Origin of the sequence: Rhizobium sp. NLR16a, assembly GCF_017948245.1 — a bacterium.
Taxonomy (GTDB): domain Bacteria; phylum Pseudomonadota; class Alphaproteobacteria; order Rhizobiales; family Rhizobiaceae; genus Rhizobium.
Genome location: NZ_CP072866.1, coordinates 167,953 through 224,428 on the forward strand (window position 1 = coordinate 167,953; position 56,476 = coordinate 224,428).

The 56,476-nt window shown below is 61.8% G+C and carries 52 protein-coding genes (2 of these 52 running past the window's edge); 23 read left to right on the plus strand and 29 right to left on the minus strand.

All coding sequences use genetic code 11. The annotated features are described in order from the left end of the window. The 7 genes from repA to J7U39_RS20560 form a co-directional block, all read right to left on the minus strand. Positions 1 to 626, minus strand: the 5' portion of a protein-coding gene (gene repA, locus J7U39_RS20530) for a plasmid partitioning protein RepA (RefSeq protein WP_210632091.1). The gene continues 583 nt to the left of window position 1, outside the view; only the first 626 of its 1,209 coding nucleotides appear in the window; its start codon is at positions 624 to 626; its stop codon lies beyond the left edge, outside the window. Between the two features lie 240 nt (positions 627 to 866). Beyond that, positions 867 to 1,928 carry a sn-glycerol-3-phosphate ABC transporter ATP-binding protein UgpC gene (ugpC, locus tag J7U39_RS20535; RefSeq protein WP_085782018.1) on the minus strand — a complete coding sequence of 354 codons (1,062 nt, stop codon included), beginning with the start codon at positions 1,926 to 1,928 and terminating at the stop codon, positions 867 to 869. Between the two features lie 22 nt (positions 1,929 to 1,950). Then, positions 1,951 to 2,805 carry a sugar phosphate isomerase/epimerase gene (locus J7U39_RS20540; RefSeq protein ID WP_210632186.1) on the minus strand — a complete coding sequence of 285 codons (855 nt, stop codon included), beginning with the start codon at positions 2,803 to 2,805 and terminating at the stop codon, positions 1,951 to 1,953. A 44-nt stretch (positions 2,806 to 2,849) separates the two neighbouring features. Next, positions 2,850 to 4,088: an ROK family transcriptional regulator gene (locus J7U39_RS20545; protein ID WP_210632092.1), complete on the minus strand. Its 1,239-nt coding sequence runs from the start codon at positions 4,086 to 4,088 to the stop codon at positions 2,850 to 2,852. Positions 4,089 to 4,131: 43 nt separating this feature from the next. Continuing rightward, complete coding sequence (locus tag J7U39_RS20550; protein WP_085782016.1) at positions 4,132 to 4,974, minus strand: carbohydrate ABC transporter permease; 843 nt, start codon at positions 4,972 to 4,974, stop codon at positions 4,132 to 4,134. Next, entirely contained in the window at positions 4,971 to 5,900 is a 930-nt protein-coding gene (locus J7U39_RS20555) for a sugar ABC transporter permease (RefSeq protein ID WP_210632093.1), read from the minus strand. The genes J7U39_RS20550 and J7U39_RS20555 overlap by 4 nt, the downstream gene beginning before the upstream one ends. A gap of 84 nt (positions 5,901 to 5,984) precedes the next feature. Then, on the minus strand, positions 5,985 to 7,283 hold the full coding sequence (locus J7U39_RS20560; protein ID WP_210632094.1) for an extracellular solute-binding protein: 1,299 nt from the start codon (positions 7,281 to 7,283) through the stop codon (positions 5,985 to 5,987). A 342-nt stretch (positions 7,284 to 7,625) separates the two neighbouring features. On the opposite strand from J7U39_RS20560, the gene J7U39_RS20565 reads away from it, so the two are divergent. Beyond that, entirely contained in the window at positions 7,626 to 8,672 is a 1,047-nt protein-coding gene (locus J7U39_RS20565; protein ID WP_210632095.1) for a Gfo/Idh/MocA family oxidoreductase, read from the plus strand. A gap of 28 nt (positions 8,673 to 8,700) precedes the next feature. On the opposite strand, the gene J7U39_RS20570 is transcribed toward J7U39_RS20565, so the two are convergent. After that, a complete protein-coding gene (locus J7U39_RS20570; RefSeq protein ID WP_210632096.1) occupies positions 8,701 to 9,840 on the minus strand; it encodes an ROK family transcriptional regulator in 1,140 nt (379 codons plus the stop codon). Positions 9,841 to 9,973: 133 nt separating this feature from the next. Further along, positions 9,974 to 10,162: a hypothetical protein gene (locus J7U39_RS31855; protein ID WP_097601245.1), complete on the minus strand. Its 189-nt coding sequence runs from the start codon at positions 10,160 to 10,162 to the stop codon at positions 9,974 to 9,976. Between the two features lie 547 nt (positions 10,163 to 10,709). Between J7U39_RS31855 and J7U39_RS20580 the strand changes: the two genes are divergently transcribed. Then, positions 10,710 to 11,393, plus strand: coding sequence for a peroxiredoxin-like family protein (locus tag J7U39_RS20580; protein WP_183705030.1), 684 nt, complete (start codon positions 10,710 to 10,712; stop codon positions 11,391 to 11,393). 304 nt (positions 11,394 to 11,697) lie between these two features. On the opposite strand, the gene J7U39_RS20585 is transcribed toward J7U39_RS20580, so the two are convergent. From J7U39_RS20585 to J7U39_RS20600, 4 genes are all read right to left on the minus strand, one after another. After that, a complete protein-coding gene (locus J7U39_RS20585) occupies positions 11,698 to 12,177 on the minus strand; it encodes a DUF302 domain-containing protein (RefSeq protein ID WP_183705088.1) in 480 nt (159 codons plus the stop codon). Positions 12,178 to 12,275: 98 nt separating this feature from the next. Further along, complete coding sequence (locus tag J7U39_RS20590; RefSeq protein ID WP_210632097.1) at positions 12,276 to 13,481, minus strand: MFS transporter; 1,206 nt, start codon at positions 13,479 to 13,481, stop codon at positions 12,276 to 12,278. 88 nt (positions 13,482 to 13,569) lie between these two features. Next, positions 13,570 to 14,070: a cupin gene (locus J7U39_RS20595; protein ID WP_210632098.1), complete on the minus strand. Its 501-nt coding sequence runs from the start codon at positions 14,068 to 14,070 to the stop codon at positions 13,570 to 13,572. A 193-nt stretch (positions 14,071 to 14,263) separates the two neighbouring features. After that, a complete protein-coding gene (locus J7U39_RS20600; protein WP_210632099.1) occupies positions 14,264 to 15,160 on the minus strand; it encodes a LysR family transcriptional regulator in 897 nt (298 codons plus the stop codon). Positions 15,161 to 15,341: 181 nt separating this feature from the next. Between J7U39_RS20600 and J7U39_RS20605 the strand changes: the two genes are divergently transcribed. The 11 genes from J7U39_RS20605 to J7U39_RS20655 all read left to right on the plus strand — a co-directional run bounded on the left by J7U39_RS20605 (position 15,342) and on the right by J7U39_RS20655 (position 27,692). Then, a complete protein-coding gene (locus tag J7U39_RS20605) occupies positions 15,342 to 16,172 on the plus strand; it encodes a 3-hydroxybutyrate dehydrogenase (RefSeq protein WP_210632100.1) in 831 nt (276 codons plus the stop codon). Between the two features lie 30 nt (positions 16,173 to 16,202). Next, positions 16,203 to 17,276: a patatin-like phospholipase family protein gene (locus J7U39_RS20610; RefSeq protein WP_247241777.1), complete on the plus strand. Its 1,074-nt coding sequence runs from the start codon at positions 16,203 to 16,205 to the stop codon at positions 17,274 to 17,276. Positions 17,277 to 17,500: 224 nt separating this feature from the next. Continuing rightward, positions 17,501 to 17,770, plus strand: a complete 270-nt coding sequence (locus J7U39_RS20615) for a DUF2282 domain-containing protein (RefSeq protein ID WP_210632101.1) — start codon at positions 17,501 to 17,503, stop codon at positions 17,768 to 17,770. 32 nt (positions 17,771 to 17,802) lie between these two features. Continuing rightward, positions 17,803 to 18,828, plus strand: coding sequence for a DUF692 domain-containing protein (locus J7U39_RS20620; RefSeq protein WP_210632102.1), 1,026 nt, complete (start codon positions 17,803 to 17,805; stop codon positions 18,826 to 18,828). Beyond that, positions 18,818 to 19,600: a putative DNA-binding domain-containing protein gene (locus tag J7U39_RS20625; protein WP_210632103.1), complete on the plus strand. Its 783-nt coding sequence runs from the start codon at positions 18,818 to 18,820 to the stop codon at positions 19,598 to 19,600. Before J7U39_RS20620 ends, J7U39_RS20625 begins: the two co-directional genes overlap by 11 nt. A gap of 14 nt (positions 19,601 to 19,614) precedes the next feature. Further along, complete coding sequence (locus tag J7U39_RS20630) at positions 19,615 to 20,088, plus strand: DoxX family protein (protein WP_210632104.1); 474 nt, start codon at positions 19,615 to 19,617, stop codon at positions 20,086 to 20,088. Positions 20,089 to 20,133: 45 nt separating this feature from the next. Further along, positions 20,134 to 21,411, plus strand: coding sequence for an NAD(P)/FAD-dependent oxidoreductase (locus J7U39_RS20635; RefSeq protein WP_210632188.1), 1,278 nt, complete (start codon positions 20,134 to 20,136; stop codon positions 21,409 to 21,411). Then, positions 21,401 to 23,263: an adenylate/guanylate cyclase domain-containing protein gene (locus tag J7U39_RS20640; protein WP_210632105.1), complete on the plus strand. Its 1,863-nt coding sequence runs from the start codon at positions 21,401 to 21,403 to the stop codon at positions 23,261 to 23,263. The genes J7U39_RS20635 and J7U39_RS20640 overlap by 11 nt, the downstream gene beginning before the upstream one ends. A 12-nt stretch (positions 23,264 to 23,275) precedes the next feature. Beyond that, on the plus strand, positions 23,276 to 23,659 hold the full coding sequence (locus J7U39_RS20645; RefSeq protein ID WP_247241778.1) for a DUF3307 domain-containing protein: 384 nt from the start codon (positions 23,276 to 23,278) through the stop codon (positions 23,657 to 23,659). 460 nt (positions 23,660 to 24,119) lie between these two features. Continuing rightward, positions 24,120 to 27,146: a glycoside hydrolase family 38 C-terminal domain-containing protein gene (locus tag J7U39_RS20650; protein ID WP_210632107.1), complete on the plus strand. Its 3,027-nt coding sequence runs from the start codon at positions 24,120 to 24,122 to the stop codon at positions 27,144 to 27,146. Positions 27,147 to 27,473: 327 nt separating this feature from the next. Further along, the gene (locus J7U39_RS20655; RefSeq protein ID WP_210632108.1) at positions 27,474 to 27,692 is read left to right on the plus strand and encodes a HAMP domain-containing protein; all 219 of its coding nucleotides are present in this window, start codon (positions 27,474 to 27,476) and stop codon (positions 27,690 to 27,692) included. Here J7U39_RS20655 and J7U39_RS20660 read toward each other — a convergent pair. From J7U39_RS20660 to J7U39_RS20680, 5 genes are all read right to left on the minus strand, one after another. Then, positions 27,645 to 28,559: an SMP-30/gluconolactonase/LRE family protein gene (locus J7U39_RS20660; protein WP_210632109.1), complete on the minus strand. Its 915-nt coding sequence runs from the start codon at positions 28,557 to 28,559 to the stop codon at positions 27,645 to 27,647. The two genes, J7U39_RS20655 and J7U39_RS20660, sit on opposite strands and share 48 nt — an antisense overlap. A 14-nt stretch (positions 28,560 to 28,573) precedes the next feature. After that, entirely contained in the window at positions 28,574 to 29,524 is a 951-nt protein-coding gene (locus tag J7U39_RS20665) for an ABC transporter permease (protein ID WP_210632110.1), read from the minus strand. After that, entirely contained in the window at positions 29,521 to 30,471 is a 951-nt protein-coding gene (locus tag J7U39_RS20670; protein ID WP_210632111.1) for an ABC transporter permease, read from the minus strand. The genes J7U39_RS20665 and J7U39_RS20670 overlap by 4 nt, the downstream gene beginning before the upstream one ends. Continuing rightward, a complete protein-coding gene (locus J7U39_RS20675) occupies positions 30,468 to 31,919 on the minus strand; it encodes a sugar ABC transporter ATP-binding protein (RefSeq protein ID WP_210632112.1) in 1,452 nt (483 codons plus the stop codon). The genes J7U39_RS20670 and J7U39_RS20675 overlap by 4 nt, the downstream gene beginning before the upstream one ends. A 69-nt stretch (positions 31,920 to 31,988) precedes the next feature. Then, positions 31,989 to 33,005, minus strand: coding sequence for an ABC transporter substrate-binding protein (locus J7U39_RS20680; RefSeq protein WP_210632113.1), 1,017 nt, complete (start codon positions 33,003 to 33,005; stop codon positions 31,989 to 31,991). A gap of 280 nt (positions 33,006 to 33,285) precedes the next feature. Between J7U39_RS20680 and J7U39_RS20685 the strand changes: the two genes are divergently transcribed. The 3 genes from J7U39_RS20685 (at position 33,286) to J7U39_RS20695 (ending at position 36,495) form a co-directional block, all read left to right on the plus strand. Further along, a complete protein-coding gene (locus J7U39_RS20685) occupies positions 33,286 to 34,524 on the plus strand; it encodes a sensor histidine kinase (RefSeq protein ID WP_210632114.1) in 1,239 nt (412 codons plus the stop codon). Between the two features lie 13 nt (positions 34,525 to 34,537). Beyond that, the gene (locus tag J7U39_RS20690) at positions 34,538 to 35,260 is read left to right on the plus strand and encodes a response regulator transcription factor (protein WP_210632115.1); all 723 of its coding nucleotides are present in this window, start codon (positions 34,538 to 34,540) and stop codon (positions 35,258 to 35,260) included. A gap of 350 nt (positions 35,261 to 35,610) precedes the next feature. Further along, positions 35,611 to 36,495 carry a DUF6030 family protein gene (locus tag J7U39_RS20695; protein ID WP_210632116.1) on the plus strand — a complete coding sequence of 295 codons (885 nt, stop codon included), beginning with the start codon at positions 35,611 to 35,613 and terminating at the stop codon, positions 36,493 to 36,495. A 65-nt stretch (positions 36,496 to 36,560) separates the two neighbouring features. Here J7U39_RS20695 and J7U39_RS20700 read toward each other — a convergent pair whose 3' ends face one another. Further along, on the minus strand, positions 36,561 to 37,484 hold the full coding sequence (locus J7U39_RS20700) for a LysR family transcriptional regulator (protein WP_210632117.1): 924 nt from the start codon (positions 37,482 to 37,484) through the stop codon (positions 36,561 to 36,563). A 131-nt stretch (positions 37,485 to 37,615) separates the two neighbouring features. Here J7U39_RS20700 and J7U39_RS20705 point away from each other — a divergent pair, with 131 nt between their 5' ends. Then, the gene (locus J7U39_RS20705) at positions 37,616 to 38,461 is read left to right on the plus strand and encodes an alpha/beta fold hydrolase (protein ID WP_210632118.1); all 846 of its coding nucleotides are present in this window, start codon (positions 37,616 to 37,618) and stop codon (positions 38,459 to 38,461) included. Here J7U39_RS20705 and J7U39_RS20710 read toward each other — a convergent pair. Next, positions 38,458 to 39,087: a TetR family transcriptional regulator gene (locus J7U39_RS20710; RefSeq protein ID WP_210632119.1), complete on the minus strand. Its 630-nt coding sequence runs from the start codon at positions 39,085 to 39,087 to the stop codon at positions 38,458 to 38,460. The genes J7U39_RS20705 and J7U39_RS20710 overlap by 4 nt on opposite strands. A gap of 171 nt (positions 39,088 to 39,258) precedes the next feature. On the opposite strand from J7U39_RS20710, the gene J7U39_RS20715 reads away from it, so the two are divergent. Together J7U39_RS20715 and J7U39_RS20720 are read left to right on the plus strand one after the other, a co-directional pair. Then, positions 39,259 to 41,724, plus strand: a complete 2,466-nt coding sequence (locus tag J7U39_RS20715) for a beta-glucosidase (RefSeq protein WP_210632120.1) — start codon at positions 39,259 to 39,261, stop codon at positions 41,722 to 41,724. A 234-nt stretch (positions 41,725 to 41,958) separates the two neighbouring features. Continuing rightward, positions 41,959 to 42,429 (plus strand): Hsp20 family protein, encoded by a 471-nt coding sequence (locus J7U39_RS20720; RefSeq protein ID WP_210632121.1) that lies wholly within the window; start codon positions 41,959 to 41,961, stop codon positions 42,427 to 42,429. A gap of 285 nt (positions 42,430 to 42,714) precedes the next feature. On the opposite strand, the gene J7U39_RS20725 is transcribed toward J7U39_RS20720, so the two are convergent. Continuing rightward, positions 42,715 to 43,251 carry an OmpA family protein gene (locus J7U39_RS20725; protein ID WP_210632122.1) on the minus strand — a complete coding sequence of 179 codons (537 nt, stop codon included), beginning with the start codon at positions 43,249 to 43,251 and terminating at the stop codon, positions 42,715 to 42,717. A 14-nt stretch (positions 43,252 to 43,265) separates the two neighbouring features. Further along, complete coding sequence (locus J7U39_RS20730) at positions 43,266 to 43,940, minus strand: L,D-transpeptidase (protein ID WP_210632123.1); 675 nt, start codon at positions 43,938 to 43,940, stop codon at positions 43,266 to 43,268. 383 nt (positions 43,941 to 44,323) lie between these two features. On the opposite strand from J7U39_RS20730, the gene J7U39_RS20735 reads away from it, so the two are divergent. Both J7U39_RS20735 and fhuF read left to right on the plus strand, forming a co-directional pair. Continuing rightward, positions 44,324 to 46,498 carry a TonB-dependent siderophore receptor gene (locus J7U39_RS20735; RefSeq protein WP_210632124.1) on the plus strand — a complete coding sequence of 725 codons (2,175 nt, stop codon included), beginning with the start codon at positions 44,324 to 44,326 and terminating at the stop codon, positions 46,496 to 46,498. A 4-nt stretch (positions 46,499 to 46,502) separates the two neighbouring features. Next, entirely contained in the window at positions 46,503 to 47,288 is a 786-nt protein-coding gene (fhuF, locus tag J7U39_RS20740) for a siderophore-iron reductase FhuF (protein ID WP_210632125.1), read from the plus strand. Positions 47,289 to 47,300: 12 nt separating this feature from the next. Here fhuF and J7U39_RS20745 read toward each other — a convergent pair whose 3' ends face one another. After that, positions 47,301 to 48,218 carry an AraC family transcriptional regulator gene (locus J7U39_RS20745; protein WP_210632126.1) on the minus strand — a complete coding sequence of 306 codons (918 nt, stop codon included), beginning with the start codon at positions 48,216 to 48,218 and terminating at the stop codon, positions 47,301 to 47,303. Positions 48,219 to 48,314: 96 nt separating this feature from the next. Here J7U39_RS20745 and J7U39_RS20750 point away from each other — a divergent pair, with 96 nt between their 5' ends. After that, positions 48,315 to 49,064, plus strand: coding sequence for an SDR family oxidoreductase (locus J7U39_RS20750; protein ID WP_210632189.1), 750 nt, complete (start codon positions 48,315 to 48,317; stop codon positions 49,062 to 49,064). Positions 49,065 to 49,074: 10 nt separating this feature from the next. Here the strand turns inward: J7U39_RS20750 and fhuB are convergent, their stop codons facing one another. The 3 genes from fhuB to J7U39_RS20765 are packed head-to-tail and all read right to left on the minus strand — an operon-like array spanning position 49,075 to position 52,393. After that, a complete protein-coding gene (gene fhuB, locus J7U39_RS20755) occupies positions 49,075 to 51,039 on the minus strand; it encodes a Fe(3+)-hydroxamate ABC transporter permease FhuB (RefSeq protein ID WP_210632127.1) in 1,965 nt (654 codons plus the stop codon). Then, positions 51,039 to 51,869: an iron-siderophore ABC transporter substrate-binding protein gene (locus tag J7U39_RS20760; protein WP_210632128.1), complete on the minus strand. Its 831-nt coding sequence runs from the start codon at positions 51,867 to 51,869 to the stop codon at positions 51,039 to 51,041. Before J7U39_RS20760 ends, fhuB begins: the two co-directional genes overlap by 1 nt. 32 nt (positions 51,870 to 51,901) lie before the next feature. Then, complete coding sequence (locus J7U39_RS20765) at positions 51,902 to 52,393, minus strand: GNAT family N-acetyltransferase (protein WP_210632129.1); 492 nt, start codon at positions 52,391 to 52,393, stop codon at positions 51,902 to 51,904. 163 nt (positions 52,394 to 52,556) lie between these two features. Between J7U39_RS20765 and J7U39_RS20770 the strand changes: the two genes are divergently transcribed. Next, a complete protein-coding gene (locus tag J7U39_RS20770; protein ID WP_210632130.1) occupies positions 52,557 to 53,213 on the plus strand; it encodes a sigma-70 family RNA polymerase sigma factor in 657 nt (218 codons plus the stop codon). On the opposite strand, the gene J7U39_RS20775 is transcribed toward J7U39_RS20770, so the two are convergent. The 3 genes in view from J7U39_RS20775 to J7U39_RS20785 are tightly spaced (at most 10 nt apart) and all read right to left on the minus strand, a layout consistent with a single transcriptional unit that may run on beyond the window. Beyond that, positions 53,104 to 54,291 carry a PLP-dependent transferase gene (locus tag J7U39_RS20775; RefSeq protein WP_210632131.1) on the minus strand — a complete coding sequence of 396 codons (1,188 nt, stop codon included), beginning with the start codon at positions 54,289 to 54,291 and terminating at the stop codon, positions 53,104 to 53,106. The two genes, J7U39_RS20770 and J7U39_RS20775, sit on opposite strands and share 110 nt — an antisense overlap. 10 nt (positions 54,292 to 54,301) lie before the next feature. Continuing rightward, a complete protein-coding gene (locus tag J7U39_RS20780; protein WP_210632132.1) occupies positions 54,302 to 55,720 on the minus strand; it encodes an MATE family efflux transporter in 1,419 nt (472 codons plus the stop codon). Continuing rightward, positions 55,717 to 56,476: the 3' portion of a GNAT family N-acetyltransferase gene (locus tag J7U39_RS20785; RefSeq protein ID WP_210632190.1), read on the minus strand. Its footprint extends 230 nt past the window's final position; 760 of the gene's 990 nt are visible here — the last part of the coding sequence; the start codon falls outside the window, past its right edge; the stop codon is at positions 55,717 to 55,719. The genes J7U39_RS20780 and J7U39_RS20785 overlap by 4 nt, the downstream gene beginning before the upstream one ends.

Consider the following 56,476-nt stretch of genomic DNA (forward strand, 5'->3'; position numbering starts at 1 on the left):
GCCGGCACGATATCGAGGCCGGGAAAATTGGTCTTGTGGATGATCTCGGAGAGCGGCTTCTTTTCGTCGTCATAGCGGATCGCCTCATAGAGCGACGAGGCCTGGTCGAACTCCGGCTGGAAGCCGTGCAGCGAGGAGAGCGATGCCTGCGGATCGAGATCGACGGCAAGGACGCGGTGGCCGGTCAGCGCCAGGTGCTGGGCGAGATGGGCTGATGTCGTCGTCTTGCCCGAGCCGCCCTTGAAGTTGACGACGGCGATCACCTGCAGCTTCTCATGGCCGCGGCGATGGGGCACATACATGCGGCTCTCGGAGCGGCCATGCGCATCGAGATAGCGCCTGAGCTCCAGCATCTGCTCGGCGCTGTAGGAGCGCCGCCCGGAAGGCGAAGTCTGCGGGCAGGGGCCTTTGCCTTCGAGATGCAGTTTCTTCAACGTGCTCTGCGAGGCCCCGACATAATTGGCGACCTCGGCGAGAGAGAAGTTGCGCAGCGTCTTCTTCGCGTTCGGCGGAAAGCGCTGCACGCTCAGGAGATGCAGCTTCTTCGAAATCACGTCGCCGTGCTCGAGAATCTGATCCTCGAAATAGAGCGGCGCGGCCTTCACGGCGTTCGAATTAGCGTTCATCGGCAGCAATCTTTCGGATAACGGTTTTCGGGATCAAAAGCCCCTGTAACCGTTATTATCCGCGATTCTCCGATACCGGCCAAGAAATTTAAGGTTAACGCATATTAACCTTTTCGATGCTCGTTCAAGCGCTTGCCGGATCTCTGCGTGATGTCCGGACGACCGGGGATTTTGGGCCGGGGGCGCTGACAAAGCGCCCCCGGCGGCGCCCGGCCGAAGGGGAGGGGGCATTCGGCGGGCTTAACTCAATGGCGCTTCGCCTGTAGTGATGCGCTGCTCGTCGGCGCCGAAGAGGTGAACGGTGTCGTGGCCGGGGGCGATCCTCAACACGTCGCCGGGGGCGGCCCGGATCCGCTCGCGGAAGACGCAGGTCAGCGTCTGCCCTCCGAGCCGCACGAGCACGAGTGTTTCCGAGCCTGTGGGCTCGACGACGACGGTCGTCACTTCGATGCCGTTGGGGTCGAGCATGATATGTTCGGGGCGAATGCCGTAGGTCACGGCATCCTTCGGCCGGCGTTCGCTCGGCAGCAGCAGCCCGTCCACGGTCCTGAACCCGTCTTCGCTCATGCTGCCCTTGATGAAATTCATCGCCGGCGAGCCGATGAAACCGGCGACGAACAGATTGTTCGGGCGGTCGTAGAGTTCGAGCGGCGAGCCCGATTGCTCGATCAGCCCATCCTTCATGACGACGATCTTGTCGGCCATGGTCATGGCTTCGATCTGGTCGTGGGTCACGTAGATTGTCGTCGTCTGCAGCCGCTGATGCAGTTCCTTGATCTCCGAGCGCATCTGCACCCGAAGCTTGGCATCGAGGTTCGACAAAGGCTCGTCGAACAGGAAGACGGCCGGATCGCGTACGATCGCCCGGCCCATGGCGACGCGCTGACGCTGGCCGCCCGAAAGCTGCTTCGGATAACGCTCCAGCAGGTTTTCCAGGCCGAGGATTTTTGCCGCATTGCCGACGCGCTGATCGATCTCCGATCTCGGCATGCGCTTCATACGCAGCGAGAAGCCCATGTTCTTCGCCACCGTCATATGCGGATAGAGCGCGTAGTTTTGGAACACCATGGCGATGTCGCGGTCTTTGGGCGCAAGCTCGTTGACGATGTGCTTGCCGATCTGGATCTTGCCCGAGGTGATGCCCTCCAGGCCGGCGATCATTCTGAGCAGCGTCGATTTTCCGCAGCCGGAGGGGCCGACCAGGACGACGAATTCGCCGTCGCCGATATCGACGGACACGCCTTTGATGGCTTTGAACGCGCCGTAGTCCTTGCGCGCATTGCTGACCGAAACATGGGCCATGAAACTCCTCCCGAATTCGCCGTCAAAGTCCGTTCAAGACACTTTTGAGAAAATCGAGGCCGAGGCGCTCACCCTCCTTGCGCGCGGCCAAGTTCTTGCCCGGCCAGCCGTAAGCGGCATCCTCGTGCTCGATCGACAGCGTGCCATCAAAACCGTAGCCGCGGGCCTGCCTGAGGAAACGCGGCCAGTCGAGCAGACCGAGCCCCGGCAACTTGTATTGCCACCAGCCCTTGCCGTGATAGCCGAGTGCCTGCAGGGCCTCGGCGTCGATCGCCGTATCCTTGGCGTGCAGAATGGCGATGCGGTCCTTGACCGCCTCCAGCGCCCGATAGGGATCGACGCCGATGCGGATGAGGTGCGAGGGGTCGAATTCGAGGCCGAAGCGGGGGTCCTCGATGCGGCGGAAAAGTTCCTGCCATCCCCTAGGCGTCGTTCCGATGAAATTGTCTCTAGGTCCGGGCCAGTTCTCGATCGCGAAGGTGAGGCCGCTTGCCTGCGTTTGCGCGATCAGCCCAATCGCGAAGTCGGCGAAGTCGTCATAATTGGCCTCGTCGCTTGCCGTATCGTTACGACCGGGAAAGATCACGAAGATCGGAACGCCGGCGCCGCCGATCGCTTCGGCAAATTCTGAGGTCCTTGCCCGGAGTTCCCGGCGCTTGTCGCGATCGGCATCAAGCTGATTGCCGAAAAAAGTGATCGAGGAGACGAAGAGGCCGCGGCTTCTTGCCAGCGTAACGGCATCTTCCACCCGGTCGGGCGTCTTGATGTGGCCGCCGACATCGATCTCGATCGCTTCGAACCCCGACGACGCGGCGAAATCTACCACTTCCTCCAGCGGGCGGTCATTGAATGTCGAGGTATAGAAGCCGATTTTCACCATATCCTCCGATCCTCATCAAAATCCGGGGCCTTGCGGTCGTTTCAACTGTTCAGCCGATCCATGAATTTCAGCGGCGAGCGCGTGCGCTGCGCCACATCGGCCGATGCGAGCATCAGGGCCGCCGCCATCGGCATGGCCGCCGCACCCATGGCCGAGGCGTCCTCGCCGATCGAGGCGCGATGCAGCGAGGGCAGGTTCGTGTCCTCGGCGTCGAGATGCTCGTGGACGTAACGCAGCAATTCATCGACGATGCGGATCGGCAGCCGGCCGCCGACGAGCACGGCATCGGGATCGACGATCATGGCGATATGTTTGACCGCGACGGCGAGATGCGCGCTCATTTCCTTCAGCCATTGTGAAACGAGGCGCTTGCCGCGCGCGTCGAGGGTCAGCAGATCCTGCGGCACGCTCACCTCGATCCCATGCCGGGCGAGGAAATCATAGAGGAAGAACAGCGAGAAGATCTCCCCGAGAAGCTGGACCTTCTGCGCCTCGCCGTCGCGGCCGTCGGCAATCGGAAGCCAGCCGATCTCGCCGCTGAGGCCCATGGCGCCGCGATGGCCGTTGCCGTCGAGAACGAGGCCGCCGCCCGGGCAGGCATTGACGGCAATATAGAAGAAGCTGCTGCTTTCCGCGCCGAGGCCGTAGTTGAGCTCGGCAAGGGCAGCGGCATTAGCCTCGTTTTCTGTGAAGACGGGATGCGGCGTCAGGCTCTCCAGTGCGGCGCGCACGTCGAAATCAGTCCATTCCTGATAGGCGTCGGGCTTGCCGAGCAGCGAGATTTCGCCGAGCCAATCCGGCATGGCAAGGCCGATGCCGGCAAGGCGCGCATCGTCGATCAGTCGGCTGCGCTGGAAATGCGAGATCGCATCTGATGTCAGTTGCATGAATTCCGCCGGCAGGATGAAGCGCTTCTCGTGGTGTACGCGGGCGCGCACATTGCCGACGGCGTCGACCGCCAGGATCGTCAGATGGTCGCGGTCGATGTTGATGCCGATGGCGTAATAGGCATCGGGATTGATTTCGAGTTCGATTGCCGGCTGGCCTCTGAGCCCATGCCGGCGGCGGGCCTCCATGATCAGGCCCTCGTCCAGCAGGCGGTCGACGATGCGGGCGATCGCTGGTTTGGTGAAGCCCGTCTGCCTGGCGATCTCGGCGCGCGAAATCGGCGCCTGGCGGTGGATGCAGCGCAGGACGACGGCCCTGTTGTGCTCGCCCGCGTCTTCGACATTGGCGCCCGTCAGATCGGGGGAGAGCCTAGCGCCGAGTGTCTGGTTCATGCGTTCAATCCTTCCGCGCGCGTGGAGAGTGAAGCAGACCCTCTCATCCCTTCACCGCGCCGCTGGTCATCGCGCCGAGGATCAGCCTCTGGAGCGACAGGAAGGCCACGATCGCCGGAACGACCGCAATCAGGCAGGCGGCTGCAAGCAGCTGGATGGACGAGTCGGTCTGCATGCCGCGGAAGTTAAAGATTCCGACGCCGATCGGCATCAGGTCATTTTTGGTGAGCAGCAGGAAAGGCACCAGGAATTGCGACCAGCCGGCAATCACAGTGATGATGAAAACCGAGGCGATGCCCGGCGCCGACAGGGGCACGATGATGCGCCAGAAAACCGAGAAGCGATTGCAGCCATCGATCATCGCCGCCTCGTCGAGGCTGCGCGGAATGCCGTCGACCGTACTTTTCAACAGCCAGGTCGCCAGGGGAACACCGAGCGCGATATAGACCATGACGACGGCGAAATGCGTGTCCAGCAGGCCGAGGCGGTTCATGTAGCGATAGAGCGGCACCATGATGACGAGCGGCGAGATCATCTGGAAGAGCAGCAGCCCCATCATCGAGAGGCCCTTGCCACGGAACTGGAAGCGGGAGAAAGCGTAAGCGGCGGGCAAGGCAACGATCAGCACGCCGAGCCCGCTCAGAGCCGCAAGCTTCAGGCCGTTCCAGAGATAGATCGGGAAATAGCTGTTGTTGAGAACGGTGATGAAGTTCTGAATGGTAGGGTTGTCGGGAATGTAGCGCGCCGCGCCGCGATAGACCTCGCGCTTGTCGCGTAGCGCCATCGACAGCAGATAGGTGAGGGGGCCGGCGAAGAAGACGAACATCACCAACATGAAGAGATAGCTCATGGCATCGCCTAACCGGCTTCCGGTGCGTCCGCTCATTGCTCTTCCTCCTTCGGCAGGAACGACGCATAGACGAAGGCGAGCCCGAGGCTGATGATCAGCATCAGCACGGAGAGCACGCTGCCGCCGGAGAGGTCATAGTTTCGGAAGACGATATTGAAGACGTAGAGCGAGATCACTTCGGTCGCGCGCCCGGGTCCGCCGCCTGTCAGTGTGATGATCGCATCGAAGGTGTTCACCGTCTGGATGGTGATCAGGATCATGTTGACGAGGATGGCAGCGCGCAGCTGCGGCAGCGTGACGAAGAAGAACTGCTGCGAGGCGCTGGCGCCGTCGACCTCCGCCGCCTCGTAGAGCGAGGGATCGATCGATTTCAGCGCCGCATACATGACGACCATCGAAAAGGCGGTGCCGCGCCAGATGTTCGAGATCAGAGTCGACCACGGCGCCATTGCCGGGTCCGAGAGCCAGGCGACGGTCGGCATGTGCATCAGCCTCAAAATGCTGTTGAGCGCGCCGTAAGGCGCTTCGGAAAACAACATCTGCCAGATGATGCCGCCGGCAATGCCCGGCACGACCCAGGCGACAAGCGCCGTGGTCCTCAGGATCGTGGTGCCGAACAGGCCGCGCTTTTCGCCGCGAATGACGGTGACGGCGACCGCAAGCCCGAGGATCTGCTGGCCGATGACGCTGCCGCCGACGAAGATCAGCGTCGCCCAGAGAATGTCGGGCAGTTGCGGCGAGCTCAGCGCACTGGTGATCGACCCAAACGTATATTGCTGGTTCTCGCCGATCAGCGTCGCATTGGTGAAGGAAAGCCGGAAAACGTCGATGACGGGATAGAGGTAGAATATGCCGATGACGATGATCACGGGCATGATCCAGGGCAGGGGCGCACCGGCGAACCGGCGCATGAACGTTCTGCTTTGAGGCGGGCTGTCAGCCTCGCTGGCAATTGGGCTCATTGGCTTCTCTGTCCGGGTTTGGCACTGTCGACGGCGCCTCAAGTCCAGGCGCCGTCGCGGTCGGAAGCGTGGAAACGCCCGGGATCAGAGACGCTTGTAAGCCTCCATCGCCGCGCTAAATGCGGCATCCAGGGCCTCTTCCGGTTTCTTCGTCCCCGACAGCACGTCTCCCATCATGATCTGGATCTGGTTGGAGATCTCGGGATAGATCGGCACGCCGGGCCGGGCTTGGCCATCGACCAGCGCATTGGCGAAGGTCTTGTTGGCTTCCGTCGAGAAGACCTCATACTTGTCGAAGAGCGACTTGCGCGTCGGCAGCTGCTGCTGCAGCGCGTTTGCAGGACCCATATAGACGTCGCGCGCCAGGTTGGCGCACATTTCGATCTTCTCCTTGTCCTTGCTGAAGGAGGCGACCGTCCAGCCGCCGGTGCCCGTCGACTTCTGGTCGGCCGTGGGGCCCGGGATCGGCGAGAAGGTCCAGTTCTTGAATTCCTCTTCGTCGAGCGTCGTCTTCAGCTGTGCATATTGCCAGTTGCCGCCGATGAAGAGCGCCGTCGTCGCGGCAGCCGCCGCAGCGTTCATATCGTCGTAATTGGCGATCGTCGTAACGCGCTTCGGCGCCGCACCGGAATCGACGAGATCCTTGAAGTAGTTCAGCGCCTTCAGGAATTTCTCCTTGTTCTCGCCTTCGCCGAAGATTGGCTTGCCCGAGTCGTCGACGAGTTTGCCGCCGAGCGCCCAGTAATTGGCGAGCCAGTCGAAGGTCGTGCCTTCCCAGCGCCCGCCGTTGAAGAGCACGCCTTCCATGCCCTCCTTGGTGGAGGCAAGGGCGGCCTTCTTCAGTTCGTCCCAGGTCTTCGGCGCATCTGCGACCACAGACTTGTTGCGGTAGAGAACGCGCAGGTCCGTATCCCACCACCAGGCACGGATGGTCTTGTCCTTGTCGGTGATGCCGCTGCGGATGAAGGGGAAGAGATCGTCCACTTCTTCCTTGGAGAAATAGGGTGTGAAATCGGCCAGCACGTGATTGACCATGAACTGCGAGAGCACGAAGGAGTCGACGGCCGCACAATCCGGCGCGTTGCCGGCCTTGGCCTGCTCCAGCATCTTGGCCTGTTCAGTGCCGATGTCGGAGGACATGAATTGCATCTGCAATTTCCAGTCCGGATGCTTCTTGATGAAATCGACGAAGAGCTTCTGATAGCCCTCGGCAATGGCGGGATCGGAATTGTTCGGGCTGTCGTTCGTCAGGCGGACGACGAGCGTTTTCGGCGCATCGGCAAGGCCGATCCGGTCTTTGGTGGCAAGTTCCTGGGCAAAAATGGTGGATGCTGAAAATAAGACAGTGCTCAGCGCCAATGCGCTGACGGTCGCGCTCTTCATGATGGGTCTCCTCCCCATTTTGAACGAATACAGCCTGGCGGTCGGTTGACCTCTCCTCAATTCCGTGCTGCATTAATTAGATTAAGTTACTTTGATTTGATGTCAAGCCAGAGCTTGGGAGGATGAGATGCTGGCGAGATTCAACAGCAGCTAGCGCACGCTGCGGTTTTCGGAAGGGATGCACGCCAAAATAAGTTGCCGACAGCGCCTTAGGGAAATCAGGCGCATCCAACCCGCAATTTTCCTGAGGAAAAGGCCGATCGATCGCGGATGGCCGCGATGGTGTCAGTTCGTGCTCCGGGCCGCAGCGGCAGCCGGAAACTGAAGTCCATGGAGGAGAAGATGCGTTTACTCATTCTCGGAACCGGCGGCATGGCCAACCAGCACGCCGCGCGTTTCAAGGCGATCGAAGGCGTCAGCGTCGTTGGCGGCGTCGATGTCGTCCCGGAGCGGCTCGCGGCCTTTTGCACCGAACATGGCATCGCCAATCATTTCATCTCGCTGGAGGATGCGCTCGCGTGGGGCGAGTTCGATGCGGTGGCGAACGTCACGCCCGATCGTATCCACCACCCGACGACGCTTCAGGCGATCGCCGCCGGCAAACATGTCTTCTGCGAAAAGCCGCTCGCCACCGATGCCGTCAAGGCGATGGAAATGACCGAGGCGATCGAGCGGGCCGGCAAGGTCGGCATGGTCAACCTCACTTATCGCAATTCGCCGGCGCTGCAGAAGGGCCGGCAGATGGTGCTTGCCGGCGAGATCGGCGCCGTGCGCCATGTCGAGGCGTCGCATCTGCAAAGCTGGCTGGTCGGCCGCCACTGGGGCGATTGGAAGAGCGAAAGCAAATGGCTCTGGCGGCTGAGCAAGAAACACGGCTCGAACGGCGCGCTTGGCGATATCGGCATTCACATCGTCGATTTCGCCTCTTATGGCTCCGGCCTCGACGTCGCCCACGTCTTTGCGCGGCTGAAGACTTTCGACAAGGCGCCGGATCACAGGATCGGCGAATACGATCTCGACGCCAATGACAGCTTCACGATGAATGTCGATTTCACCAATGGCGCGATCGGCACGATCCAGGCGACACGCACGGCAGCCGGCCAGATGGATCAGCTGCGCCTTAGGGTCTATGGTGAAACCGGCTCGGTCGAGATGATCTACGACACCGGTAAATCGACGCTGCGCGCCTGCCTTGGCGAAGATGTGCATACCGCGACGTGGCGCGATGTGCCTTTCGATCCTGTGGAGACGAACTACCAACGTTTCGTCCAGGCCGTGCGGGCGGGCAAGACCCAGGAACCCTCCTTCCGGCGCGCCGCCAACATCCAGAAGGTGCTCGACACGGCGCTCGCCTCCGATCTCAGCCATACCGATGAGGCGCTCGGCTGAGCCCGCCGAATTATGTTGCACGGTCGGCTTAGGCCGAAGCTGGCGGCAGCAGAAGCGTGTTGAGGAAGGGCAGGAGGGCTGCACCGAGTGCCACGCCGCCACCGCTGAAGCTTGCCGGCCGCATCGGCGAAATCCATGGCGTCAGCAGCGGCCTGGTCGAGGTGTCGCGCCGCTCGACGGAAAGCTGATGGATCAGCGCCTCGATCACCCCCTGCGGTAGGTCGCCGCCGATCATGACGACGCTCGGGGCGATGAAGCCGGCCATGGCGATGATCGGGTCGAGCAGATGGCCGGCGGCCTCGCGTATCCATTGCGACAGCGACGACGAGGAGAACTCCTCGCCCCTGAGCAGGCGCGCGAAGTCCTCGTCTCCGATGCGCGAGCGCAGGGAATCGAAACCGACGACGGTATTGAGCTGGACATTGTCGGGCCCGGTCAGCATTTCGCCGATGCTGCCCGCCCGCCCATGCACGCCGGAATAGGGTATGCCTCGGATGAGGAAACCCGCCTGAACGTCATCGTCGATGATGATCATCGCGAGCCCGCCCTCCGGCATGGCGCTGCCGATCGTGCGCTCGGCAAGCAGGCTCGCCGTGCATTCGTTTTCGACGTAGGTGCGTGCGATCGTCGACATCGCGGCAAGCTGCTCGCTGCGGGCATCGTTCCAATCGTTGGCGGCGATCCCGAGCCCGACGATCGGCAATGTCGCATGCCGATCGGCCATGTCCCGGACCGCCGCGTGTACCGCGCCAACCCCGTCTTCCGGCTCCACGTCGAAATAGACCCGGTCATGCACTTGGCCGCTCAAATCGATCAGCACGATCTCGCCGCGCGTCCGTCGAAGCTTGACGCCGATCGAAAACGCGCCCTCCGGCCGCAGCGCGAATTCCGTGGCCGTCGCCACGCCGCCGAGCCCGGTGCGCCGGTTCGATGTCACGAGCTTCTCGTCGGCAAGCCGCCGCAATATATTGGTGATGCCAGGCCCGGTCAGCCCGCTATGCCGCCCAAGCTCGGTGCGCGTCAGTGGCCCGTGCCGGCGGATTGCTTCTAGGATGACGCGGATATTCCGGTCGGCGATCTCACCCGATCTCAAGCCCACCGTTTTGGCGCGGGGAGCGCCCAACTCTTGAGTGTGAAGCCGACGCGGCCCCGACCGAAGATACCGCATGACCGTCTTTCTTGAGAGCACTTCGACGGTGTGTATCACGCTTATCGGTGTTCGTAACGATTTTCCAACGAAGTGCTCCGGCTTTCGAGAACCGCAACGGCGTGCCGATCATCCTCGCTGCGTCTTCTATACGTTAATAGCTGCAAGGACGATCGTTGCCGAAACCGTCGCGACAAGCCGGCCTGAGTGCGAAGTCAGCGCTGGAGTATCCAACCGATCCGGTCTGCGCCGGGTCGGTAGAGGTCGTCGTGCAGGACGACGCCGACATGGCAACGGCGATGAGCGCTGCCATCGCTGCCGGCAATTTCCACATCCGGAGCATCCCTCAACCCTCCCTTCGCCGCCAACAGGCAGCGTCTTCAGTGTGGTTGCCAAAGCAGATAGGTCGATGCTGCGATCAGGAAACTGTCATCATCGATCAAGATTGCGTTATCCTTGCGGCTGATGGTCGCCTACTTAGAAAGGGAGTTTTTTCGAAGGGCTCGGAGGCTGGAGAGAGCTCCGGCCGGCTCGTTAAGGAGAAACGACATGGCACGGGCGTTGAGAAGATCACGCTCAGTGTTGGATGTGATATCGCTTTCGATAAACTTGTCTTGGACGATCAGAACGTGCGTCGGATGAAGGCAGGCGGCTCGATCCAAAATCTCTCGGAGGACATAGCACGCCGCGGATTGCTGACCAGCCTGAATGTTCGCCCGCGGATGTCTTTTCCATGCTATGATGGGCCTGCAAAGCTCAAGTTCGACGTCTGGAATATGGCAGAGGCCGAACGCTACTTTGCCCCGGCGAAGGGAGTTTGCGCCCAGCAGGGCTCGCCCCCCGAAGCGCTGGGTGTGCTGCCTTTTTGATCGATCGGGAGGAGGTTGTTCATGTCCACGGATAGTGTCGACCGCCCGCTGCAGCCGGGCGACCGGGCACCGAATGTTGTACTCGATGCGATCTCGCGCGAAGGCAAGATCGCGCTCGATGACTTTCGAGGCCGTAGCCCGCTACTGATCGGTCTATTTCGAGGCCTACACTGTCCATTCTGTCGGCGTCATGTCTCGGCGATGGCGCAGCTCAACCCTGCCCTGAAGGAGAAAGGCATCGAGTGTCTCGCTGTCGTCAAGACGCCCGTCGAACGGGCGCGGCTCTACTTTCGTTACCATCCACTACCCAACCTTATCAGCGCATCCGACCCGGAGGGGGCTTCGCATCGCGCCTTCGGTTTACCCATCCTCGAGCTCACGGAGAATGAAACCGAATGGCCGCACAAGCTCGGAATGGACGCGGTCAGGACAATGCGGATCGATTTACCGCGGGAGTTGCCCGTGCCGATGAACCCGGCTGCGGCGGGCGACTTTCTGGAGAAAAAGGACCCGTATGAAATGACGGCGGCCGACCAGCAGATTATCATCGCCGGTCACATGCCGCTTATCGGCGAGTTCCTGCTCGATCGGGACGGCACTGTGCGCTGGAGTTTCACAGAAGCCGAAGAGGGGGGCCAAAATCTATGCCGGGCGCCGAGTCCCGAAGAATTGATGTCAGCAGCGTCCCAAGTCGCACTTCAGTAAGCTGCTGAACAACTCGTCCCACGAGATGGTTGGCAGCCTTATACCAATCAGCGAACGCGCAGAGCTTCCCGTTGTATACGATGATCAGCAGGTCTGGGGCCACCAGCGGACCGTGGGCATTGCGAAGTCCGTGGCGAGCAACGGTCATCAGAACCAGTAGAATCTGGACCAAAGTCAGCATCGCGCCTGGAAGGTTCTCAACCAACCATCAAGGTCAGGGCAGCCTCGGATGGTAACCTCTCTGCAACATCCGCAATGAGGAGGAAGTCGCTCCCTCCCCATTCATCACCGCATCGCCGTGACCTCATTGATGGACCGGATCCGTCACCGCTTTGATGACCTCGGACGCCATCTTGAACTCCTTCTCGCGGCTGGTGATGCCATGGCGTCGCGCGATCCAGTTAAAATCGGTGTAGGCGACACGGACCGTTCCATCCTTCGCTTCGTAAACGAGAACTCTGACGGGCCAATCGAGCCCGGCCACTGGATTGGCGGTGATGAACGTCGTTCCGAGCGCCGGATTGCCGAACAGGATCAGCCGCGATGGACGGACCTTGTTGCCAGCCGCGTTGCCGAGCCTTGCTTGATCGATATCATCGAACAGCATTATGCCCTTCTCTGCGACGCTGCCTTTGATCTTTGTGACAGTCTCGTCGACCGAATAGCGACTCTTCAGAACAACGACACCGTCCCGGGCACCTGCCTGGACGATAGTGGCTGATGCCGACAGAATTCCTGCCAATGAAAGCGCGGCCATGAACAATAGTCTGATCATTCTTTGCATGTCATTTACTCCTTTCGGTTGTGTCTGTATTCAAACTCGTCGCCGGCTTCCGCATGGAAGGGGCGACCCCTATTCCGGCTACCACGGAAAGTTGGGATCTATCGGTGCGGGGCGCTTAGCGAACCCGCGAGCAGCATTGCTACCGCCAGAGCTGCGATAAGCACGTAGACGGATGCGTTCCAGCCGACGTGATCGTAGACCTGACCGAGAACCACACTGCCGGCCATGCCTCCGGTATAGTAGGATGCGAGGTAGATGCCGCTCGCTCCAGCCTTGTCGCTCCTGGCATGTTGACCGACGACGCCGGTTGCCATTGCCTGTGCGAGGAAGGTGCCGACTGCCACCAGTGTCAAACCGATCAGGATGACCGGCAAATACGCACTGAGAAGCGCGACGAGTCCGACGATGGCAATCGCAAGCGTCAGCACGATTCCGGTTGCCGGCCCCACAGCGCTTGCGAGCCTGCCGGCGAAAGGCGTGGTGAAGATCGACGGAAGGAAGACGAGATAGACAAGGCCGAGCGCCATCGGGCGTACCCCGAGCGTGACAATCCGAAAGTTGACATAGGTGTAGGTGCCGATGAACACGAAGAGGATGAGGAAGCCGATAGCGAAGACGCGTCGCAGCTTTGGATCGGCAAGATGTCCGCCCCAGATGCGCATGGTGAGGTTCCCGCGATCATCGCTCCGCATCATGCTGGTCGTCCTTTTGAGCGTGAACCAAACCAGGGCGGCGCCGAGGAGGTTGAGGGCGGCAAACACCAGAAAATTTATCGAGAGGCCGCCAATGCCTGCGACGGCAGCGGACAGCATGCGGCCGAAGAGGTTGCTGGCAACATTGCCGGTGACATAGGCGGCTAGGGCCGTGGAGGCCTTTCCGGCGGAGAAATGCTCCGACAGATAGGCGGCCGTCAGCGTGAAGGCCGTCGACATGCAAAGCCCCTGAAGTACTCGCAGCGCGGCAAAGACGATGATGTTGTCGGTAAATGCCAGAAGCGTCGTTGGCACGGACAGGATCGCGAGGCTGATCCAGATGCCGTTGCGCCGGTCCAGGCCGCTGCCGACGAAGGCGACGAGCAGACCGGCGAGCGCCATACCGAGGGTGCTGGCATTGACGGCGAAACCCATCGTGGCGCGGCTGACCTGAAACCTCTCGACCAGAGAAGGCAATACGGCTTGCGCCGCAAAGAGGTCGACCAAGGTCAAAAAGGCGATGAGTGCGATCAGTCCAAAGCGCCAACTGTCGGCGTGAATGGTCCGGCGCTCTTGAACGGATGCCGTGAGCGGCTGTTCGATGTCGGTCATGCTTGTTCCTCCGGGATGCGGCGTTTCCCTGCCAGTGCGAGGGAAACGCCGGCGAGCGATGGGGCTGCTTCAGATCAAAGGGCAACCGTTACATCGCCGCGTCATCGGTGTGCATTTCCGGGCTCAGTATGTCGGAGGAATAGAGCACGGCCGAAGCCTTGCCATTGTTCTTCCACCAATGGGAGAGATGTCCAAACTCGGCCGTCACCTCGCCCTTCTTGTGCAGGATCGGCACCTTGCAGGTGCTGCTGTATTCCGTAATCGAGCCGGAGATGATCAGGATATTGGCCGGGCGCATCTCGTGCGAATGCCAGGGAACGATGCCTCCCGGCTGCACGACGAGCTTGCGCATGCGCAGCATGCTTCCCTTCCATGCCTCGCCCTTGGACGAGAGATCGATTGATTTGACGACGCTGTCGGAGACGCCCTTCGGCATCATCGGGCCAGGCTTCATGCCATCTTCAGTGACCTGATCGGCCGGGCATTCGCCCGCCATGGCGGACGCGGCGGGCAGGGCGGCGCCCAGGACCACTGCAGCAAATGCGAGAGCGGCGAGGGACATGCGGTCGGTTTTCAATACGGGCTTCATCAGCGGTTTCTCCTTGTTGGAGCCCGGCGAGGACGGTGCCGAGCATGTTCGAAGACTGGCGGAGCGCCGATCGAAAGAGAAATGCCAGATGCTTTTGATTTCGATAGCCGCAAGCTATTATCAGCCGCAGGGGAAACACCGAATGCCCGGCAGCTTGCCAGGCTGTGCTCCCGTGATTGTTACGATACTGCCCTTAATGCGAACGGCCCGACGCTTTCGCCCAGCCGTATGATTTCACGGCGCCGACAAAGACTGAAACCGCCGGGGAGAAGCGTCGGCCCGCCACCGTCACAAGGCAGACCTCGCGCGAGACTTCCGGGTCCGCGACAGGTCGCACCTGCAATCCTGGGATAACGGCGCTGTATTCGGGAATGAAACAGATACCAAGGCCACCGGCGACCAGGTTCTGAATCCAGTCCTCGCGCTCGCTGGAATAGGAGACGAGGGTCTTCACGCCTTGTGCATCGCAGAGATCCGTGAGGTAATCCCAGTATTCGCAGTTGACGCGACGCAGGTAGATCTCACCGTCGATCGCCGCGATGGGAATGGCATCGTATTGACCGAGGCGGTGGCCGGCGGGGAAAGCGAGCATGAACCTCTCGCGAAAGAGCGAGGTCACGTCGAAGCGTTCCGGAAAGCTTGTTGCCGTCGACATCAAAGCCACATCGATTTCGCCAGTCTCCAGCAGATCGGACAATCGGGCGGGCACGCCCTCGATCAGTTGCAGCTGGATTCCCTTGTGGCGCATGTTGAAGTCGGTGAGCAGGCCAGTAAACCGGCGCGGTCCGATCGTGCACATAATGCCGACCTTGAGCGGTGCTTCACTAAGACAGAGAAATCGCGACGCCTCCGTACGCACGCCCATCAACTCGTCCTGGATCTGCTGGAATCGCGGGCGAAGAAGGTTGCCGAGATCTGTTATGTGGGTGAGATTGCGCTCCCGGCGGAACATCAGGCCGCCCACCTCATCCTCCAGCTGCTGGATGGCGCGACTGAGCGCTGGCTGAGTAACATTGCACTTTTCGGCCGCGCGCGTGAAGTTTCGAGTTTCACACACCGCCAGGAAATACCTTATATGGTGGATATCCATCGCCGCCCCCCGGCATGAATTCTATTTGCAATACCCTCAATATTCTCCGCGGGCGGCATTCTCCACCAATGCCATGGATTTATCAATTCCATACCAGACTGGCATTTCTAAAGCGAAGCCCCGTCGGCCATTCTGATTGCAAGACGCCAGACGGCGTAGTCGATCGTAGTGGAGAGCACATATGCTGAACGCCTTTGATCCCGTAACTGATACTCTCGTCGGCCGCAGGCCCTTGGAAGGGCGTAGCGCCATTGTCACTGGTTCGACCAGCGGCATCGGCCTTGGCATTGCACATGCGCTTGCAAGGGCAGGGGCCGCCGTGATGTTGAACGGCTTCGGCGACCCTGCCGAGATCGAGATGCTGCGCGACGGCATTGCCACGGATAACGATGTCGACGTTGCCTACGACGCCGCCGACATGTCGAAGCCGGAAGCGATCCATATGATGGTCGAGAGGGCGTTCGCGCGTTTCGGACAGGTGGACATCGTCGTCAACAATGCCGGTATCCAGCATGTTTCGCCACTCGGAAAGTTTCCGCCTGAAAAGTGGGACGCCATACTTGCTATCAATCTTTCCTCAGCCTTCCATCTCGTTCAGGCGACGTTCGACAGCATGTGCGCCAACCGCTATGGCCGGATCGTCAATGTCGCCTCCGCCCATGGATTGGTCGCGTCCCCCTTCAAATCCGCCTATGTGGCGGCCAAACACGGCATTGTCGGGTTCACCAAGACGATCGCGCTCGAAGGCGCCGAATTCGGGGTGACATCCAACGCGATCTGCCCCGGCTACGTCTGGACGCCGCTTGTCGAACACCAGATCGAGGATCAGGCGAAGTCGCATAACATCCCACGCGACGCGGTGATCCGAGACGTCTTCCTGAAGGACCAGCCGACGAGGCGCTTTGCCACCGTCGAGGAAATGGGCGCGCTTGCCGTCTTTCTCTGCAGCGATCTTGCTGGATCGATCACAGGCACGGCGATCCCTGTCGACGGCGGATGGACTGCGCACTGAATCTTTATTTGAGACACGGAGGTTGCGATCGTGAACAAACATGTGGGTGCAAAGCTCAAAATGCAGCCCGACTCTTCGCTCGCCGAGCGCGAGCCGCGGACGATCAATCTTGCGCTGCAGGGCGGCGGCGCACATGGCGCCTTCACGTGGGGAGTGCTCGATCGGTTGCTGGACGAGCCAAGCCTGTCATTCGAAGGCATTGTGGCAACCAGCGCAGGCGCGATGAATGCTGCGGTCGCAGCCTATGGCCTGGCTGAGGGCGGGCGGAGCGGAGCACAGACGGCGCTGGCCAATTTCTGGCGCCGTGTCAGCCACGCAGCTGCATCCGGACCTTTGCAGCCAACCTTGCTCGACCGCCTTACAGGCTCGAAATCGCTGGAATTCTCGCCGGCGTTCATCATGTTCGACCTGGTGACACGGCTGATGTCGCCTTACCAGTTCAACCCCTTCAATTTCAATCCCCTGCGCCAGGTGCTGGAACAATCGATCGACCTGGAGGCAATCCGGATGGCACGGTGCCCTGTCAAGCTCAACATCTGCGCCACCAACGTGCGGACTGGCAAGGTGAAGGTGTTCGGCAACGACGAGCTCTCGGTCGATGCCATCATGGCGTCTGCCTGCCTGCCCTTCCTGTTCCAAGCCGTGGAAATCGGAGGGGAAGCCTATTGGGACGGTGGCTATATGGGCAACCCCGCAATCTTCCCGCTGATTTATGGCTGCGACACGCCCGATGTGCTCGTGGTTCACATAAATCCGATAGAACGAACGGAACTGCCGCGCACGGCTGGAGAAATTCTCAACCGCATCAATGAGATCAGTTTCAATTCGTCGCTGCTGAGGGAGATGCGGGCGGTGGCCTTCGTCACACAGCTGATCGACACGGCAGCGACGCCGCCTTCCAATCTCAAGCGCATTTTCGTGCACGGTATCTCAGACGACGAAGCGATGAAAAATCTCAGCGTAGCGAGCAAGATGAACGCCGACTGGGGGGCGCTCATGGACCTGAGGGATCGCGGCCGCCAATGCGCCAACCTCTGGCTGCAGGCCAATTACCAGGAAATCGGCAAACGATCGACCGTAGACGTCCGCGAACGTTATCTTTGATCCTCAGCCATTTCGGCAGTCCGCCTCCCGCCGGCCGAAACTTAAGCCCCCGTCCACCACTCCGGCGAGGGCTTTTTTTGTCTGAAAGAGATTGCCCATCGACACATAGAGACGGCGTATCGAAATCATGCAGAGACAGCATTTCAGATGACGGCTGACTTCTGGGAATGTGAAGACAGGCAAGCCGATGGCGGTTTGACCTCACGCAACCCAGGAGATTTCTCATGAATACCACTCGTCTTCTCATCAGTTCGGCCCTCGCCGCCGCAGCCTCCGTGGCTGCCGGCAGCGCCTTTGCCGGCCCGGCTGCCAAGCCGGATTTCTCGTTCGAAAAGTGCTTCGGCGTCGTCAAGGCTGGCCTGAACGACTGCCAGACGGCCAGCCACTCCTGTGCCGGCACGTCCACCGCCGACAACGCCAAGGATTCCTGGATCTACGTGCCGGCCGGCACCTGCACCAAAATCACCGGCGGAAGCAACGAACCCAAGGCCTGACCTTTCCACCACTTCAACCAAAGGAGTAATCGATGTCCAAGATATTTCCGAGCAATCCGGTGCCAACCGCCGCGGGCATCGGTCTTCGCTCCCAGCATATCGGTGAAATGCTGTCTCGCCGCCCCTCGGCGGGATGGCTTGAAGTCCATGCGGAGAATTACATGGGTGGCTCGGCGGCCGTCGACGCGCTGGAGCGGCTGCGGGAAAGCTATCCCCTGTCTGTCCATGGCGTCGGCCTTTCACTCGGGAGCAGTTCCGGTCTCGACCGCGACCATCTGGAGCGCATGCGCAAGCTCTGCCTGCGCTTCCAGCCAAGCCTGGTGTCCGAGCATCTCGCCTGGAGCGCCGCCGACGGCGCCTATCTGAATGATCTCCTGCCGCTGCGTTACGACGCAGAGGCCCTCGCCATCGTGACCGCCAATGTCTCGAGGCTGCAGGACACCCTCCAGCGGCGTGTCTATATCGAAAACCTCTCTGCCTATGTCGCCTTCGAGGGGTCGACAATGACCGAGGCGGAATTCCTGGTCGAGCTCGTGGGCCTTACCGGCTGCGGCCTGCTTCTCGATATCAATAATGTTCACGTCTCGGCCTGCAATCTCGGCTTCGATTCCAAAGCCTTCATCGACCAGCTTCCCCCGTGCGCCATCGGTGAGATCCATCTTGCCGGGCACGCGATCAACGAGGTCGAAGGTGATATCGTGCTGATCGACGACCACGGTTCGCGCGTTCCGCCGGCCGTCTGGTCGCTCTATGCTTACGCGATCCGCAAGATTGGACCGCGTCCGACGCTCATCGAATGGGATACGGATGTGCCCGCTCTCGACGTGCTACTCGGTGAAGCCATGTGGGCCGACATGCTGGCGCAATCGATCGCCTTCGAAGATCGCATGCTGGTGGAACGGCCGACACCACAGTCGACCCGGTTCGAGGGGATGATCCTGCCATTGCGGGCCGACAGCCGAACGGGCCCAATGCCGGCGCTCGCCGCGTTTGCGACAATCAAGCCGTCGGTGTTCGCCAATCGTCCCGGCGCAAGGAGGGTGGGCCATGCTCTCTAGTTGCGCACTGCAATCGCGGGTCGCCCAAGCCATCCTCCGTGAAGATGGCTGCGATCTTGCGCCGGTGCTGGCGAAAGGTGCTTTCGACCCGCTGCGTCGGTTCAACATCTATCGCAACAACACCTTCGCCTCGCTGACAGCGACTTTGATCGCGGTTTTTCCGATCACGGTCCAGCTTCTCGGCGAAAACTACTTTCGTCATGTCGCCGGCGCCTTCATCCGGAATAATCCGCCGCAGGAAGCGCAGCTTGTTCGCTATGGCGGCAGTTTCCCGCGCTTCCTGGCGGACTTTGATGGCATCCGCGCCATGCCCTTCATTGCCGAAACGGCGCGGCTGGAATGGATGATTGCCGAGGCGCTGGACGCGCTGGCGCTGCCCGGCTGTCGCTTGGAGCAGTTGGCGGACGGTGAAGACGACACCTCACCCGAGATCGTTCTTCAGCCCTCGCTACGCCTGCTGGTTTGTCGTTGGCCGGCGCTGGACATATGGGAAGCGCATCAAGCCGGCGGAAACATCGAAGCATTGGCGAGGCTGGGCCGCCGACCGGAGCGGATCGCGCTCTGGCGCGGCCAAGATAGCATGCGATTTCTGCGCCTCGATGCCAGTCATTTCGCCTTCCTTCATGCCCTGAAAAGGCGCGCCAGCCTGGAGGCTGCGGTCAGCCGTGTGCTTGCCCGCACTCCCGGCTTCGATCTCGAGGGTGCCTTTGGCGGCCTTTTCGCCTTTGGCCTCGTCGCTCGCATTCGCCACATCAAGCCCGCAACCAAGTGAACAGGATGGAAGTCATGACTATGATGTCCCCTTCTTCGACGCGACACAGAGGCGGTATTATCGGTCTCTATGTCGCCGCTATCGAGAGCCTCAACAGCCTGCCGTTGTCGCTCGTCCAGCTCGTTGCCCGTCTGGCGGTCGCCCACGTCTTCTGGCACTCGTCGCAGAGCAAGCTTGCCTCCTGGCCGGCGACAGTTCAGCTGTTTACGCTCGAATACCAGCTGCCCGTCATCGATCCCGGCGTGGCCGCCGTGCTTGCGACGACGGCCGAAGTCACTGGCTCGATCTTGATTTTTCTAGGCCTGTTCTCTCGGCCCGCTGCCCTTTTGCTGCTTTGCGTCATCTTGACAATCCAGCTCCTCGTCTACCCGCAGAACTGGCCGGACCATTTGCTCTGGACGGCACCGTTGCTGTTGATCCTGACGCGCGGGGCCGGTGCGGTTTCACTCGACTATCTGGGAGCACGCCTGTTCCCGAGGGGGCGCTGAGCCATGCGCGCCGGCATCGAAGAAACAAGCGGCGACTCGCCACTCATGGATCCAGCGGCAAGTCAGGCGGCGGGCCGCCGTCCTAGGGTCGTCATCCTCGGAGCCGGATTTGGCGGCCTTGCCGCCGCCAAGGGTCTTCGGCATGCGGACGTGGATGTGACGGTCGTCGATCGGCGCAACTATCATCTTTTTCAGCCGCTGCTTTATCAGGTCGCGACGGCCGCGCTTTCGCCAGCCCAGATCGCCATGCCGATCCGCCGCATTCTCTCTCGGCAATCCAACGTCACTGTGCTGATGGAGCGTGTCGAGGGGATCGACAAGAAGAACCGGTTCGTTCAGACCACAAATAGTCGCATCGCCTACGACTATCTGGTCGTCGCCACCGGTGCAAGGCACGCATATTTCGGAAAGGATGAATGGGCGGAGACCGCGCCCGGGTTGAAAACAATCGCCGATGCGACCGAAATCCGTGCCCGGATCCTGTCGGCCTTCGAACGTGCCGAGGCAGCCGAGGACGAAGCCGAGCGGCGGCGGTTTCTCACCTTCGTCGTTGTTGGCGGCGGCCCGACAGGCGTTGAACTGGCTGGAGCAATCGCCGAGCTGGCAAGAAAGGTCATCGTCCGTGACTTCAGGCGCATTGATCCGTCCTCGGCTCGCGTGGTGCTGGTCGAAGCCGGCAATATCGTTCTGCCGACCATGCCGGCGAAATTGTCGGGAGAAGCCCGGCGACACCTGGAGATGCTCGGCGTCGAGGTGTCCCTCGGGGAAGCGGTAACGCGCTGCGACTCTGAAGGAGTAGCGCTTGCCGGCGGCCGGCAAATCCGATCGTCCTGCGTGCTGTGGGCGGCCGGTGTCATGGCCTCCAGGGCGGCCAAATGGCTCGGCGTGCCCGCGGACCGCGCCGGCCGCGTTCATGTCGACCGGAACCTCAACCCGCCGGGCAATGACGAGATCTTCGTGATCGGCGACACCGCGGCGCTCACGGACAAGAACGGCAGAACGGTTCCCGGAGTCGCGCCGGCCGCCAAGCAGATGGGCGAATACGCGGCCCGCGCCATTCTCGCCGGTCTCGATGGTCGGACCGCTGGTCTGTTCGGCTATCGCGATTTCGGAAATCTGGCAACTATCGGACGCAATGCGGCGGTCGCCGACTTTCGCCGCATCCGTCTTTCAGGATTTTCCGCCTGGCTGGTCTGGAACATCGCCCATCTCTGGTTTCTCGTGGGCTTCCGCAATCGCATCGTGGTGTTTGCGGACTGGGCGCTGGCTTATGTCCGGTATGACCGCGCCGCCCGTCTGATTACCGACCGCCATGAACGCTAGAACATTCCCACGCATAAAGATGGGGCGTGCGGTCACTGCACTGCTGCTGCTTGCAGTGTTGTCAACGGCGGCGCTCGTGCACCTGGTCTGGTATCGTACCGCAAGCCGGAACATTGAAACGATTGTTGCGAGCCTTGATGCTCAGAGCACCGCTGCGGTTCGCAACGAGCTTTCTTCTAATCTGGCGCTGGTTTCGAGCAGCGCGGAGATCGTCAGATCGGTCTTTTTCCAGGGAGCGATCAGGCCGGACGACGAGGTGAAGCGTGAATTCCTATTCCTGTCGTTGCTGCGTGAACAGCCGGCGATTGCCTGGATCGGTTTCGGCTTCCCGGACGGCCGCTTCTTTGGGGCGCACGCGCTGCCGGATGGCGAGATCGAAATGGTGGAGATCGGCCACGCACCTCTCGGCAAGCCGCGTCCGCTACGCCGCGATCTCTATAAGCCAATCCCTGGCGATATCTTTTTCGAAAATCGGCTGAGGGCCGAGAGTGTCTACGTTCCGGAGGGCTCGCCATGGTTTAGACGTGGCCGGACCAGTGCAGAACCGGCCTGGAGCCTCGTCAATATTCTTCCGAACGGCTTTGAACCGGCGATCGTCGTCTCGAAGAAAGTCGAGGTGTTCGGCCATTTCGAAGGTGTGGTGATGGTGGCGGTCAGCCTGCATCGGCTGTCGGCCATCCTTGGAGGGCTCAAGATGCCGGAAGGCAGCAAGGCCTTTGTGCTAACGCGGGATAATGCGGTACTGGCGACATCCGAGCCGTCAGACGGTATGATCGCTGCTCATCTCAAGGATTTTGCCGCGTCCGACGCCCTGGCCGCGGCAGTCGCCATGGCTGCCAGCCCCGAAAAGCCCGACGGTTCCCGGACGCTGGTGGCAAGCAAGGCGCTCGGCCCAATCTTCGTGTCATCTGGCAAGTTGCCGTTCGAAGACTGGCGTCTGGTCACCGCCATACCGCGGGCGACTTTTGCCCGTGACATCGATGCCAATACCGAGCGACTGATCTTCATCATCGGGGGCATTGCTGTGCTGGCCGCTGTGACGGCGATCCTGTTTGCCAGAATTCTCTTCGCTCGGCCACTGTCGCGCCTTGCCGAGCAGCTGCATATGATCGAGAGGTTCGAACTCGACGCCGTGGAACATCGCCCGGCGCTGTTGACTGAACTCGATCATTTCTCCTCCGCCCTGAAGCGCATGTCGAGCGGCCTTGCCGCGTTCGCGCGCTTCATGCCCGTCGAGGTCGTTCGTCCCCTTGTCGATGGCGGTCTTAAGCCTCGTCCCGGCGGCGAACTCAGGGACATAACGGTGTTGTTTGCGGATTTGCCAGGCTTTACGGAACTCACGGAAGAGTTCGGCGCTGGCGTTGAACCAAGCTTGACGCGGTTTCTGACCCTGTCGATCGCCGCTATTCATGCCGAAGGCGGCACAGTCGACAAATTCATCGGCGATGCGGTGATGGCGATCTGGAATGCCCCCGGCAATGTGCCGGATCACGCATTGCGCGCGTGCCGCGCCGCAGCGGCAATTCGCGATGCGATGCATGCCATGGCGCCGATTGCGCCCAAGCATGATGAGATTCGGGTGCGTATCGGCATCAACACCGGCGTGGCCCTTGTCGGCAATATTGGCTCGACTGAACGCCTCAGCTATACGGCGATCGGCGACGTCGTCAATCTCGCGAGCCGGCTCGTTGGCGTGGCCAAGGACAAAGGCGTGGAAATTGCATTAAGCGACGAAACGCTTCGAAAGACCCGAGACCTTATTCAGACAAGGCCGCTTGGCTGCGTCGGCATACGGGGAAGGATCGCGCCGGTCCGTGTGCACACGATCGATCCGGCTGATATGGCGGACTGAGGGAGCATGACGATGCTGCTGCTCACAACGCTGATTTGGTTGCAAACCAAGCACTTCATGGCTGACTATGTCCTGCAGCCCGAATGGATGATTGCCGGCAAAGGCAACTTCAAGAAGCCGGGCGCTTATGTCCATGCAGGCATCCACGCCGTCGCCACCGCGCCAATTCTCTTGGTTGCAATCACGAATCCGACGTGGATTTTCGCCGTTGTCTGCAGCGAGTTTCTGATCCATTTCCTTATCGACCACTTGAAGGCCATCCACGGTCGACGTCAGCCGCACCCGGTCAATACACGTTCATTCTGGATACTTCACGGCGCCGACCAGCTCGCTCATCATCTGACCTATTCGGCAATATTGGCGATCGTGGCCTGGGATGCTGACTTTATTGCTTGACAATGCGAGGGCGCAGGCGAAGAGCACGATGACGACTTTCATGATCGCTCTCGTTCGATCCCGAGAAATCAATTGCATTAAAACGAGGGAGCAAATCCTCGAATGATCATCTCGGCAGATGAGATCAGGTTATGCGGAAAATTCCTTTTTCTCGCATTAGCTTAGAGAGAATTGAAGCTGGTTTTTCAATCAGGAGGCGGGCAACAGCAGTCGTGTCCTTCGCATCCTTCATGACTCGCAGTTAGATGCCTCTACGGTTCAGCTCCCATGCATGGCAGAGCAAAAAAACCAGGAAAAGGCGATCTCTTGCGGGCTTGACGCCAAATCAAAGTTACTTAATCTAAGCGTCAGCCGAACCGCTGGGAGGAGGGGTCGGCATTCGCGATCCCATCGCACTATCTTTTATCTCCCAAAGCCATGATTCCCGATCGCGCGTCGCCGATTTTCAACAGGATAAGCCATGCCGCTCACCATCGCCCAACGCCTCGACAGTCTGAAGGTCCGTATCGCCGAGCTCGCGCATTGGCGGGACCAGCATAGCAGCCCGATCGATGGCTGGACCTTCGAGGGGGAGCCGATCGCCCATCACCAGGACTGGCCGCATCGTGAGGGCGTGGTGCATTTTGCCGCGAGCGCCGAAGCGCCGGCGAACTGGCCGCTCGAAGATATTCGCCTGCAGCTCGATCTCGGCGGCGAGAGCCTGATCACGCTCAGCTATCCCGATGGCCAGAGCGAAACATTCGGCCTCGATCCCTATCACCAGGAATTCCCGCTGAAGGGCCGCCGCTTCTCGATTGCGACGGAAAGTGTTGCCCGCTTTCCTTTCGGCGAGCCCAACCGCGCGCCGAGGCTCAACAAGGCCCGGCTGATCTGGCTCGACGGTCCCGTTCACAGCCTGCATCTTCTCCTGAAGCAGATCGCCGAGGCGATTGGCGCGCTCGGCGAGCATGAGGTCGTACCGCATCTGGTCGATGCCGCGGAGCAGGCCTTGCGCAGCCTCGACTGGCCATCGGATACGGCGGCCTACATCTCCCGCACGTCGGGCGCCGTCATGCAGCAGAAGATCTGGGAGCTGCCGGAGCTTGTATCCGATCCGGCAGGTCTCTCCGACGAGCAGAGCGCTTCGGCGGCCTCCGCCTTCGAGGTCCTCACGGCGCGGCTGAAGGAACTGCAGAAGCGCTTTCCCCCAAACGGCGAGCTGGTGCTGACCGGCCATGCTCATATCGATCTCGCCTGGCTCTGGCCCTATCGCGAGACGCGGCGGAAGATGCGGCGCACCTTCAACACGGCGCTGTCGCTGATGGAGCGCTCCGCCGATTTCCGCTTCAACCAGTCGACCGCCCATTATTACGCGCAGATGGAGGAGGAAGATCCGGAGCTTCTCGAACGCATCAAGGAGAAGGTCGCGGAAGGAAAGTGGGAAACCGTCGGCGGCATGTGGGTGGAGCCTGATACCAATATGCCGACCGGCGAAAGCCTCGCCCGCCAGGTGCTCTACGGCCAGCGTTATTTCGAAAAGACCTTTGGTGCGCGCCACACGGTCTGCTGGCTGCCGGATTGCTTCGGCTTTTCCGGCGCGCTGCCGCAGATCCTGAGACAGGGCGGCATCGACAGTTTCTTCACCATCAAGGTCAATTGGAGCGAGACCAACCACATCCCCTCCGATCTCTTCTGGTGGAAGGGCCTCGACGGCAGCCAGGTGCTGACCCACACCTTCGACAATCCGATGCAGGGTTATAACGGCTTCGTGCAGCCCGATTGCTACCTGCCGACCTGGAAGAATTTCCGGGGCAAGACGCAGCATCACGCCTCGCTTCTTGCCGTCGGTTACGGCGACGGCGGCGGCGGCGTGACGCCCGAGATGGTGGAGCGCGAAGTGCAGCTGCGCGATTTTCCCGCCATTCCGCAGGCCCGCTGGGGCACCGTGAAAAGCTTCTACGAGCGGGCGCACAAAACCGCTTCGGAGAAGAAGCTTCCCGTCTGGGACGGCGAAATCTATCTCGAACTGCACCGCGCGACGCTGACGACCCAAAGCGGCGTCAAGCGCAAGCATCGCCAGGCCGAGCGGGCGCTGATCACCGCCGAGACCCTCGCGTCGCTCGCCCATATGCTCGGCGCCGAAAAGCCGAAAAGCCTGGAGGCGGATTGGCGCGTGGTGCTGAAGAACGAGTTCCACGACATCCTGCCGGGTTCGAGCATCCGCGAAGTCTATCAGGATGCGGAGCAGGAGCTCGGCGGCGTCATCGACCATGCCAAGGCCGAGCAGGCCAAGGCCTTGCAGGCGCTGTCAGTCAATCTGCCGAAGGGCGGGGTCACTGACGCGCTCATCGTCGTCAATCCCTCGCTTGCGCCACGACCGGTGAGCGCGACACTTGCCGACGGCACGACGCTTTCGGCCGCTGAGATCGTCGCTCCCTTGGCGGTCGCCGTCTTTGACAGGCAGACGCTGAAGCCGGCGGGCGGGCTGAAGGCCGGCGTCGACCGGCTGGAAAACGATCATCTCTCGATCGTCATCGGCAAGGATGGAGCCGTTACCAGCCTAATCCACAAGGCGAGCGGCCGCGAAGCGGTCGATGGCTCCGCCAACCAGCTCTGGGTCTATCCGGCCGACAAGCCGCGCAACTGGGACGCCTGGGACGTCGATGCCGACTATGCCGATAAATCCGTCCGGCTCGATGCGCCCGAAAGCATCAGCCTCGTCGAAAGCGGTCCGCACCGTGCGGCAATCCGCGTCGTTCACCGCTATCGGCATTCGAGTGTCATGCAGACCTATGTTTTGACGGCCAATTCGAAGCGGCTCGATATCGAAACGACCATCGACTGGCACGACCGCCGCACCCTGCTGCGTACCCTGAACCCGGTCGACGTCAAGGCCCGTAAGGCGACCTTCGAATGCGCCTTCGGCGTGGTTGAGCGGGCGACACATACGAATACCTCCTGGGAGCAGGCGATGTTCGAGGCCGCCGCCCATCGCTTCGTCGATGTCAGTGAGCCGGGCTTCGGCGTGGCGCTTCTCAATAATGCCAAATACGGCCACAGCGCCCGCGGCAATGTGATCGGCATGAGCCTAGTGCGCGGTCCGATCTATCCGGATCCGCTGGCCGATGAAGGCGAGCAGAGCTTCACCTATGCACTGATGCCGCATGAGGGCGCCTGGCATGAAGGCGGTGTGCTTGACGAAGCACTCGACCTCAACCAGCCGCTGGTGACGGCCGAGGCCAAAGGCCTCTCCGCCGGCCGTTTCGCGCCGATTGATGTCGCGGGCACGCCTGTCGCCTTCTCGGGCCTGAAGCCTGCGGAGGAGGGCGAAGGTCTCATCCTGCGCCTCTACGAACCGGCCGGCCGGCGCGGCCGCCTCTCCCTCGGCCTGCCTTCCGGATGGCGGGCGTCGCAGCCGCTCAACATCCTCGAAGAGCCGATGGAGCGCAAAGGCCCCGCCGAGATCATGCCCTTCGAAATCAGGACCTGGAGGCTGCAGAAGGCCTGACGCCGCCTGCTGCAAATAACGCTCCGCCGCTTCCATTAGGCGGGGCGACCCATCTACTCGCCCGAGGGGCAATACTGGACAATTTGGCGATTGCCATGCAGGTGACAGTCATAAAGGGGAGCGATGTCCAACCGGTGAAGAGAGGCGTCTTGCTTCGAAGCGGGCTATCGGCCCCAAGAGCCAGCTAGCCTGATTGACAAGACGGGGGAGTGCGACCGCCAGACGTAGTCGAAATTGCTGGTGATTGCTGATGGGGCCAGCCAGGCTGCTTCGAGGAAGGGGTGGACTCGGCCAAGACCATGGCGACGAAGGCCCAGGAGGAGGCGAATGCTGCCAACTCTCGTTCTCTCCCTCAATCTCGACATCGGCCGGCTGACCATAATCACGCTGATCGGCCGGATCGCTGCAAGCATGAGCGATCTGGCAGAGGGCAATCTCGACGCCGACATTCCCTTCACCGACCGGCCTGACGAGATCGGCCGCGTGGCTTTCACCGGCTTACGGTCGTTGGGCGCCCGTCGCGGCAACGTAGACGGAATAGAGTGAACGTGTTGCGGCGATGAACAGACGGTTGCGTCCGGGGCCGCCGAAGGTGAGGTTGGCGACGGTCTGAGGGACACGGATCTTGCCGATCAGCTTGCCTGTCGGATCGAAGCAGTGCACGCCATCACCGGCACTGGACCAAAGGTTCCCCTTCACGTCAGTGCGGATACCGTCCGGGATACCGTTGTCGATGAGGCAGAAGACGCGGCCGTTCACAAGCCTGCTGCCGTCGACTACGTCGAAGGCGCGGATCTGACGTGGCAGGCTTTCGTCGTGGCTTGCCGCCGAATCCGCGACGTAGAGGATCGTCTCGTCAGGTGAGAAAGCGAGGCCGTTCGGCTGGATGAAATCCGTGACGACGGCCGCAAGTTTGCCGGTGGCCGGATCAAGCCGGTAGACGTTGCGCGTCGCCTGCTCGGGCTCGGCCTGATAGCCTTCATAATTCGACATGATGCCGTAGGTTGGATCGGTGAACCAGATCGTGCCGTCCGATTTCACCACCACGTCGTTCGGCGAATTGAGCCGCGCGCCTTCGAAATGGTCGGCGAGCACGGTGATCGAACCGTCGATCTCGGTGCGCGTGACGCGGCGCCCGCCATGTTCGCAGGAGATGAGTCGGCCCTGGCGGTCGCGCGTGTTGCCGTTGGTGAAGTTGGATGGTTGCCGGTAGATGGAGACGCCGCCTTCGGGCGCCCATCGCAGCATACGCTGGTTGGGAATGTCGCTCCACAGAAGCTGGTTCGCATCGTTGAACCAGACAGGACCCTCCGCCCAGCGGCAGCCGGAATAGAGTTCGTCGAGGCCGGCGCTGGTGACGATCAACTGCCGGAAGCGCGGGTCGTGGATTTCGTAGATGCTGGCCTCGGCCATGGCAGTTTCCCTGTTTATCGCATGCCGGCCCGGCGGCCGCCGGCGAGCATGATCACGCTGATGATGATGAGGCCGGTCATCATGAGGCGGATGCCCGCGCCGAACCCATAGGTGTTGAGCATGGAAACGACCAGGAACATGAAGAGCGACGCGCCCCAGATGCCCGGTACGTTGGAATCGCCGCCGGCCACCGCCGTGCCGCCGATCACGACGACGGCGATCGAGGTCAGCAGATATTCCGAGCCCATGTTGAGTGCTGCGCCGCCCGAGAAGCAGGCGAGCAGGTAGCCCGCGACGGATGCAAGTACGGCGCAGAAGAGGTAGGTGACGAAGCGCGTGCCGTCGACCGGAATGCCGGCCATGCGTGAGGCGGGCATGCTCTGGCCGATCGCCGAGATCCAGCGCCCGTAGATCGTCTTCTCGAGCAGGAACCAGGCGAGCAGCGAGATGAGGAGCGCGACGATCGCGACGTTCGGTACGCCGAGCGTGTTCGTGGTAGTGAATTCCGCAAGCATGCTCGGAGGTTTGATGCGCAAGCCGCGGTTTGTCCAGATTGCCGCCGATTGCACGATAAAGCTCATGGAAAGCGTGGCGATGATCGGCGGAATGCGGAGCGCCTTGATCAGCGCGTAGTTGCCGAGGCCGACGACGAGGCCAATGAGGAGGGCGACAAGAAAGCCGGGCAGGATCAAGCCGTTTTGCACGTTCATCAGCTTCAGCGCCACCGTGCCGGCTAGTGTCATGGTGGCGGGGACCGACAGATCGATATTGCCGGGACCGAGCGTGATGACGAACATTTGGCCGATGCCGACGATCACCGAGAAGGCGGCGAAAGTGAGGGCTGCCTGCGACAGGCCGAGCGTACTGGCGCCGAGGGTCACCATGATCGTCAGGAACCAGACGATGAAAGCGGCAAACCATGACCAGATCCAGGGTTTGCCGAAAAGGCTGAGGAGGGGAGTCATCGGCGGCGTTTCTCCCGTTTCTCCAGGCGGTTCAGCATCAGGCGAAGCGCGAGCACGATGATCAGGATCGCGCCCTGGGCTCCGATCTGCCAGTCCGGCGAGATGCGCAGGAAGGACAGGAACGAGCCGGCGAGGGTCAGCGTCAGCGCGCCGATGACGGCCCCGACGGGGGAGACACGCCCGCCAATGAACTCGCCGCCGCCGAGGATCACGCCGGCAATCGACAGCAGCGTGTAACGCAGCGCGATATTGGCGTCTGCCGACGTCGTCAGGCCGACGAGAGCGATACCTGCGAGCACCGCGAAGAAGCCCGCCAGGCCATAGGCGGCGGCGCGGGCGGCGACGATCGACCAGCCGGCGCGCTCGACCGAGCGCTGGTTGCCGCCGATGCCGCGGATCAGCACGCCGAGCGAAGAGCGCATGACGAGAAGATGAGCGACGGCGGCGATGATGATGCTGGCGACGATCGCCATCGGCGCCAGCGGCGGCTTGACGGTCATCAGAGAGCGCACCCAGTCCGGCGCCTGGCCGCCGGGCGCCGGCAGCAGCAGCACGGCAAGGCCGCCCCAGACGAAGCTCATGCCGAGAGTGACGACAATGGACGGCAGATCGCGCAGGTAGATGATGACACCGAGGCCCGCATAGGCCGCGATCGCTCCCGCAAGGATCAGGACGCCGGTCACCGGGTCATCCCGCAGAAAGGTCGCGGTAACGCAAGCGACGAAGCTGACGAAGGTGCCCATCGACAGATCGAGATCGTTGACCGCCATGACAAGCATCTGAGCGATCGTCGCAAGCGCGATGGGCACCGCCAGGTTGAACAGCAGATTGAGCCCGACATAGCTCATGGCGCGCGGCTGCAGCCAGAAGACGGCGGCAAGCAGCAGCGTCAGCGACAAGGCGGGAATGGCAAGACGCAAGGCGTCGGACGACAGCCGGAACGTCATGCAGCCACCCCTTCGAAGGAGGCAGCGATGATATTCGTCTCGTTGACGGCATCGCCGGCGAGTTCGGCGATGATGCGGCCTTCGCGGAAGACGTAGACGCGGTCGCAGAGCCGCACCTCGTCCATTTCGGTCGAGTACCAGATAAAGGTGCGGCCATGCGCCGCCTCCTCGCGGATAATCGCGTAGACCTCCTGCTTGGTGCCGACGTCGACGCCGCGCATCGGATCGTCCATCAGCACGACAGGCGCGCGTGTTGCAAGGGCGCGGGCGAACAGCACCTTCTGCTGGTTGCCGCCGGAAAGCGACAGGATAGGGTTTTCCATATCGGGCGTGCGGATATCGATCCGCCGCTTCCAGTCCGTGCCTTTGCTCTCCTCTTTGTCAGCCAGAATGAGGCCGCGCCGCGACAGGTCACCGAGCGAGGCGACGGAAAAGTTGTGCAAGATGCTCCAAAGTTCGAAAACGCCGTTGAGGCGGCGGTCGCCGGCGACGAAGGTAACGAGCGGATCGCGCTCGGGCAGCCAATTGCCGGATTGGGCGGCGTGCAGAGCAAGTAGCAGCTCGGTCTGCCCGTGGCCGGCTAACCCTGCCAGTCCGACGATCTCGCCCTTGCGTGCCGCGAAGGGCAGGCCTCTCGCCTGATGCGACAGAATGACGGGCGCGGTGGATTGTTCGCGCGCCGCCCGCTGCCCGCTCTCCTCCTTCGCAACGGTGCCCATCGCTTCGACGAGGCCGTGATGGTCGAAGCCCTGCGCCGGCCGTTCGGCGACGACGCGGCCGTCCTTCATCACGACGATGCGGTCGGAGGTTTCGAGGATCTCGTGCAAGATATGCGAGATGAAGATGACGGCCCCGCCGGTGGCGGTGAAGCGGCGGACATGGTCGAGCATCTGGCGGGCAAGGCTCGCATCGAGCGACGAAGTGGGTTCGTCGAGGATGACCAGCCGCGGCGGCGTGCCGGCATCGGAAAAGGCCATTGAAATCTCGACCATCTGCCGCTCGGCGATCGAGAGATCGCCGACGGCCCGGCCGCTGTCGATGCCATGGCCCGGAAAGACAGTGTCGAGGCTCTTCTCGATGATGTTGGCGGCACGCCTGCGCCAGCCGAAACCGCCGAGATGGCGATGCATGACGCGGGTGTTCTCGACGATGGAGAGATTGGGGCAGAGCGATAGCTCCTGGAAGACGCAGCGAACGCCGCGGGCGCGCGCCGCATTGATGCCGTAACGCTCCAGCCGCTCGCCGTCGCTCGCCACACTTCCTTCATGCGGCGTCAGGCCGCCATTGATGACGCTGACGATGGTGGACTTGCCGGCGCCATTGTGCCCGACGAGCCCGACGCATTCGCCCGGCATGACGCGGAGCGTGACGCCGTCGAGCGCCTTGACCGCGCCGAAACTCACCTTGGCGCCATCGACGGCGATCACCGCCTTCAAAACCTCATCCATGCTGCCCCGCCATGCCTGCTCGCAAAGAATGCCGCGCGGCCATTTACGGCCGCGCGGCAGTCGGGAGAGTTATTTTGCCGACTCGATGACCTTGATTGCATCAGCCTGCGTGTATTCGACGTTGGCGACGCCGCCAGCCTGGGTATTGGCGAGGTTGGCCTCCAGATTGTCCTGGTCGATGCGCAAGAAAGGCACGACGAGATCCTTCTTGACCTGCTTGCCGTCGAGTATCTGCTGGGCGACCCAGAAGGCCAGCGTGGAGACGCCGGGCGCGATGGATACGGACATCGTCTCGTAGCCCTTGGCGTCCTTCTGTTCCTTCCACCACTTCAGCTCGTCTTCGCGGTTGCCCATGATGATGATCGGCATCTTCCGGTCGGTCGCGGCAATCGCCTGCGCGGCGCCATAACCGTCGCCGCCCTGCGTCACCACGCCGACGATATCGGGAAGGCTCGGTAGGATGCCGGCAACGGCCTTCTGCGCCACGTCCTGCGCCCAGTCGCCGTGAACCGAGCCGACGACCTTGAACTGCGGGTACTGCTTGACGCCTTCGTGGATCCCGGCCGAAATCTCGTCGTCAACGAAGACGCCGGCAAGGCCGCGGATCTCGAGCAGATTGCCGCCCTGGGGAAGTTTCTTCGACAGATACTCCACCTCGCTGCGGCCCATTTCCTTGAAGTTGACGGCGATGCGCCAAGCGCAGGGTTCGGTCACGATGCCGTCGAAGGAGACGACGGTAATCCCGGCGTCACAGGCTTCCTTCACTGCGCCGTTCAGCGCTGTCGGCGAGGCGGCGTTCAGCACGATCGCATCATAGCCCTGCAGGATCATGTTCTGGATCTGCGCCGCCTGCTCCGTCGCCTGGTTCTCGGCGGTGGTAAAAGGATCGGCTGCGGCGACCACGCCAGCCTTTACGGCTTCGCCCGTCACCTTGCCCCAGCTCGTCAGCATGGCCTGGCGCCAGGAGTTTCCGGCATAGTTATTAGAAAGGGCGATCTTCTTGGCCGACGTGTCGGCAAAGGCGGAAACGGGCATGGCGGCGCAAGCAATGGCGGCCGATGCCAGAAGCATCTTACGGATTGTCATGTCTTCCTCCCTCATGATCGCGCCGGTCGGCGGGATCGCTTCACTCCTGCCGGCTCAAGCGGGCTCCGAGTGAAAATTGTTCTTGCACTGAGCTTCCTCCTCTCAGTAAGGGCAGGATGCGGGAGATCAGCCGGCCTGTACAGGGGCAAGGCGGCAACTCGTTTGCGGGTTTTGCGCAACAAGCTGCGGGTTTATGCAAGACGGCGGCCCATTTGCGGGCGCTTACTGGGAAATGATTGCGGCGGGTTGAGGAGCCTGTCGTGACGGGGAGGAACTGACAATGCTGCATCTCGCACCGGCAGCCCTGTTCGACCATTATCTCGGCATTTCCCGGTTGCTCGCGGGCCAGCTCGACTTCCGTTCGGCGATCCGTTCGGTCGCGGCTGAAGTCGCTCACATCATTCCGCACGATCATCTCGACGTCTGCGTGCTGCTCGAGGGCGGCAACTATCACACGGCCTATGAGACGGGCATCGAGACCGCCTGGGGCGAGATCGCCGGCGCGCCAGTGGTCAACAGCCCCATCCGCTCGCTGCTGCGGGGTGAGGTCGATTTTCTGCTTTCGGACGATGCCATGAAAGACCCGCGCTTCCATTTCGAGGGCGCCTTCAAGCGGCCGATCGTCGAGCAATCGCTGAGGAGCCGGCTGCATGTTCCGATGAAGGTGCAAGGTACGATCATCGCAGCACTTTCCTGCTCTTCTCACAGGGCGGGCGTCTATACGATGGAGGACGTCGAGCGCGCCCGCATCATCGCCGACCTTCTGACACCCTATTTCTTCGCGCTGCAGGCAGCCGAGCAGGCGCAACGCTCGGCGATCGTCGAGGCGGAGGCGCGCGCTCGCGAGGAGGGGCTGCGTCAGGGCGCGCTGAAGCTGACCGAAGCGCTGGAGCAGGAACGTCAGCGGATCGGCATGGACCTTCACGATCAGACGCTCGCCGACCTGACGCGACTTGCTCGCCGGATCGATCGGCTGTCGCGCAACGGCGAGGTGACCCCGGAGGCGCTCGAGCCCGTCTCTCGGTCCTTGCAGCATTGCATGCAGGATCTGCGGCAGATCATCGAACAGGCAAAACCTTCCGTGCTCCAGCTGTTCGGCCTCGCCCAGGCGATCGAGCATCATCTCGACCGATCGATCCGCGACACCGGATCGGGCATCGAATGCGGCCTTACCGACGAGACGAACGGGGCGCTGGAAAGGCTGGAACCGACCGTCAGCGTCGCCTTGTTCCGCATAGCGCAGGAGGCGATCAATAATGCGGTGCGCCATGCCGCGCCGCTGGCGATCATGGTGCGGCTCGAAGCAGACGACGAACAGCTTTTGATCGAAATCTCCGACGACGGGACCGGGCTTGCCAAGACGCGGGGACGGATCGGCGGCGGCATCGACAATATGAAGACACGCGCGCGGCTGATCTCGGCGCGCTTCACGATCGGCCCCGGCCATAATCATCGCGGGACCGCGGTGCGCGTCGTGCTGCCGCTGGCGCCGAACGGCCCGGCGGGCGAGCCAGACTGAGGAGAAAGACACGATGAAGGTTCTGATCGTCGAGGACGACCCGCTGCACCGGTCCTACCTGCACGAGGCTGTCAACGCCGCCCTGCCGGAATGCGACACGGTGATCGAGGCGGAGAACGGAACCGTCGGCGAGAAGCTCGCCCGCGACCACAAATCGGCGCATATCGTCATGGATCTGCAGATGGCGAGCCGCAACGGCATCGAGGCGGCGCGGACGATCTGGAAGGAGCGACCGGAGACCCGTATCCTGTTCTGGTCGAATTATTCGGATGAGGCTTATGTGCGCGGCGTCTCGCGCATTGTGCCGGATGGCGCCGCCTATGGTTATGTGCTGAAATCCGCCTCTGACGAGCGGTTGAAGCTTGCGTTGCGCTCGATCTTCATCGAGAGCCAGTGTGTCATCGACCGCGAGGTGCGTGGCCTACAGCAGAAGAGCCTCGGCCAGACCAACGGCTTCACCGATTCCGAATACGAGATCCTCGTCGACATAGCCCTCGGTCTAACCGACCGGGCCATCGCCAAACGCCGGAGCCTGTCGCTGCGCAGCGTGCAGAACCGCCTGCAGCAGCTCTACGACAAGCTCGACGTCTATCAGACGGCTGGCGACGACCACGAGGACGGCCGCTTCAATCTCCGCGCCCGCGCTGTCACGATTGCTTTATTGCGTAAACTTCTGAACTACAGCGCTCTGGAACGGGCTGAGGCGGAGCTGCAGGAATGGCTCGACGGAAAGTAGTCTCCGACGCGGCGTGAATGCGGCAGTAGCGAGGCGTTGCAGTCTCCCATTCCGGCTCGGCCCGCGCTCGTCTGTCGCCAACTGAAAAAGCCTCGGATCGGTGGTGAGCGCATAGCCAGGGTTCTTGCTTGACGCCTAATATACTCGATATCAGAATCGCGGGGTCGAGGTGAGTCGACGGCGCCCGCTTTGACATCGTTGCTCGCCTTGGAAGGACGTGGCGCAGCGGCTGATTGGCCGTTCGCCGGCCAACGCCGCTGGTCGCAAGTGTGCGAGGTGACGCCGTGGATAAAGTGTTCTCAGCAGTCCCTCCTCCTCGTGGCAGCCCACCCCGGCAGTGGAAGTTCCCATTGCGGAGCCGCCGCCGCTGGCTTTTTTGGTCGGCGCTTTCAATATCCATTTTACTTCTTGCAGGCACCGCTGTTCTTTACCGTGAAATCCGCCACTCCGCAGGCCCGGTTCAGCACTTTGAGTATGCAGGCCTCGATAAGGCAGCCCGACCATCACCCGTAGCTGCCGACTCCCATGCGTCGGCTCCTTCTGCTCTTCCGCCGATGCCCATTTCGCGGCATCTGATGGAGCTTCCAAAGCTCGATTTGGCAAGTCAGTTTCTGCGGATGTGGCTGGTCTCAGGCGCGAATATTTGTGGCGCTCTTCGAGAGGCCGGCATCGAGGTGAGCGAATGGAAAGCCGCATCGATGCGCAATCGCGATTATGAATGTTATTTTCAGCGCATCTACGAACGGGACGAGGTGCGGCCGCTCAGCTCTACCTTCCTCAGGGTTCGTGGAGATGAAGCGGGTGATATTGTTGAGATCCGCGCCAAGATCGTCGGGCCGGCGATTGACGCTGAGGGGCGCCTCGCCCCTGATGTGCTGCGCATTTTCGAGATCATTGTGAAGCAGGCGTGCTGGCGCGATTTTGAAGATGCGCTTGCGTCGATCCGAAGCCTTCGCCAGGTAGAGACCGAGCGATTTGGCTCTTATCTCAGCTTCACGCTCGAAGCCGGCAGCAAAAACATTTTTAATTTTGCTCTTGGTCTCAAGGCGGCTCCGGGCTCGCAGGCAAGGACCAGGGCGTATTTTTCGGCAGACCGCTGGCTGGCCACGACGGATCCGCGCGTCCCGCAAACGTCATCCGCATCGACCGGATCGGCGCGTTCAGATCGGCCAATGGCACTCACTGGCGGAGCAAGTGCCGGTTCCGATCCAAGACCAAGCCGGAACTGCGGCTGAGCACCAAAGCCCCCAGTGTTGTGAATAGGGAAAGTGGACCCGCCTCGGGTATGCGCGGCAACGGATCAGCGCGACAGGCTGCCTGCCGGCCGAAAAGCGCCGGGCCGGGCGGCGCAGGTCTCGACCACGAAGTCCACGAAAGCGCGGACCTTGCGCGATAGCTGGCGGTTCGACGGCCAGACGAGCGAGAGCGAACCGAAGGGCACCATGAAGGAAGTGAGGACGGGGCTCAGGGTTCCCGCCCGCATGGCTGCCTCGGCGACATAGACGGGCAGATGCGCGAGGCCCAAACCATCCTGTGCTGCCCGCAGCCCTGCATCTGTATTGTTGAATGTCAGGCTTTTTGGCAGAAGCAGCCGCTCGTATGGTGCGCTGAACGCCCAGGGTGCCAGGCGGCCACTGGAGGGATATTTGAAGTGAATGCAGGCGTGCTTGAAGAGATCGCCCGGCGTCTCAGGCCGTCCATGGCGCTCCAAATACTCGGAACTGCCGCACACCACGAAGTGCTGCTCGCCGAGATGGCGGGCGATCAGCCGCGCATCGGCAAGTTCGCCGCTGCGCACCACCACATCCAGACCTTCCGTGACCATGTCGATGACCCTGTCTTCGAAATCCACATCCAGTTCGATCTCCGGGAAGCGCTCGGCAAAGGCCGGCAGCATCGGCATCAGCAGATGGTGTCCGACGATATGCGGGACGCTGACGCGCAGGCGCCCCCTTGGGCGTTCCCGGCTTTGCAGGACGGTTGCCTCCGCGTCCTGTATATCGTCGATGATGCGCTTAGAGCGCTCGTAGAGGACAGCCCCTTCCTCGGTCAGGCTGATGCTGCGCGTCGTGCGGTTGAAGAGCCGCACATGGAGCCGGTTTTCCAGGCGCGCCACGGCCTTGCCGATCGCGGACGGCGAAACGCCGGCAACGCGCGCAGCTCCGACATAACTCTGCTGTTCGGCCGCATGAACGAAGGCGAAGAGGCTCGCGAGACTATCCACGGCAAGATCCGATTGGAGACATTTTGTCCTTTATCTAAGTCCACTTACGGCGATTGATCAACATTGCATAACAAATATCCTTTGTTCGGCAGCCGGAACGGATGGGGCTGCCGAGTCAAGGAGTGGATGGCATGCGGGACTACACGAAAGAATTGCCGGAGCACACTGCGAGATATATCGGAGAGAACGACCTGTTCCTGGAAATCTTTCCTGGGAACAATCGCTCGGATGAGGCCGGTCGACCGCCTCTCCTTTTTGTCCACGGCGCTTACACCGGCAGCTGGATGTGGAGCAAATATATTCCGCACTTCATAACCGCGGGATGGACCTCCTACTGCATCAATCTGCGAGGCCACTACAAAAGCCGGTCGGTGGATTTGACGAAGGTCGAATTCGAGAACTATCTGGAAGACATTCTTGAGGCAATTTCCGCAATCGCTGGGGAATGTGCCGTCGCTCCTGTTGTGATCGGTTTCAGCATGGGTGGAATCCTCAGTCAGAAACTGGCGGAAAGCGTGGAGATCGCCGGACTGGTGCTGATCGATTCCAGCATCTCGAGGCAGGTGCATGACGAGGTGCCCTACCAGGATCTTGCGCCTGAGATACCTGGCGTCGTTATTCCCGCGCCGGTGCGTGAAGAGCAATCCAGCCCCGACGAAACGCCCGACGATATCGCCTTCCAGCGGAAGTACCTGTCCATGGAATCCGCCAGAGCCTTCGGCGCTTTTTCCTTTCATTGCGGAGCCGAGGGGATTTCCATCGACGGCGGCAAGATCACCTGCCCCAGCCTGGTCATCTCAGCTGTCAACGACGCCGCCGCCGATCGGCGAGGGCAGGCGATGGCCCGGCATATCGGCGGCGAGTTTCTCGGTCTCTGGGGCACGACGCATACGGGCTTGTTGGTCGGGCAAAGATATCACGAATCCGTCAATCGCATCATGATCTGGCTCACGCGCTTCGACGAAGAGAGTGTCTAGCCCTCGAGGCCGAGGCTCGCCAGCAAGCGACCGACATAAGCTTCCAGGCCGCCGACCATATCGAAGCGATCGGGATCACGCAGCCAGAGCATCTGCAGGCCGTCCATCACGGCGATCAGCTCGGCGGCCATCGCTCTGCTGTCGACTCTCTTGTCGATCAAACCATCGGCGATCGCCCGCTGGAAAGTCGCGGCAATATCCTTCTGCATCTCCGTGGCGCGGGCGAGAAACCACGCCTTGGCGGGGTGGTCCTTCATCAAGCTCTCGGCATTCAGGATGGCGAAGGCTCTGATGACCTCGATCATTCCGGCATTGCGGCGGAAGATTTCGACCATGCCTTTCAGCAAGCCGCGGAGATCGGAGCGATAATGTCCGATGAAATCGGCGCTATCGAGATCGCGCTTGGCGAGGATGGCGAGCAGCAGATCGACCTTGGTCGGAAAATGGTGCAAGAGACCGGGCAGCGACAGGCCGACATCCTGGGCGATATCGCCGATCGCGGCATTCTGATAGCCGTCTTCGGCAAAGCGCCGCATCGCCGCCGCCAGGATCTCTGCGCGGCGCTCTTCTCCCTTGCGGGAACGGCGCCGTCGCTTTTCCTCCGGTCCCGCCTTCTGTTCCGCCATCGTTTTCCCCCGTCACACTCTTTTAACGGTGATGCGCCGATCCGCAATCATTCGGCCGATATCTTCTCTGCTCACTCCTTACATCACGCCCGTCGGATTGACATCTTAAAAATACCGAGTAATCGGTAGGTTTAATAGGCGCGATGCTCGCGGTCTTTTGGGGAGGTTTGCATGATCGATTCCATTCTCGACAGGATGACGCTCGAAGAGCAGGTCTCTTTGCTGTCAGGCGCCGATTTCTGGACGACCGTTCCCGTCGAGCGGCTCGGCGTGCCGAAGATCAAGGTGACGGATGGGCCGAACGGCGCCCGCGGCGCGGGTTCGCTGGTCGCCGGTGTCAAGGCGACCTGCTTTCCCGTCGCAATCGCGCTCGGCGCCAGTTGGAATCCCGATCTCGTCAAGCAGATGGGCATTGCCCTTGCGCGCCAGGCCAAGAGCAAGGGAGCAGCCGTGGTGCTCGCGCCGACGGTGAATATCCATCGCTCCGGCCTCAACGGCCGCAATTTCGAATGTTATTCCGAAGATCCGATGCTGACATCGGAACTCGCCGTCGCCTATATCGAGGGCGTGCAGGGCGAGGGGATCGCGGCGACCATAAAACACTTCGCCGGCAACGAATCCGAGATCGAGCGGCAGACTATGTCGTCCGATATCGACGAGCGGACGCTGCGCGAAATCTATCTCCCGCCCTTCGAGCAGGCGGTGCGCCGCGCCGGCGTCATGGCTGTCATGTCCTCCTATAACCGCCTTAACGGCACTTATACGAGTGAGCATCATTGGCTGCTGACCAAGGTGTTGCGCGAGGAATGGGGCTTCGACGGCATCGTCATGTCCGACTGGTTCGGCTCACATTCGACGGCTGAGACGATCAATGCTGGCCTCGATCTCGAAATGCCGGGTCCGGCGCGCGACCGCGGCGAGAAATTGGTTGCGGCCGTGCGTGAGGGCAAGGTGGAATCGGCGACGGTGCGTGCGGCAGCACGGCGCATGTTGCTGCTGCTCGAGCGGGTCGGCGCATTTAAGAGCAAACCCGATCTTACGGAGCGGGCGATCGACCTGCCCGAGGATCGGGCGCTGATCCGGCGTCTCGGTGCCGAAGGCGCGGTACTCCTCAAGAATGACGGCATGCTGCCGCTTGCCAAGACCTCGCTCGACCGGATCGCCGTCATTGGGCCGAATGCGGCCACCGCCCGTGTCATGGGCGGCGGCAGCGCGCAGATCGCAGCGCATTATACGGTGAGCCCGCTCGAAGGCATTCGCGCCGCCCTTTCCAACGCCAACAGCATCAGCCATGCGGTCGGCTGCCGCCACAACCGGCTGATCGACGTGTTCAAAGGGAAGATCACCGTCGAATATTTCAGGGGGCGCGGCTGCAAGGGCAATCCCCTTCATGTCGAGACCGTCGACAAGGGCGAGTTCTTCTGGTTCGAGCTGCCGTCGGGCGAACTCGATCCCGCCGATTTCTCGGCCCGGATGGTGATGCAATACGCGCCGGAGGAGAGCGGCGAACATGTCTTCGGCATGACCAATGCCGGGCTGGCGCGGCTCTTCGTCGATGGTGAGCTCACGGTCGATGGCCATGGGGGCTGGACGCGCGGCGAGAATTATTTCGGCACCGCCAATGACGAGCAGCGCGGTGGGGTGAGCCTGGAAGCGGGCCGGCTGTACGAAATCACCGTCGAATACGAGCCGTCCACGGCGAGCGAGGAGGGGATCAACCTCATCGCCGTCCGTTTCGGCGTCGAAAAGCCGCTCGGCGAGGCCGATATCGAGGCCGCCGTCGAAACCGCCCGTAATGCCGACGTGGCGCTGCTCTTCGTCGGCCGCGACGGCGAGTGGGACACGGAAGGACTTGATCTGCCCGACATGCGGCTGCCTGGCCGGCAGGAGGAACTGATCGAGAAGGTCGCTGCCGCCAACGCCAATACCGTCGTCGTGCTCCAGACCGGCGGTCCCATCGAGATGCCCTGGCTCGGCAAGGTCCGCGCCGTGCTGCAGATGTGGTATCCCGGCCAGGAACTCGGCAATGCCGTCGCCGACATTCTGTTCGGCGATGCCGAGCCGGGCGGCCGCCTGCCGCAGACCTTCCCCAAGGCGCTGACCGACAATTCCGCCATCACGGGCGATCCTGCCGTCTATCCCGGCAAGGACGGGCATGTGCACTATGCCGAAGGCGTCTTCGTCGGCTACCGCCATCACGATATCAGCGCGGTCGAACCGCTCTTCCCCTTCGGCTTCGGCCTCGGCTATACGAGTTTCCGCTGGGGCGAGCCGCGGCTTTCGGTGCGTGAAATGGGACCGGACGGCATAACCGTCAGCATTGACGTCACCAATACAGGCGACCGGCCAGGTTCGGAACTGGTCCAGCTCTACGTACGCTCACCGTTAGCCAAAGTGGAACGTCCGGACAAGGAACTGCGCGCCTTCGCAAAGCTCTCGCTGCAACCCGGCGAAACAGGCACAGCCGTCATGAAAATCGTGCCACGCGATCTGGCCTATTTCGATATCGAGGCCGGCGCCTTCCGAGCCGAACCGGGTGATTATCAGCTGGTCCTGGCGGCGAATGCCGCGGACGCAAGATCCGTGATCGACCTGCCGTCGCCAGCCGGCTACGTGCTGCCGCCTTCGACCTCATGATTCCGATATCGAACGGCCAGGCGCCTATCGTTGAGTTGAATGAAAACAGTGTCAAGAGGTGCTCCGGATTACCGGATAAAGCAGACTGAAAATTTTTAGATTCTCCTCTTGAATCGAAAATCGTGCGAAACCAGATCATCGTCGTCGGCAGCGCAAAAGCGGGCCGATGATCAGAGCGGAGACGCAGGTTTCCAACGCGTCTCCAACCCATGTTGCTTTACGGAGGATATGGCTATGAGAAACGAACTTGATTTCGCCCCCCTTTACCGGTCCAGCATCGGCTTCGACCGTGTCTTCAATCTCCTGAACAATGCGCAGCGCCTGCAGGCAATCGAGGCCTGGCCGCCCTATGACATCGTCAAGACGGGCGAAGACGACTATCGCATTCAGATGGCAGTGGCCGGCTTCGCCGAAGGCGACCTCGACATCACCCAGGAGCGGAACGTCCTTCTCGTGAAGGGGCAAAAAGCCGACGGCAAGGACGGCGAATATCTCCATCGCGGCATCGCCGGGCGCGCATTTGAACGCCGCTTCGAGCTCGCCGATCACGTCAGGGTCGAGAATGCCTCGCTGACGAATGGTATTCTCTCGATTGCGCTGAAGCGTGAAGTGCCCGAAGCCATGAAACCGCGCAAGATCGCCATCGGAGACGGCTCCTTTCAGCAGGCGCCTCTTCAGATCGAAGCCGAGCGTCAGGTGGCTTAAGGAGAGCCTCTCCATGAAGTCCCGGATAAAGCCGTTTATCGTGGAGATCAGGAAACGTCGCGGAAGCAGCGCGAAAAATGCGGCTAAGGCTCTGTTTTCGAAGTCGTTAGGCAAGCTCCGCAGCGCGGACGCGGTTTCTGAAGCGCGATCCTGAACAGGGATTCACATCAACTGGGGCCGGCGCCGTGGGGCCGGCCCTTGTGCACGAATGATCCCCTCGAATTCTCTTGCCGCAACCCCTTGCGGACCAAGCCTGCCTTTGTTCGGTCCCTCCTGTGGGCGCAATCAGACCGCATCAGGCTGAGTGCGCAGATTGGTGACCACGCGCCGGTTCTGCACCTTGCAGGAGCGCTCTGTGCAGTCGCGGACTTCGCGGTCGTTGCCGTAGCCCTTGGCCCACATGCGCTTGGGGTCCACACCCTTCGAGGTCAGATAGGCCATCGCCGCATCGGCACGCTTCTGCGAGAGCGTCTGCATTTTGGAGGCGGAACCGGAATCGTCGGCGAATCCCTGAAGCTTGAGCAGCCAGGTCGGGTTCTTGTTGAGCCAGGCCGCCTGATTATCCAGGGTGGCCATGGCGACGGCATCGAGCGCGGCGGAGTCCTGCTTGAAGTAGATCCGTCGGCCGACACTAAGAATGAAATCCTCCTCGCTGCCCTGCGCGACATTCTCGAAGCCGGGGGCGGGGTCGTTGGTCTGCCCGGTCATCGGCGCCGCCGCCGGTTCTTCCAGGGAGGCGACCTCGGTGGTGGAGCAGGCGGCGAGCGCCAAGAGCATGGCTGCGCCAGCGAGGCGCTTGGTGTATCCGATCATCGCAGACATAGGGGTGATATTCCTCATTCGACCGGAGTTGTTTCGCTAACCTGGGTGGCGCCCTCAGCCTGGTCGGCAATATGCGGCAGAACCTGTACAGCGGTGCCAATGGGGCAGCGCTGATAAAGATCGATGGCGTCTTCGTTGAACATGCGGATACAGCCGCTGGAGGCGTCCTTGCCGATGCTCCATGGCTCCAGCGTGCCGTGGAACCGATAGCCGGTGTCGACGCCGTCGCGATGCAGATACATGGCGCGGGGCCCAAGCGGGTTCTTCGGTGAGCCACCCGAGACGAATTCCGGCAGTTCGGGATGGCGCTTGCGCATCTCCGGCGGCGGCGTCCAGCGCGGCCAGAGCGATTTGGCGTCGATGGTGGCGCGGCCAAACCATTTGAAGCCTTCGCGGCCGACCCCGACGCCATAACGGATGGCGGTCTTGTTCTCCATGATCAGGTAGAGAAAATGGTGCCTTGTATCGACGACAACGGTGCCGATCGGCTCGCTGCTGAAATATTTGACGACCTGGCGATGCCAGCGCTTGTCGATTTTTGCGAAATTGGTGCTGCGAAATGTCACGCCGTTGTCGACGGCTGCGCCGCCGAAATAAGAAGCTGCCGCGGCGGCTGCCGGTTTGCTGGCGGCGCCGGTCCCCAGCAACGCCAATCCACCGAGCATAATACTCCTGCGGGTCCACACCATCGGCTAAACTCCCCCTGAAAGCCAACAAGCGAAGTGCAGTAAACCAGATTTTTTGTTTGCCTCAATAGGAAACTTCTCTTCCTATCAAGAACGGTAGGGAATTGGGGGTCTTCTGAAGCTGTATTGCTTCGGTCGTTACTCCGGCTGGGATAAGGTTATGCAGTCTGGGTACGGGTTCGGGAACGGACAGGAGGAGCGGCCGGAGCCCGCATCGCAGGTGTGCCCTTCGAGCGTTCCAGTGACGATGCTACGTGCAACCTCTTCGCGAATGACAGTCACGGACAGATCATCGAATAAAAGGTGATAAAAAAACTCATCTTATGTTGACAAGCTCCACTTCGCTTCATAGGTTCCGCCCGCATCCGTGACGTAGGGACCAGGTAATGGCGCGTGTTTTTTTGAACGTTTCTAATAATGTATCGCGAATTTACAGAGAGAGCCTTTTTGCGACGACTGCGGTCGTCCTGATCGGCATTGCAGCATCGCCGGCTTCCGCTCAGAGCACCTCCGCAGGGGACACCGCGACGACACTGGAGCCCATCGTCATCCAGGGTGCAGCCTCTGATAGCAAGACCGACCGAACATCCGTCACCGCCAAGAACAGCGCGGGTGCGACCAAGATCAGCACGCCGCTCGTCGAGACGCCGCGTTCGATCTCGGTCACCACCGAGAAGGAAATCGAGCAGCGCGGCGCCCAGTCGATCATCGAGGCGGTGCGTTATACGGCCGGCGTGACGACCGGACCGAATGGCTTCGATCCGCGTTTCGACCAGATCTACATTCGCGGCTTCAACGTCACGACGGTCGGAGACTTTCGTGACAGCCTGCGCCAGCCCTATATCAATTACGGCATGTTCCGAACCGATCCCTATCAACTGCAGCGCGTCGAGGTGATCAAGGGGCCGGTTTCCGTTCTCTATGGTGCTGGATCACCGGGCGGTCTCGTCAACAAGATCTCGAAGCTTCCGACCGAGGAGCCGATCCGCGAAGTCGGTATTACCTACGGCACCAAGGACCGGGTGCAAGGGATGTTCGATTTCGGCGGGCCGATCAGCGAAGGCAACGACGATTTCCTCTATCGCATCGTCGGCCTCGCCCGGCGTGGCGATACCAATTTCGATATTGCCGACGACCGCTATTTCCTGGCGCCGTCCTTTACCTGGAAGCCCGACGAGGGCACGACCTTCACGGTTTACGGCCTTGTGCAATCCGACGAGACCGACTCCAACGTCGGCGCGATCACGACCCTGGACGGTAAGATTCATGAACTCAGGGCGAGCGACCCCGACTACGACTACCAGAAGGTCAAGCAGCAGCAGATCGGCTATCAATTTGAGCATGAATTCGACAATGGCCTGACCTTCCGGCAGAACCTGCGTTATTCGCATCTCGATCTCAGGGCTCGCTACCTCGGTGTTACCGGTTGGACAGGGACCGTTGCACATCGTGGCACGAATGCGATCCGGGACGAGATGAACGTTTTCCAGCTCGACAATCAGCTCGAGGCGAAGTTCGATACCGGCCCGCTAGCTCACACGATGCTGTTCGGGCTGGACTATACCAATCTCAAATCGAGCTTTGGCTATGGCGCTGGAGCAGCCGATCCGGCATTCGACTTCGATATCGCCAACCCGACCTATGGAGTCTCAGGCGATACGCCGGACTATAGTATCTTAGCGTCCAAGGCCGACATGCGGCAGGTCGGCATTTATGCCCTGGACCAGATCGAGGCTGGAAACTGGCGCTTCAATCTCGGCGGCCGGCAAACATGGGTGAACCAGACGCGCGATGCGACCCTGCCTTCGATCAGCTCGGAGGAGGTCGACAAGAGCGCCTTCTCCTGGCAAGCCGGTGCACTCTATCTGTTCGACAACGGCATTGCTCCCTTCGTCTCCTATGCAACCTCATTCGATCCGGTGACCAACCGGTCGACCTCAGGCAAGATACTGGCGCCGACAGAGGGTGAACAGTACGAGCTCGGTGTGAAGTACCAGCCGCCCGGCTCCGATATCCTCTTGTCGGCCGTTGCCTATCATATTGTCGAAAAGAACAAGCCGGTGCTGGTGGATCCGGTGATGTTTGCCTATGGCTCGATCGGTGAAGTAACCGGAAAAGGCATCGAACTCGAAGCCCGCGCGGCGGTAGCCGACGGCTGGGATCTCATTGCGGCCTACACTTACAACCAGTCGGAAGTGACGGGAGGCGGTGAAAACGAGGGCAATACGCCTGCCCTGACGCCCTCGCATGTGGCAAGCCTCTGGGCCAACTATACATTCCAGGAAACCAATCCATTCCATGGTCTGTCAGTCGGCGCGGGTGTCCGTTACGTCAGCGAAAATTGGACGGATACGGCCAATACGTCGAAGAATCCTGCGAGCTTCTACATCGACGCCTCCGCCGCTTATGATTTCGGCGCGGCCGACAAGAAATACGAAGGCCTGACGGCGGCCTTTGCCATCCGCAACATCGCCGACGAGCGCGACACCGTCTGCAACGAGGGCTTCTGCTACCTCGGCCAGGGTCGCAACATGACCGGCACCCTGAAGTATCGGTGGTAGCACCATGACGTTAGAGACGAACGGGGCGGCCTCGCGCCCTTCGATCGGCGATCGCCCTGTCGGCCGCCAGGCCATCGACCTCGACGGCCTGGTGGGCGATGGCCCGTTCGCCTATTGCCGCGGCAAGCTGCTCGCCTCTCCGCCGCCGGCTGGTTTGGTGGTTTCCTGCAGGGATCTCGGCGACCGCGACGTCTTTGACGGGATCATCGCCCGCTATGGCCAGAAGTTTCCGGGCAGCGACCGCCGCGCGATTGTCTCCATGTGGACGCTCTATTATTTCAGCATGCTGACGATCGCGCCTAGCGTCCATATGTTCGTCAACCGCATCGCGCTGCCGATGGAAATCGACCGGCTCTCTCTCGTCTGCAACGAACAGACAGGCGAGCCGGAAGCGTTCGTGATGTCGGGCAGGCCAGAGCCGACGACCGATCCGGCCGGCGAGCTTCACCGACTGATGCTCGGCCATGCCGAACCGGTCATTGCGGCGATTGCCGCCATTGCCGGCGTGGCGCCGAAGCTTCTCTGGAACAATCTCGCGGCCTATCTTTCCTGGATCCTGAAAGAGATCGCTCACCGCCACGAGCCTGCCCTCGTCGAAGGCGGCCTGGCGCTGCTGAACGATGCCGAGTGGCCGGGCGGCGGTCGCAATCCAATGTTCGGCATGATCCGCATGGCGCGGCAGCAATGCGGTCTGGAATTCGCTCGCCGCAAGGTCTGCTGCCTGCGCTATAACCTGCCTGGCGTCGGCGGCTGCGGCGAGGCCTGCCCGCTGCCGGACGGGCGGCATTGAGGCCGATTAGAATTATGCGGCGGCATTTGACATGGTCTTTGCCTGCTCGGCATATCGTGACGGCGGCAACCCGACAAAGCGCGTGAATGCCGTGCTGAACGCGCTCGCGGAGCCATAGCCGACGCGCTCGGCGATCTCCTGAATTCCGATATCCTCCTGCCTCAGCAGATTTCTGGCGAGCGCCATGCGCCACGATATGAGATATTCCATTGGCGCCATGCCCACAGTGCGACGGAAGCGATTGAAAAACGCCGACCGCGACAGGGCCGCCTCGCCGGCGAGCTGTTCCACCGTCCATTCCCTGGATGGATCTTCATGCAGCCGACGGATAGCCAGGGCGAGGCGTGTATCGCTCAGGCCCCGCAGAATTCCAAGCGGCGCCTTCTCCCCGAAATTCGAACGCAGCGCCTCGACAAGCAAGACTTCCAACAGGCGCGCCAGGATCATGTTCTTTCCCGGCCGCTCGGCGCGGGCTTCGTCGGTGACGAGCTGGACGATCGCCGACAGTCTGCTGTCGCCGCGGATGTGGATGATCCGCGGCAGCAGGGAAACCAGCAACGCTGCATCCGGCGAGCCGAAGGCGAAGTGGCCGACAAGCAAGCGTGCATTCACAGCCCCTTCGGGATCGCCGTGACGGGTTTCTTCAGGAAGCATCGTGACGGTAAAGGGATCAATGCCGGGCGATAATCCGTCGTCCAGGCTCGACATCGTGAAGGCATGGGCGGCCGGGATCAGGATGAAGTCGCCTTCTAGGAGTGTGACTTGCTCGTCCTCCGCGCTCAACCTTGAAGAACCTTCCAGCACGACGCAATAGAAAGGCTGACCCGTCTCCTGGCGCTCGACGCGCCACGTCCCTGCGCCGCTGACGAGCTTTGAATGGCGCGCCGCTGGCTGCAGCAGCGTGACCATATCGGCCAGCGGGTCGCTCATTGATACTCCTGATAATGAAACAAGGACGATGCATGATAGTAAGTGCCGCGTTCGCCGTCTACATCTGTTGCTGGCAGATGGATAGGAGACAAAAATATGAAGACCGTTCTTGTTACCGGATGCTCGTCGGGGTTCGGGCTGGAAATTGCCAGGTTCTTTCTCGCGCAGGGCTGGAAGGTGATCGCCACCATGCGAACGCCTCGCCAAGACCTTCTGCCGCCTTCGGACCAACTCACGATCATTGCGCTCGATGTCACAAGCCCTGAAAGCATCCGTGCTGCGGTTGAGGCCGCCGGGCCTGTGGATGTGCTGGTAAACAATGCCGGCATCGGTTGGCTCAACGCGCTTGAGGGAACGCAGATCGAGATCGCCCGCGAAATTTTCGAGACGAACACCCTTGGAACGATCGCGATGACCCAGGCGGTTCTGCCGCAGATGCGGGAGCGCCAGGAAGGCGTTATCATCAACGTCACGTCAAGCGTGACGCTCAAGCCGCTTCCGCTCCTCTCGGTCTATACGGCGAGCAAAGCCGCGGTGAACGCGTTCACCGAATCTGTCGCGCTCGAGCTCGAGCCTTTCAATGTGCGTGTGAGGATCGTGCTTCCGGGGCGCGCGCCGGAGACGCAGTTCGGCGATACGGCGCGCGCACGGATTCAACAACAGGGCGGCTTCCCGCACGCCTATTCGTCGGTCGTCGCAAAGGTGTTCGCGTCTTGGGAGCAGCAGTCGGTGACCGCCCTGACACAGCCCGTCGACGTCGTCGAGGCGGTATGGCGCGCTGCGACCGATCCTTCCTCTCCATTGCGCATCCCTGCAGGGGCCGACGCCGAAGCATTGGCGGGATGAAGGCGGCTTCTCAAGGCCGCCGGCGCAGAACGAAAAGCAGCATCGGCGCCCCGACCAGGGCCGAGATCAAGCCGGCCGGCACCTGATAGGGGAAGGCGATCATCCGGCCGGCCCAGTCGGCGATGACGAGCAGGGTCGCGCCGATGAGGGCGGCGGCGAGGAGCTGGACGGAGGGGCGGCGAAAGCCGAGGCCGTGGGCGAGGTGCGGCGCCATCAGCCCGACGAAGCTCAAGGGGCCGACGACCAGCGTCGCGGCTGCCGTCATGATCGCAGAGAGCCCGAACAGGGCCGCGCGCGTGGGGACGATCCTGAGGCCGAGTTCGCTCGCCGCTTCCGGCCCGAGTTGCAGCAGCGCAAGCCACCGGCTGGCGAGAAAGGCGGCGACGAGGCAGGCCGGCGCAATCGACAGGGCGCTTGCGGCAACCGCATTGTCGACGAAATAGGTCGAGCCCGCCATCCAGCGGATGAGCGCGAGGCCGCGGGGATCGCCGCTCGCGGCAAGGACGCCGATCCCGGCATCGAGCATTGCGCCGAAGGCGATGCCGGCGAGCAGAACGCGGTTCGGGCCGAAGCCGGAACCGGCGCTCAGGAGGAAGATCAGCAAAAGCACGGCGAGCGCTCCGCCGCCGGCAAAGGCAAGCTGGACCGTCAGCCCCGGTGCAGAAACGGCGAAGAGGGCGGCGGCGACGCCGAGGGTCGCCCCGGCCGATACGCCGAGCACCTCGGGACTTGCCATTTCGTTTCCGGTCAGCCGCTGCAGAATGAGGCCGGTCACGCCGAGCACCGTTCCGGCGCCGAATGCCGCGGCGACGCGCGGCAGGCGAAGGGGAAGGATGTCGTCCCATGAGGCGGCCGGCAGCCAGGCCCAGTCTCCGTCGGGTGCCCGGCCGAAGAAGATCGCGGCGATCGTCAATGCGACGATCGAGGCCAACAGCAGGACAAGGGGAGCCCCTTTGCTGCTGACCGCGAGCCGTGGCGAGGCGATGCCGGGCAGTGCGCGCGAGGCGGTGGCGAGGCGTGGGAGCAGAGCGATCAGGATCGGCCCGCCGAGCAGTGCCGTCACCGCGCCCGTCGGCACGAAATCACCGGGAGCCAGAAGCTTGATGGTCTCGTCCGTCATGAGGAGAAGGCCGGCGCCTGCGACCGGCGACCAGATCAATTGGCTGAGGATGCGCCTTGCACCGGCCATCCGGACGATCTGCGGGGCGGCCAACCCGACGAAGCCGATGACGCCGACGGCGCTGGTGACGAGGGCGCTCAGCGCAATCGCGATCGCCAGGACGAAGCCCCGCGCCCATTTGATCCGCAGGCCGAGGCTGGTCGCGCCGGCATCGCCGAGCTGGCTCAGCGCCAGCGGCCGGGTGGCGAGAAGGGCAAGGGCGGCGAGCAGCGCCACTTTCGGCAGCAGCGATAGCGGGATCGCCCAGCTTTGCTGCGAGAGCGAGCCGGCGCCCCAGATGAAGATCCCCGAGAGATATTGATCGTTCATCAGAATGAGGATGGCCGCCGCCGCTCCGCACCAGAGGCCGATGATCATGCCCGACAGGATGAGGGAAAAGGGCGAGAAGCCGTGCCGGGCGCTGATCGAAAAGATCGCGAGGGCAGCAGCCGCACTTCCGCCGAGCGCGACCGCGTCGCGGCCCCATCCCGCCAGTGAGGGAAAGGCGAGCATGACGGATACCAGCGCCAGATTGGCGCCGGCCGAGACGCCGAGTGTCGTCGGCGAGGCCAGCGGATTGCGCAGCACCTGCTGCAGAATCGTTCCCGAAAGTGCAAGGGCGGCTCCCGTGATCAGTGCCGTCGCCATGCGAGGCAGCGTGGAATAGAGAAGCAACAGGTGCTGGGCGTCGTAACCGCCTGTCGTCTCGAGATGCGGCAGCGCCGGCAGGAGATCGAGGGCGGCGAGGCTGAGGCCTGAAAACAGCAATAGCGTCGCAAGTGCCGGCGCGCCGAAGCGGGAATATTGAGGCTTCATCAGGCGGCAGTCTCCAGAACATCGACCATCAGGGTTGAAAAGCGCAGCGCCTCCTGGACCATTCCAAACATCAGGACGCCTGGAACGACCGAGATTCGCTGGCGCTGGACGAAGGGAAGGCCTGTCCAGAGCGGGCTTTCGGAAAGCCGGGTCAGGACATCGGGTGGAAACAGCGGCGACACGACGACGAGGTGCACGTCGTCACCGAGTTCGGCGAGCTGCTCCAGGCCGATCGTCTGAAATCCCCAGTAGCTGGCCTCTCCCTTCCAGGCGTTCTCAACGCCGATGCGTCTCATGGCGCCGCCATAGAGCCCGGGGCCGCCATAGATGCGCGCATGCCTCTGGTCGATAAAGTTGATGACCGCCACAGGAGGCGCGGACAGGCTCTTCGCCGTCTCGCGCAACCGCTCGAATGTAGCATCGGCGCGGGCGAGAAACGCCTCCGCCTGCCTCTTTCGCCCGATCATGGCGCCGAGACGTCGCGTCTCGGCGTAGGAACGGTCGAGCGCATCGCCGTTCGCGGCATAGACGGTGAAGGTCGCGACCGGTGCGATGCGGGAGAGTTTTTCATCCAGCGCTGCCAGGAAGGGCGTGCTGAGGATGAGCGATGGCCGGAGGCTGGTAAGGACTTCGAGATTGATCTCGGACGTTGTGCCGATATCGACGACGCCTTGCGGCATGGCCGGCTCGACGACCCATTCCGACCAGTTCCTGAGCGAGGCGATCGCACGCGGCACGCTGCCGAGCGCCAGCATCGTCGATGCCAGTCCGTAATCGAGCGACACGACGCCGCCGTCGCCGGCGCGCGCCGTGTGGGGCGCGCTCGTCATTGCCAGCGCGCCCAGAAGAAAGTCCCGTCGTTTCAAGGCGCGGTCTCGCTCGGCTGGTTTCCGACGAGCGGCTTGACCATGAAGAGGCACGGATGGTCCTCGTGCCAGAGCTTGTCAAACACCTCCGCCCTGACGAAGCCGTTCCGGTCATAGAAGCGGCGCGTCGCCTCGAATTGCGGCTCGTTGCGGCCGCGCGGCGCGAGCGTCTTGACGGTCAGCAGCCGGGCGCCCGATTGATGGGCGAAGCGTTCGGCCGCATCGACAAGATGTCGTCCGCCGCCGCGGCCGCGATATTCCGGCCGCGTCGCGATCAGCGCGATCTCGACTGCGCCTGGCAGGTGCGGCTTCAGCGCGATCATGGCGGTGACGACATCCGCTTCGATATAGGCGAACACCGGCAACTCCTCGATCGCCCGGGCGCTCGCTTCGATGACCTCGGGCTCCGAAAACCAGTCGGGCAAGGCACTCATGATCGATCGGCAGAGCTCCGCCTTGCCCGTCAGGATCTCAACTGTTCGTCCCATTCTTTCTCGCCTTCAGCCAGTCGATTTAAACTTGACTCCTGTTATCACCTTAAAATAGACACTGCAATCAAATCGTGCACATACGCTTTGAAAAAGGAGCGCCGCGGCCGAACCGACCAGCAAGACAGAGCCTGATTTTCCATTCGTAAAAGGGTACAGGACAATGCGAGCATCGCATCGTGATGTGAACGGGAATGCGGTTGTCAACGCAATGATCGAAAATAAGGAAAAGCTCCTAAGAACGATCGAAAGCGTTATCAAATCAAGGTCATACTCCGAGGATATATTCCAAGACGGAGTCATCAAAGCTTATGGGGTCAATGTCGACGGTATTCGTTGCCCCATCGGCTATGCCTTCCGGATGGTCTATAATCTCGCACTGGATGAGGGCCGCCGCCGGCGCCATCAAACGAACAACCACAGGTCGATAGATCAAATCCAGGAGATCACCGCTCCCGTCCCAACGGTGCTCGACCAACTCGTTGCCGCAGAGACCCTGCGTGACGTGCTTGCTTCGCTCGAGGCGCTGCCGAAGCGCACCAACGACGCCTTCATCCGCCACCGCCTGAACGGCGTGCCGCAGAAGGATATCGCGGCCGAACTCGGCGTCTCGAGGACGCTTGTCAATTTCATGATCAAGGCGGCGGAGCAGCATTGCCATTCGGCGATCACTGAACCCGCCCGCCCCGATCATGAACCTCGCCGGGATACTACCGCCGTGCGGCGTGCAGCGCCTGCTGCAAATCGCTCCACAGCAGTTCCGGTTCTTCCAGTCCAACGGCGAAGCGAACCGTCTGCTCGCTCACGCCGAACCGGATGAATGTGGTCATCCGGTCGGGGATTTGCAGCGCGACCTTGGCGGGGACCACGAGCGTTTCCGGTCCTCCCCAGCTGACGCCGAGACGGATCTCGCGAAGCGCGTTGACGAAGCGCCCGACATCGATGTCGGGCGTGAGGTCGAAGGCGAAGAGCCCGGCATAACCCGACAGCGTCGCCCGGCCGGGATGGTCCTGAAAGGCCGGGTGGCGAACGTCGGCAATGTCGGGATGCTGTTTCAGCCGGTCGGCGAGCAGAAGCCCGCTGCGCTCATGCTCCTTGAGACGGACGCGCAGCGTGCGCATGCCGCGCAGCAGGAGCCATGCCTCGAAGGGCGAGAGTTTTGCGCCGACATAGGGATAGGAGGCCGAGTTGATCCTGGCGATCGCCTCCTTCGTGCCGACGACGACGCCGGCAACCGTATCGCTGTGGCCGCCGAGATATTTCGAGGCGGCGTGAATGACGATATCGACGCCGTGCTGGATCGGCTTCTGGAAGAGCGGCGTTGCCCAGGAGTTGTCGATGATCGTGGTGACTCCAGCCTCCTTCGCCATGGCAGACAGCGCCACGATGTCCTGAAGCTCGAAGACGAAGGAGGAGGGGTTTTCGAGATAGAGCAGCTTGGCGCCCGGCAGCGCCTTGCGCACCTCGTCGTGGTCGGAAGGATCGACGAAATCCACTGTGACGCCGAGCCTTCCGAGCAGCTTCACGAGAAGGCGATAGACGTCATTATAGAGGTGGCGGACGGCAACGACCCGGTCGCCCGCTTCCACGAGGCTCAGAATAGTCGCGGTGATGGCGGCCGTTCCGCTGGAAAAGGCGCGCCCATCCTCCGCGCCTTCGAGGCGGGCGACCAAGAGCTCGAATTCGCGGACGGTAGGATTGTCGCCGCGCGAATAGATGAAGTTGCGCGCCCGGCCGGCGAAGACATCCTCCATCGCCTCGTAGCTGTCATAGGTGAAGAGCGAGGTCTGGAAGATTGGCGGCGATACGGCGTTGAAGGCGGCCGGATCGACGGGGGTGAAGAGATCGTCGGCGGCCGCATGGGCGCCAAGGTCGCGCGGGCTGAAGGACTGGTTCATGATGATCCTTTCATGGACAAAAGCTGGGAGGGGGACGGATAGCGCTCAGAGGTTCGGCCGAGCGCTGCCGGAGTGCGCCGATCGACCTTGCCAGGCAGAAGCATGACAGCAGGCCCGTGAGCGCCGAGGCCAGAAACATGGCTGCGAGCAGACCCGAAAAACCGAAGAAGGGCGGCAGGAGAGCAAGCAGCGGAAAGAGAAGATATCCGTTCTGCGCCAGGCCGAGGGCAAGGGCGGCTTTCGGCCTGCCCTGCGCCTGGAAGAGGATCAGCACGGTCTGCCGGATGCCAAACAGCAGGAAGGGCAGGTGGGCCGCGACGATCGCCTGGCCTGCGATCGACACCACGGGCGCATCGTCGGTGAAGAATGAGGCGAGGTGTTCGGAAAAGATGATCGCCGCCAGTCCGTAGACGCCGCCGACCGCGCTCGTGACGGCGGTCAGCATCCGGGCTGACGAGAGCACCCGTGATATATCCCCGCGGCCCCAGGCAAAACTCAGGATGGCCTGCGCGCCGAGCGAAATACCGATGACGGGAAGTGCGCCGACCGCAAGCAGCCGCAGGGCGATCCCGACTCCGGCAATGCCGTCCTCGCCATGATAGATGCCGGCCACCGACAGCATCGCGGCGATTGCGCCGGCCGTCGCAAGGCTCGTCAGCGTCGTCGGCGCGCCCACGGCAAGCACCGGCCTGAGATGCCTGAGATCGCCGAACCGCCTACCGAATGTCAGTCGGATCGTGCCGAGCCGTCTCGCGTGATAGGCGCCGTAGATGGAGAGCGCCACGAGTTGGGAGAGGATGGTTGCCATTGCCACCCCCTGCAGGCCGAGGCCGAAGCCGAAGATCATGATCGGGTCGAGGATGATGTTCAGCGCGAAGCAGGCAACCAGCGTCCACATGCTGAAGCGGGCATTGCCCTCGGCGATCGCCAGGAAGTCGAGAATGATCTGCCCCATCGTCAGCGGGATCGAGACTGCGATGATGAGGAGATAATGCTGCGCAAGCGGCTCGATGGCGGGTGTGGCGCCGAACAGCAGGAAAGATGGGAATGCGACGATGGCGACCGCGCTTGCCACGCCGAAGGCGATGCCGGCGGCAAGGCTGATCGAGGCAAGCGTGCTCGCCCGCGACCGGTTTCCGGCGCCGAGCGCCCGGCCGACCTCGGTTGCCACACCGACGCCGATGCCTTCGCCGAAGGCGGCGACAAGCATCAGGATCGGCAGCACGATCATGATCGCGGCGATCTGGTCTTCGCCGATCATGCCGACGAACACCATGTTGATGGTGTGATGCGCGGCATTGATCGACAGGCCGAACATGGCTGGCAGGCCGAGGCGCAGCAGCAGCCGGAAAAGCTGCGGGCTGGCAAGATCTTCCGGGGCAAGCCGGCGTTTGCGCAGGCTGCCGCTCATCTCGCTCATGTCGTTCATGATGCGGGCACCCAGAGATGATCACCGAAGAAGCGCTCGCGGGTCAGCATGACGAGAAGCGCCCGCTTGTGCGGAAAATCGAAATGCTTGACCTTGGCAAAGCCTGAGCGGTCGAGATTGCGGATTTGCTGCTCGTGGCTGGCGCGCGGCTCGCCGACGATGCGCTTGGTGCGGGGATCGTCGAGGAAGATGAAATGCATCAGCGAGGGAAGCCAGGCGCTGATCCATTTCTTGCCGCGATAATCGGGCTCGCCGATCGCCACATGCCATCCGCGATCGTAATCGTCGGCATCGTAATAGGGGCCGAGTCTGTTTTCCTTGGCCCAGTAGACCTCGAAATAGCCGAAGGGAATATCGGCGAAACTGCCGATCAGCGGCAGGATATGCGGATCGGCGATCCTCTCCTCCAGGATCTTCCGGTGCTTGTCGATCGAGCCCGCATCCTCCCAGATCGTGTTAACCTGCTCGTCGTTCATCCAGCGATGGAAGACCGCAAGATCGGTTTCGGGATCGGCCACCCTGAAGCTGATATCCCGCTCCAGCCAGGGGATGAAGCGCTGGTAGACCGTGTCCTTCGGCTTTGCCGGCCGGCGCGGATGATAGCGACCTGCCGTCATCTCCTGCACGGGCGGCAGCGGATAGGACATCTGCGGCAGCCACGGGGAGGGCCATTGCCAGAGGATCGCGGAATCGAGCCGTCCGTCGATGCCTGCGATGTGCCGGGGAAGGCTCGCCTGATGGCCTTCGAAAGCGACC

Bases quoted from the DNA above. Each gene is read 5' to 3' on its own strand.
- ugpC (WP_085782018.1), bottom strand. From the start codon at position 1,928: ATGGCCCATGTTTCGGTCAGCAATGCGCGCAAGGACTACGGCGCGTTC.
- J7U39_RS20545 (WP_210632092.1), bottom strand. From the start codon at position 4,088: ATGAACCAGACACTCGGCGCTAGGCTCTCCCCCGATCTGACGGGCGCC.
- J7U39_RS20550 (WP_085782016.1), bottom strand. From the start codon at position 4,974: ATGAGCGGACGCACCGGAAGCCGGTTAGGCGATGCCATGAGCTATCTC.
- J7U39_RS20555 (WP_210632093.1), bottom strand. From the start codon at position 5,900: ATGAGCCCAATTGCCAGCGAGGCTGACAGCCCGCCTCAAAGCAGAACG.
- J7U39_RS20560 (WP_210632094.1), bottom strand. From the start codon at position 7,283: ATGAAGAGCGCGACCGTCAGCGCATTGGCGCTGAGCACTGTCTTATTT.
- J7U39_RS20565 (WP_210632095.1), top strand. From the start codon at position 7,626: ATGCGTTTACTCATTCTCGGAACCGGCGGCATGGCCAACCAGCACGCC.
- J7U39_RS20570 (WP_210632096.1), bottom strand. From the start codon at position 9,840: ATGCGGTATCTTCGGTCGGGGCCGCGTCGGCTTCACACTCAAGAGTTG.
- J7U39_RS31855 (WP_097601245.1), bottom strand. From the start codon at position 10,162: ATGCTCCGGATGTGGAAATTGCCGGCAGCGATGGCAGCGCTCATCGCC.
- J7U39_RS20580 (WP_183705030.1), top strand. From the start codon at position 10,710: ATGTCCACGGATAGTGTCGACCGCCCGCTGCAGCCGGGCGACCGGGCA.
- J7U39_RS20585 (WP_183705088.1), bottom strand. From the start codon at position 12,177: ATGCAAAGAATGATCAGACTATTGTTCATGGCCGCGCTTTCATTGGCA.
- J7U39_RS20590 (WP_210632097.1), bottom strand. From the start codon at position 13,481: ATGACCGACATCGAACAGCCGCTCACGGCATCCGTTCAAGAGCGCCGG.
- J7U39_RS20595 (WP_210632098.1), bottom strand. From the start codon at position 14,070: ATGAAGCCCGTATTGAAAACCGACCGCATGTCCCTCGCCGCTCTCGCA.
- J7U39_RS20600 (WP_210632099.1), bottom strand. From the start codon at position 15,160: ATGGATATCCACCATATAAGGTATTTCCTGGCGGTGTGTGAAACTCGA.
- J7U39_RS20605 (WP_210632100.1), top strand. From the start codon at position 15,342: ATGCTGAACGCCTTTGATCCCGTAACTGATACTCTCGTCGGCCGCAGG.
- J7U39_RS20615 (WP_210632101.1), top strand. From the start codon at position 17,501: ATGAATACCACTCGTCTTCTCATCAGTTCGGCCCTCGCCGCCGCAGCC.
- J7U39_RS20620 (WP_210632102.1), top strand. From the start codon at position 17,803: ATGTCCAAGATATTTCCGAGCAATCCGGTGCCAACCGCCGCGGGCATC.
- J7U39_RS20625 (WP_210632103.1), top strand. From the start codon at position 18,818: ATGCTCTCTAGTTGCGCACTGCAATCGCGGGTCGCCCAAGCCATCCTC.
- J7U39_RS20630 (WP_210632104.1), top strand. From the start codon at position 19,615: ATGACTATGATGTCCCCTTCTTCGACGCGACACAGAGGCGGTATTATC.
- J7U39_RS20635 (WP_210632188.1), top strand. From the start codon at position 20,134: ATGGATCCAGCGGCAAGTCAGGCGGCGGGCCGCCGTCCTAGGGTCGTC.
- J7U39_RS20640 (WP_210632105.1), top strand. From the start codon at position 21,401: ATGAACGCTAGAACATTCCCACGCATAAAGATGGGGCGTGCGGTCACT.
- J7U39_RS20645 (WP_247241778.1), top strand. From the start codon at position 23,276: ATGCTGCTGCTCACAACGCTGATTTGGTTGCAAACCAAGCACTTCATG.
- J7U39_RS20650 (WP_210632107.1), top strand. From the start codon at position 24,120: ATGCCGCTCACCATCGCCCAACGCCTCGACAGTCTGAAGGTCCGTATC.
- J7U39_RS20655 (WP_210632108.1), top strand. From the start codon at position 27,474: ATGCTGCCAACTCTCGTTCTCTCCCTCAATCTCGACATCGGCCGGCTG.
- J7U39_RS20660 (WP_210632109.1), bottom strand. From the start codon at position 28,559: ATGGCCGAGGCCAGCATCTACGAAATCCACGACCCGCGCTTCCGGCAG.
- J7U39_RS20665 (WP_210632110.1), bottom strand. From the start codon at position 29,524: ATGACTCCCCTCCTCAGCCTTTTCGGCAAACCCTGGATCTGGTCATGG.
- J7U39_RS20670 (WP_210632111.1), bottom strand. From the start codon at position 30,471: ATGACGTTCCGGCTGTCGTCCGACGCCTTGCGTCTTGCCATTCCCGCC.
- J7U39_RS20675 (WP_210632112.1), bottom strand. From the start codon at position 31,919: ATGGATGAGGTTTTGAAGGCGGTGATCGCCGTCGATGGCGCCAAGGTG.
- J7U39_RS20680 (WP_210632113.1), bottom strand. From the start codon at position 33,005: ATGACAATCCGTAAGATGCTTCTGGCATCGGCCGCCATTGCTTGCGCC.
- J7U39_RS20685 (WP_210632114.1), top strand. From the start codon at position 33,286: ATGCTGCATCTCGCACCGGCAGCCCTGTTCGACCATTATCTCGGCATT.
- J7U39_RS20690 (WP_210632115.1), top strand. From the start codon at position 34,538: ATGAAGGTTCTGATCGTCGAGGACGACCCGCTGCACCGGTCCTACCTG.
- J7U39_RS20705 (WP_210632118.1), top strand. From the start codon at position 37,616: ATGCGGGACTACACGAAAGAATTGCCGGAGCACACTGCGAGATATATC.
- J7U39_RS20710 (WP_210632119.1), bottom strand. From the start codon at position 39,087: ATGGCGGAACAGAAGGCGGGACCGGAGGAAAAGCGACGGCGCCGTTCC.
- J7U39_RS20715 (WP_210632120.1), top strand. From the start codon at position 39,259: ATGATCGATTCCATTCTCGACAGGATGACGCTCGAAGAGCAGGTCTCT.
- J7U39_RS20720 (WP_210632121.1), top strand. From the start codon at position 41,959: ATGAGAAACGAACTTGATTTCGCCCCCCTTTACCGGTCCAGCATCGGC.
- J7U39_RS20725 (WP_210632122.1), bottom strand. From the start codon at position 43,251: ATGTCTGCGATGATCGGATACACCAAGCGCCTCGCTGGCGCAGCCATG.
- J7U39_RS20730 (WP_210632123.1), bottom strand. From the start codon at position 43,940: ATGGTGTGGACCCGCAGGAGTATTATGCTCGGTGGATTGGCGTTGCTG.
- J7U39_RS20735 (WP_210632124.1), top strand. From the start codon at position 44,324: ATGGCGCGTGTTTTTTTGAACGTTTCTAATAATGTATCGCGAATTTAC.
- fhuF (WP_210632125.1), top strand. From the start codon at position 46,503: ATGACGTTAGAGACGAACGGGGCGGCCTCGCGCCCTTCGATCGGCGAT.
- J7U39_RS20745 (WP_210632126.1), bottom strand. From the start codon at position 48,218: ATGAGCGACCCGCTGGCCGATATGGTCACGCTGCTGCAGCCAGCGGCG.
- J7U39_RS20750 (WP_210632189.1), top strand. From the start codon at position 48,315: ATGAAGACCGTTCTTGTTACCGGATGCTCGTCGGGGTTCGGGCTGGAA.
- fhuB (WP_210632127.1), bottom strand. From the start codon at position 51,039: ATGAAGCCTCAATATTCCCGCTTCGGCGCGCCGGCACTTGCGACGCTA.
- J7U39_RS20760 (WP_210632128.1), bottom strand. From the start codon at position 51,869: ATGACGAGCGCGCCCCACACGGCGCGCGCCGGCGACGGCGGCGTCGTG.
- J7U39_RS20765 (WP_210632129.1), bottom strand. From the start codon at position 52,393: ATGGGACGAACAGTTGAGATCCTGACGGGCAAGGCGGAGCTCTGCCGA.
- J7U39_RS20770 (WP_210632130.1), top strand. From the start codon at position 52,557: ATGCGAGCATCGCATCGTGATGTGAACGGGAATGCGGTTGTCAACGCA.
- J7U39_RS20775 (WP_210632131.1), bottom strand. From the start codon at position 54,291: ATGAACCAGTCCTTCAGCCCGCGCGACCTTGGCGCCCATGCGGCCGCC.
- J7U39_RS20780 (WP_210632132.1), bottom strand. From the start codon at position 55,720: ATGAACGACATGAGCGAGATGAGCGGCAGCCTGCGCAAACGCCGGCTT.